This is a genomic window from Pelomonas sp. CA6 (assembly GCF_022549225.1).
Lineage (GTDB): Bacteria > Pseudomonadota > Gammaproteobacteria > Burkholderiales > Burkholderiaceae_C > Roseateles.
The window spans coordinates 56,506-114,176 of record NZ_JAKZFD010000009.1; the positions used below are offsets into that span (position 1 = coordinate 56,506).

The window sequence follows — 57,671 nt, forward strand, 5'->3', positions numbered from 1 at the left end:
GGCCGCGCCAGGCCCGGACGATGTCCCACAGACCGGCCAGCACGCGGCCCGCGTCGCCGGACCCCGGCGAGCACAGACGACGGAAGAATGTGCCGCAGGAATTCGCGGTGGCTGATGTCGATGAAGCAGGCGGTGAAGGCGGCGAGGCATCCATCCCCGCCATGCCGCAATCGGCGTGCCCGCTGCCGAGGGCGCGGCGCTCACACGCTCAGCGCGGGCACCCGGACCGCCGGGGTCATCACCGGCACCGCTTCCGGGCGCAGGCAGTTCTGGATGCGGGTGCGCCGGTGCACAGAGGCCAGTTCCCGCTCGTTCAAGGGCAGGCGCGCGGCCATCACCGACTCGGTGCCCAGCGTGCGCATCGGGCCCAGGCGCTCGTAGGACCAGCCCATGCCGCGCACGCTCTTGCGCGCATGGTCCTCGCCCATGACGGCAAGCATCTCCACGATGCCATGCTGCATGCCGTACTCGATGCAGGCGGTCACCAACTCCGCCACGACGCGGCCGCGCTCCAGCAGCCCCAGCCTCGGATCGGCGCCCAGGCGGGTCACTTCCCAGACCCGCGGCGATTGCGGCAGGGGCGTCGGCCCCATCAGGTCCGGCCACAGCTGCTGGATCATGTAAGGGCGTGTGGTGGGCAGCAGGCGCAGCTGTCCCACGACCTCGCCGGCCTCGTTGCGGCGGACCAGGTGGACCGCATGCTCGGTATCAAACTCATCCATCTCCAGCTGGTCGTGGCACGGAAGTTCCCAACCGGCATGCTCGACGAAAACGAGATGGCGAAAGCGGAACAGCTCACGGGCCTTGGCCGAGGAGGGGTTCAGGCGGCGGATGATTTCGATCATGAGGGGGCTCCCATTGGCTTATGCAATGCATGCTAGAAAACCGCCCGCCGGGTGCCATCCTGCCAAGGCTGGGAGCTTGTAGAAACGCAGGGCACGGCAGGAGGCTGTGCCCCTGGCCGTCAGCCGTGCGCGAGCGCCTCGGTACCGTGAAAAAACGGCGCGCCACCATGAGTCTGATTCATTGACCGCTGGCCGACCGGCTCCGGCGCCGCGCAAGCAACGACCGCAGGACAGGGCCGCGAGGACCTGTCCATGCAAGACGAGGGTGGATGGCGCTCGCCGCGCCCTGGCGCTCAGCGACGGGGCTGGCTCAGGGCGGGCAGATCAGCCCCATGCTGACGGCGCGCACGGCGGCCGTGATGCGGCTGGCGGTGTCCAGCTTGCGCATCGCGTTCTTCAGGTGGAAGTTCACCGTGTGCTCGGACACGCCCATCAGCTGCCCGATGTCCCAGGACGACTTGCCGCGCGCCACCCACGTGAGGCACTCGGCTTCGCGCGAGGTCAGCGTGATATGGGTGGGTCGCCATTCGTGGCCACCCAGCAGCGAATAGCGCGCGTGGAAGACGACGGCCATCGCCTGGATGCGCGAGCAGGTGTCCATGCAGATGGGCCCGGGGCGGTCCGACGCGAGCGTGACCAGGAAGACCTTGCCATGCGGTTCGTGGATGGGCACGCTGAGCCCGTGCTTGAGTCCGACGTCGCCGGCTTCCTGCAGGATCAGCATCTCGCGTTCGCTGTGGACCGCGACATCGTCCCAGCGATAGGGCAGGATCGCACCCCTGGCATGGCGCACCACCGGGTCCTCGGCCAGATAGCCGCGCTCCTGATAATGCCCGACCCACTGGCTCGGGTAGTTCAGTGCCACGATCTCGCCGGTGGGCGGCGGCGGACTTTGCGGCGGCACGTCCCAGGTCCGCAGATGGCTGAAAGAAAAGCGCTCGTACTCCAGTCGCCTCACGCTGCGCTCAAAGGTCTCGAGCAGTGCGTACAGCGTCGAAGCCCGGTTGGCCTCTTCAATGAAATCACGCAGGATCACGCGCAACCTCCCTCACGACGGCTTCCTCGATTCCTTCGCTGCCGGGCCGTCCTGATTTCGGACTGCCTCCTTGGCGTTACCCGCAACAGCGAACCCCGTTTATTGAGATGCGAACATCTCTTGTTCGTTTCTGCATCGTACACGCGCACATCCCAATTGCCGACCCCTTGACTTATAAGGTCAAGAATGGTCACAGGGCTTTCGCACAGGGGCCGCCACACTGGGGCGGGACCGTGTCCGCAGGGCCTGGCGCGTTCGCGGCCCGCGTTACCAGTCATTAAAAACGGCAAGCGATGGTGCCAGGCGGCGTCGCGTGGCGCGGTCCACACGCGAGGGACGCGTCGTGTGTGCTCTAGATAGGCCACCTCGGGCCGGGGTCTTTCGCAGGGTCGGGCCGCAGGGCGCGAGGGGCCGGGCGCTGGCCGTAGGCAAGAACTGACCCCATGCCGCCTGGGCCGCGCGCCCCGGGGGCGCTGGCGATGCCGCCGGGCGCCGCGCCAAGACCCTCACTCGTCGGCCATTTTCTGCCGCACGAAGTCCACCAGGCGGCCGAAGCGCGCAAAGAGCTGGGCCGACATCTCCTGCTGGGTCAGCATCAGGCCGAAGCGTTCCTCGATGCGTGCCACCAGTTCCGGCATGTTCATCGCATCGATGCCCAGCTCGAACAGATTGGTGTCGTCGTCGAGCCGCCCGGATTCCGCGCCCCCCTCGGCCAACCCGGCCAGACAGGTCTGCAGGGTCCGGCTGATTTCATGGGTCGTGATGTTCGCGCGCATCGCGGAGCTCTCCTGCATCTGTTTCGCGGGTATCGGGTCGGCCGCAGACGGGTGTCCGAACGGCGCAGCCAGTTTAGGAAGCTGTATTCAGATGCAACACCTGCCTAGGCTTGCAGGGCGCTGGCGGAGAAATGCGGCCCCGGTTTGACGCAGGGCAAGGCGTGGCGAAGGCCTTGCGGGGCAGGGCCGCTTCGGGCTGGGAACGGGCCTTGCACCGCGTCGGAGGCGCATGACGGATGCAAGGGGCGCCGCCATCGAGCGGGTGCCACCCTCCTGCTGGTCCTCGCTGATCACGCGGCATTTGCAATGCGCGCAGGTCGTCGCGCAGAAGCAGGAGGGGGTGCCAGCGCCGTCGACATCGCGTCGGGGCGGGGTGAAACGCCTTTCCGAAGAGCGGGGGCACCGCTCAATGCGTGGCCTGGCAATGGCTGCCGCCCGGGGCGCTGATGCCGGCGACCGCCTGACCGGTTTTGCTCGGGTTGACGCTGCAGGCGAGATCGGCGGTGGACACGATACCGACCAGGCGCTTGTCCTGGTTGACCACGGGGAGCCGGCGCACCTGGATCTCGCCCATGTTCTCCGCCACGTCCTCCAGCTCGTCGTGCTCGTAGCAGTACTTGACATCGGCGGACATCACATCGCGCACGGGTGTTTCCGGCCCCAGGCCCTGGGCAACCGCCCGCACCGCGATGTCGCGGTCGGTGATCATGCCCACCAACCGATCATCGGCCCCCACGGGCAGGGCACCGACATCGCCTTCCGCCATTGCGCGGGCGGCGTCCCGCAGGCTGCAGTCCGGCGCGACCAGCCGGACATCCCTGGACATTGCTTCACTGACCTTCATCGCACTTCCTCCTGCGCCGTGCTGAACCCTCGGACCCGCGCGCGGCGCTGGCGCGCGAGGCCCGAACGGTTCGGAGCAAGCGGGGCTCCCGCGTGGAGGGCGACGCGGGCGAGGGGTCAGAACGGGATCTTGCCGGTCCAGATGTCCTTGTACATGACCCAGTCACCCATGAAGCTCCACAGCGGGCGCTTGAACGAGGCGGGGCGGTTCTTCTCGAAGCCGAAGTGGCCCAGCCACGCAAAGCCATAGCCGCACAGCAGGCCCAGCGGCAGGAAGCGCCAGTCGCCGCTGAGCGCCCAGGTCAACAAGCAGGCCAGCGCCAGCGTGGACCCGAGGAAGTGCAGCCGGCGGCAGGTCCTGTTGCGATGCTCGCCCAGGTAGAAGGGGTAGAACTCGGCGAAGCTGCGCAGCGTGCGCGGATCGGCGGACGCCGCGGCGCCGGACGGGGTGGATGGGCTGCTCATGGGCTGGGCTCCTCGACAAGGGCCGGCGCTCGCCAGGCCCCATCGCGGGACTCAGGCCAGCGCCGTTTTCATCGCATTCAACAGCGGCTCCGGGGCCTCGGTCATCAGTGAATGCCCGGCCGGCAGCCGTTGCACCTGCGCGCGAAGTCGCTGCGCCAGGTCCTGCGCGGCACGCGCTGGCGTCATCTGGTCGCGCTGGCCCAGGATCAGGTGGACGGGCGCCTGCACCTTCTCGCAGGCCGCGGGCGCACCCTGGTAGCGATCACAGACCTGGAAGTCGTGCTCGAACAGATTGGCCTGCGCATGCGCCTGGGCATAGCCGGCCTGGGTGCGTTCCATCAGCGCCAGGTTGCCCCCATGCAGCCAGGCGCCTGGCCCGGGATAGCCGGGCTTGGCCGCGATGCCGGCATGCGAGAAGGCGTTGACCATGCGCATGGCCGCCAGCGGGCGCTCGCGCGCGGTGGCCAGCAGTGCGTCAGAGACCTTCATGGGCCAGGCCGACCCGACCATCACCAGACGGCTGCAGCGCTGAGGCGCCTGCGCCGCGGCTTCCAGCGCGATCAGCGACCCCATCGAGTGGCCGACCAGCGCGGCCTGCTGCACGCCGGCGGCATCCAGCAGCGCGAGCAGCCAGGCGCCCAGCGATTCGACGTCGGGCAGGGCCTCGCCTTCGCTGCGGCCATGGCCGGGCAGGTCCACCGCCAGCACCGCATGGCCGTGATGGGCCCAGTAGCGTGCCTGCAGCGTCCAGACGCTGTGGTCGTGCAAGGCGCCATGCACGAAGACCACGCAGGGCAGGGCGGTCGAGAAGGGCTTGCCGCCGGTATAGGCATAGGCCGGGCGGCCTTGGACGTCGAGCATCATGGGGTGGCCACCTTCAGCGCAGTCTTCAGATCGGCGATCAGATCGTCGGCGTCCTCCAGCCCGACGGACAGGCGGATGGTGCCGGGGCCGATGCCGGCGCTCTTCAGCGCCGCGTCGTCCATGCGGAAATGCGTGGTGCTGGCCGGATGGATGACCAGCGAGCGCGCGTCGCCCACATTGGCCAGGTGGGAGAACAGCTTCAGCGACTCGATCAGGCGGCGGCCGCGTTCGCGGCCGCCCGCGCCTTCGTCCTTGAGGTCGAAGCTGAACACCGCGCCGCAGCCCTTGGGCAGCAGGCGCTGCGCCAGCGCATGGTCGGGATGGCTGGCGAGGCCCGGATAGGCCACGCGCGCCACCGCGTCCTGCGTGGCGAGAAACTCGGCCACCTTCTGCGCGTTCGCCACATGGCGCTGCATGCGCAGCGGCAGGGTCTCGATGCCCTGCAGCATCAGCCAGGCGGTGTGCGGGCTCATGCAGGCGCCGAAGTCGCGCAGGCCTTCGCGGCGCGCGCGCAGCAAAAAGGCCGCCACCGTGCTTTCCTCGGCGAACACCATGCCATGGAAGCCCTCGTAGGGCTCGCACAGCTCGGCGAAGCGGCGCTCGGGCCCGCTGGCCGCATGCGCGCGCGCCCAGTCGAAGCGCCCGCCGTCCACCAGCAGCCCGCCGACCACGGTGCCATGGCCGCAGAGGAACTTGGTGGCCGAGTGATAGACCAGATCCGCGCCCAGCTGCAGCGGCTGCTGCAGATAGGGGGTGGCGAACGTGGCGTCGACCAGCAGCGGCAGGTGATGTTCGTGCGCGATCGCCGCGATGGCGGGGATGTCCAGCACATCGAGCCCGGGGTTGCCCAGGCTTTCGCCCAGCAGCAGCCGGGTCTCGGGACGGATCGCGGCACGCCAGGCGTCCAGGTCGCCGGGGCGCACGAAGCTGGTGGAAATGCCGAAGCGCTTCAGCGTGTAGTGCAGCAGGTTGTGCGTCCCGCCATAGACCGCGGACGACGCGACGATGTGCGCGCCGGCGCCGGCCAGAGTGGCGATCGCCAGATGCAGCGCGGCCTGGCCGCTGGCGGTGGCGATGGCGCCCACGCCGCCGTCCAGCGCGGCGATGCGCTCTTCCAGCACCGCGGTCGTCGGGTTGGACAGGCGCGAGTAGACGTGGCCCGAGCGCTCCATGTTGAACAGCCCCGCCGCATGCTCGCTGTCCTGGAACACGAAGGAGGTGCTCAGGTGCAGCGGCACGGCGCGCGCGCCGGTGCTGGGGTCGGGGGCGGCGCCGGCGTGTAGCGCCAAGGTGTCAAAGCCGGGATCGGCGGGGCCAGCCATGCAGTCTCCTCTGTCAGTTTTGCGGCATTGTGTGCTATGTTGGGCACCTCTTTGGATTGCAGTGCCGGCATCCCGCCACAGCCATGAAAGTCTCCGACATCCTGCGCGTCAAGGGCAACACGCTCTACACCGTCTCCCCCGATCAGGCCCTGGCCGAAGCCGTACAGACCATGGCCGAACGCGACATCGGTTCGCTGGTGGTCATGGAGTTCGGCGATCTGGTGGGCATGCTCACCTTCCGCGAGGTGATCGCCGCGGTGGTCAAGAACGGCGGCTCGGTGGGCAGCTCGCGGGTGCGCAGCGTGATGGACGACCATCCGATGACCTGCACGCCCGAAACCGAGATGGACGAGGTGCGGCGCATGATGCTGGGCTGCCACGCCCGCTACATGCCGGTGCTCAACGGCCGCACGCTGATGGGCGTGATTTCCTTCTACGACGTCGCCAAGACCGTGGTGGAAACCCAGGACTTCGAGAACCGCATGCTCAAGGCCTACATCCGCGACTGGCCGGCCGAGGGCAATTCGCCGCAGTGAACGACAGGGTCGCGCGCTCGCGAAGGCGGCACGCGCCATCCGCCCGGGTCGCCAACCCGGGCTGCCTCTAGAATCGGGGCCCCGGTCCATCCTGGCCGCGGCCCTTTTTCTTTTGGCAGCACTCCATGTCCGGTAGCACCTTCGGCAGCCTGTTTCGCGTCACCAACTTCGGCGAAAGCCACGGCCCCGCGATCGGCTGCGTGATCGACGGCTGCCCGCCCGGATTGGCGCTGTCGGTGCAAGACATCCAGCCAGAGCTGGACCGCCGCCGCCCCGGCACCTCGCGCCATGTCACCCAGCGCCAGGAGCCCGACCAGGTCGAGATCCTCTCCGGCGTCTACGAAGGCATCAGCACCGGCACGCCGATCTGCCTGCTGATCCGCAACGTGGACCAGCGCAGCAAGGACTACGGCAATATCCTCGACACCTTCCGCCCCGGCCACGCCGACTACGCCTACTGGCGCAAGTACGGGCTGCGCGACCCGCGCGGCGGCGGGCGTTCCTCGGCGCGGCTCACCGCGCCCATGGTGGCCGCCGGCGCCGTGGCGCGCAAATGGCTGGGCGAGCGCCTGGGCATTGGCTTTCGCGGCTGCATGACGGCGCTGGGCGAGATCGACCTGGCCTTCGAGGGCTGGGAACATGTGCCCCACAACCCCTTCTTCGCCGCCAACGCGAGCCAGATCGAGCAGCTGGAGGCCTACATGGACCAGCTGCGCAAGGACGGCGACTCGGTGGGCGCGCGCTTGTACGTCGAAGCCACCGGCATGCCGCCCGGGCTGGGCCAGCCGCTCTTCGACAAGCTCGATGCCGACATCGCCTACGCGATGATGGGCATCAACGCGGTCAAGGGCGTGGAGATCGGCGCCGGCTTCGCGTCGGTGCGCCAGCGCGGCAGCCAGCATGGCGACGACCTGACGCCGCGGGGCTTTCGCAGCAACAACGCCGGCGGCGTGCTCGGCGGCATCTCCAGCGGCCAGGACTTGCGCGTGGCGCTGGCGATCAAGCCCACCAGCTCCATCCGCCTGCCCAAGGACTCGATCAACCGCGCCGGCGAGCCCGCCGTCGTGGAAACCTTCGGCCGCCACGACCCCTGCGTGGGCATACGCGCCACGCCCATCGCCGAGGCCATGCTGGCGCTGGTGGTGATGGACCATGTGCTGATGCACCGCGCCCAGTGCGGCGACGTCGAGCTGCCGGTGCCGCCCATCCCGGGCGCCATCGCCGGCCAGCCCTGAGCCGGCCCGCTTCCGCTCGTCGACCCCGCCCCGTCCATGCCCGACAGCCGCCGCGTGCTGCGCGCCAGCGCAGCCCTGTCCTTCGCCTACTTCGCCGCGATCGGCGTCTTCAACCCGTATGCGCCGCTGTGGTACGCGTCCATGGGGCTCCCGGTGGTGGCGATCGGCCTGCTGGTTTCGCTGATCAGCTGGACCCGTCTCTTCGCCCCGCTGCTATGGGGCATGGTGGCCGACCGCAGCGGGCGGCGCGACCGCGTGCTGCAGGCGGCCAGCCTGGCCTGCCTGCTGGCCTCGCTGGGGCTGTTCCAGCCGCCCACGGTGCTGGGCCTGGGCGTGGCGGTCTTTCTGCTTTATGCCTTCAGCGCCGCCTTCGTGCCGCTGAACGACGCCATCATCGCGTCCGAGCTGCAGGCCCAGGGCGGTGCCATCGACCCGAGGCGCTACGGCCGCGTGCGGCTGTGGGGCTCGGCCGGCTTTCTGTTCACGGTCTGGGTGGGTGGCTGGTGGTTCGAGCGCATGGGGATGGCGGTCTTCCCGGCCACCATGGTGGCCGCGTTGCTGATGCTGGTGCTGGCGGCCGCCCGGCTGCCACGGCCGGCGCGCACGCAGGCCGTCAGCCACGAAGCGCCGCCGCCGCTGTGGCCGGCGCTGCGCCGTCCGGTGGTGGGCTGGTTCTTCCTGGCGCTGTTCTTCGTGCTGCTGGCCCATGTGGCGCTGTACGCCTTCTTCAGCCTCTATCTGGACAGCCTGGGCTATAGCAAGCCGCAGGTGGGTGGGCTGTGGGCCGCGTCGGTGGTGGTGGAGATCGCCTGGTTCGCGCTGCAGGGGCGCTGGCTGCGCCATGAACATCTGCACCGCTGGCTGATCGCCGCGGCGCTGCTGACCTCGCTGCGCTTTGCCGGCACCGCGCTGCTGGGCGGCCAGTTCTGGGCCGTGCTGCTGCTGCAGGGCCTGCATGCGATCACCTTCGCCGCCCAGCACACCGCCTGCATCGGCCTGCTGGCGCGCTTCTTCCCGGGGCGGCTGCAGGCGCGCGGCCAGGCGCTGTACGCGGTGCTGGGCTATGGGGTGTCGGGCGTGCTGGGCAGCTTGGGCGGTGCGGCGCTGGCCCAGCGGGCGGGCTATGCCGCCTGCTTCTGGGCTGCCGCGGTCGCCGGCCTGCTGGGCGCGCTGTGCCACTGGCGCTGTGCCCGGCTGGACCGCGTCCAGGCGCCGGTTGCGTCTTCATGAAGCCGGCGTGAACGCATGCAAACCATGACGCGCAATCTGCAGTTCGTCGCAGCAGGGGGGATTCGCTGAAGGGGGCTTCCTAAACTGCGCCATCGACGAAACAAGCAGTCAGGGAGACACCATGCGCAAGCAATGGATCGCGGCAGGGGCAGCGGTGACCGTGCTGGCCGCCGCAGCGGCCGTCTACGCCACGAACAAGACCGGCGCGGCCAGCCAGCCCGGCCATGGCAAGACCGGGGAGCCGGCCAAGCCGGCGCTGGAGTTCCAGGCGAGCGAGATCGTCCGGCCCGCCCAAGCCCGCATGCCGGCGGTGATCGAATTCTCCGGCCCGCTGGTGGCGCCCAACACCGTGGTGGTGCGTGCCAAGGCGGCCGGCAGCCTGGTGAGCCTGGCGGTCGCCGAAGGCAGCCGCGTGCGCGCCGGCCAGAGCCTGGGCCAGCTGGACCTGGAGGAGCTGCGCCACCGCGTCGCCGAGCGCGATGCCAGCGTCGAGGCCACCCGCGCCCAGTACGAGCAGACCCGGCGCCAGTACCAGGCCAACGAGGGCCTGGCGGCGCAGAACTTCATCGCCACGACCGCGCTGGACAGCTCGCGCGCCAGCATGGAAGCGGCGCGCGGCCTGTACCTGCAGGCGCAGGCCCAACTGGGCACCAGCCAGGTGCTGCTGCGCCAGGCGGCGCTGACCTCGCCGATCAACGGGCTGGTGCACAAGCGCCACGCGGTGCCGGGCGAGAAGCTGGCCGCCGAGCAGCAGGTGCTGACGATTGTCGATCTGTCGCGGCTGGAGCTGGCCGGCCTGGTCGGCACCCATGAGGTGGGGCGGCTGCAGCCCGGCATGGAGGTGCAGCTGAAGGTCGAAGGCGAGGACCAGCCCGTGCCGGCCCGCATCGCGCGCATCGCGCCGGCGGCCGAGCCGGGCACGCGCTCCATCGGCGTCACGCTGGCGCTGGACAACCCGGGCGAGCGGCTGCGCGCCGGCCAGTACGCGGTGGCCCGCGTCGAGCTGGCGGACGACAAGCAGCGCCTCACCGTGCCGCTGGCGGCGCTGGGCAGTACCTCGGGGCAGGAACATGTCTGGGTGATCGCCAACGGCACGCTGCAGCGCCGCATCGTGACCACCGGCCGGCGCGACGCGCGCGAGGGGCGGGTGGAGATCCTCCAAGGCCTGGACGGCCAGGCCCAGGTCCTGGGCTCGCGCTTCGACAACCTGCGCGACGGCGACAAGGCCAACATCCTGCAACCCAAGCCGGCCGTGGCCCAGGCCTCGGCCGTGCCGCGCCAGTAAGGAGACGACGCCATGTGGATGACCCGCGTCTCCATCCAGAACCCGGTGTTCGCGACCATGGTGATGGTCGCGCTGTGCGTGCTGGGCCTGTTCTCGTATTCCAAGCTGGGCGTCGAGCAGATGCCCGACATCAGCCTGCCCGGCGCCTGGATCGACGTGCGCTATCCCGGCGCGTCGCCCGAGGCGGTGGAGCGCGAGGTCGCCAAGCCGCTGGAAGAGGCGCTGAACACCGTCGCCGGGGTCGAGCGCATCCAGTCGCGCAGTTTCGAGGGCCGTGCGCAGGCCAGCGTGGAGTTCTCGCTGAACGCCGACATGAACCGCGGCATGCAGGAACTGCGCGACCGCGTCGCGTTGGTGCAGGCTGCGTTTCCGAAGGACGTGAAGGCGCCGATGATCTCGCGCTTCCAGGCCGACAACGCGCAGCCGGTCGTGGTGGCCGCGCTGATGAGCGAGACCCGTCCGGCGCGCGAGCTGTCGATGATGGCCGAGCTCACCGTGGTCAAGCGCCTGTCGCGCGTCGAGGGCGTGGCCAAGGTGGACGTGGGCGGCATGTTCACCCGCGAGGTGCGCATCGACCTGGACCCGCAGCGCCTGCGCGCCTACAACATCACGCCGGCCGAGGTGGCCAGCGCGCTGAACCAGGCCAACAGCGACCAGCCGGTGGGCCTGCTGTCCGACCACAACGCCGACGCGATGCTGCGCGTCGAAGGCAAGGTCAAGGACCCCAAGCAATTCATCCACACCGTGGTCGCGCGCCGCGGCGAGCTGGCGCTGACCCTGGGCGACCTGGGCCAGCTCTCCGAGCGTGAGCGCGAGGCCGACAGCCTGGCGCGCATCAACGGCAAGCCCGCGGTCAGCTTCAACATCTTCAAGCAGCAGGACGCCAACATCGTCGCCACCGGCGACGCCGTCAAGGAGGCCATGGCCGAGCTGCGCAAGACCCTGCCGCCGGACGTGGAGCTCAAGGTCATTTACGCGAGCAGCGATTTCGTGAAGAACTCGCTGACCGGCTTGCGCCACACGCTGATCGAAGGCGCGCTGCTGACTGTCGCCATCGTCTTCCTGTTCCTGCACAGCTGGCGCTCGACCATCATCACCGGGCTCACGCTGCCCATCGCGGTGATCTCCAGCTTCATCGCGGTCCATGCCTTCGGCTTCACGCTGAACTTCATGACCATGATGGCGCTGTCGCTGTGCATCGGCCTGCTGATCGACGATGCCATCGTGGTGCGCGAGAACATCGTGCGCCATGTCGCGATGGGCAAGGGCCACCACCAGGCGGCCGAGGACGGCACCAACGAGATCGGGCTGGCGGTGATGGCCACCACCTTCGCGATCTGCGCGGTGTTCGTGCCGGTGGCCTTCATGGGCGGCATCATCGGCAAGTTCTTCTATCCCTTCGGCATCACGGTGGCGGTGGCGGTGCTGGTGTCACTGTTCGTGAGCTTCACGCTGGACCCCATGCTGTCCAGCGTCTGGCCCGACCCGCCCAGCACCTATGTGCGCAAGCTGCCGGTGATCGGCCACCTGATCCGCGCCACCGACCGCGGCATGGATCTGCTGCACGCGCTGTATGAACGGGTGATCCGCTGGGTGTTCTCGGGCCGGCGTTACCGCCTGCTGGTGCCGCCGCTGCCGGTGTATGCGCGCCCCTTCGGCCAGGACGGCCTGCGCGACCGCCACGCTCCGCGCCGGCTGCGCCTGGCGACGCTGACGCCGCGCGGCCTGGTCATGCTCGGCGGCGTGGGCAGCTTCGTCGCCGCGTTGATGCTGGCGCCGCTGGTTGGCAGCGAATTCGTGCCGCAGACCGACCAGGGCTTCACCCAGCTGAACCTGCGCATGCCGGTGGCCACCAGCCTGGAGCGCTCCAACGCCAAGGTGCGCCAGGTCGAGGAGATCCTGGCCGGCTATCCGGAGATCCTCACCGTGTCCACCGTCGTCGGCAGCACCGGCGAGGGCATGGCCACCGGCCGCAACCAGGCCTCGCTGGCGATCTCGCTGGTGGACCACAAGCAGCGCAAGCGCAGCCAGAAGCAGATCGAGGATGCCATCCGCGCCGATCTCGCGCGCATCCCCGGCGTGGAGCTGAGCCTGGGCTTCAACCGCCCGGTGTGGGTGACCATCCTGGGCACCGACCCCGAGGTGCTGACCCAGGTGGCCAAGGATTTCGCCGAGAAGGTCAAGAAGATCCGCGGCGCGGTCGACGTCGAGACCACGGTCAAGCCGGGCCTGCCGGCCTATGCCGTGCGCCTGAAGGACTCGGCGGTGCGCGAGCTGGGCCTCAACGCGCCGCAGATCGCGTCCTCGCTGCGCGCCTATGTCAACGGCGAGGTGGCGACCTACTGGACCACGCCGGACGGCAACCAGGTCGAGGTGCTGCTGCGCCTGCCCAAGGACCAGCGCCAGAACGTGGAGCAGATGCAGCGCCTGCCGGTGGCCTTCGCCCGCGACGGTTCGCCGATCGCGCTGGACCAGGTGGCGACCATCGTCCCGGTGTTCAACCCCGAGGTCATCCGGCGCCAGAACCTGCAGCGCCGCGAGGCGGTCTACGCGGGCGTGCAGGGGCGCAGCTCGGGCGAGGTCAACGCCGAGGTGCAGAAGCTGATCAAGAACACCCAGCTGCCGCCCGGCATCAGCTTCATGGTCGACGGCGAGGGCAAGCAGCAGGCCGAGGCCTTCACGGGGCTGCTGTCGGCGATGGGCCTGGCGGTGATCTTCATCTACATCGTGCTGGCCAGCCAGTTCGGCAGCTTCCTGCAGCCCATCGCGATCATGGCCTCGCTGCCGCTGGCGCTGATCGGGGTGATGCTGGCGCTGCTGCTGTGGCAGTCCACGCTGAATGTGTTCTCGATGATCGGCCTGGTGATGCTGATGGGCCTGGTGACCAAGAACGCCATCCTGCTGGTGGACTTCGCCAACCATGCGCGCAAGGCCGGCGCGACGGTGGCCGACGCGCTGCTGCAGGCCGGTCTGATCCGCATGCGTCCCATCATCATGACCACCGCGGCCATGGTGTTCGGCATGCTGCCCATGGCCATCGCGCTGAACGAGGGCGGCGAGATCCAGGCGCCCATGGGCCGCGCCATCATCGGTGGCGTGATCACCTCCACCATCCTGACCCTGCTGGTGGTGCCGGTGATCTATTCCTACCTGGTGCGCGAGCGCCGCAAGCCGGCGGCCGATGAGGCCCCGGCGCTGGAGGCGGGCGCCGGTTCCAGCCTGCCGGCCGGCGGCATCCAGCCCGGCATCGCGGACTGAACGCGGGCGCGGGCCGCCTCAACCGGCGACGCCGGCGCGCCGGTGCCGCTGCCAGATGTCGCGCAACGCCGCCTCCAGATGGGCGGCGAAGCGCGGCGCATCGCACAACGGCGACGCGCGCACGCGCTCGCGCAGGCCGGCGCGCAGCGCCGCCAGCCGCGGCAGATCCGCGGCATGGGCGCAGGCCAGTTCCAGCGCATGGTCGGCGTCGCGCGCGACCCAGTCGGCCAGCCCGGCGTTGCGCATCAGGCTCAGGCCCTGGCGCGACAGCAGGCCGTGGCCGTCGCCGCGCGTCAGCACCGGCACGCCCATCCACAAGGCTTCCATGCTGGTGGTGCCGCCGGGGTAGGGGAAGGGATCCAACGCGATGTCCACCGCGGCATGGCGCGCCAGATAGTCGGCGCGCGGGCTGGCCCCTTCGAGCACGACGCGCGCCATCGGCAGGCCCGCGGCGGCGCAGCGGTCGCGCAGCGCTTCGCGGTGGGCGGGGACATCGACCTGGGCGTTCTTCAGCAACAGCCGCGCGTGCGGCAGCGCCCGCAGCAGGCGCGCCCACTGCACCAGCAGCTCGTCGCCCAGCTTGGCCCTCTTGTTGAAGCAGCCCAGAGTCAGCACGCCCTCGCGCAGCGCCGGCAGCGGCGCAACCGGCGGCGCGTCGGCCGGCGGGCTGAAGCACAGAAAGCTCTCCGGCAGCCGCCACAGCGGCTCCACGCACTGCGCCTCGGCGCCAGGTGGCGCGATCCAGGGGTCCACCAGCAGGTGGTCGACCTCGGCCATCCCGGTGCTGGCGCACCAACCCAGCCAGCACAGCTGCACCGGCGCCGGCCGCCAGGCGAGCACCGGCAGGCGGTTGCCGGCGGTGTGGCCGGCGAGGTCGATCAGCACATCGACCCGGTCGGCCCGGATGGTGTCGGCCAGCGCGGCGTCGTCCAGGCCGCGCACCCGGCGCCAATGCTCGCAGCAGCCGCGCAGCCGTTCGCTCAGCGCGTCCTCGCGCGCGGCGTGGCTGTAGGCCAGCAGCACCAGCTCGCTCGACGCGCGCAGCGCCTGCAGCACGCTTTCAAGGAAATGGCCCACCGGGTGCTCGCGCAGATCGGGCGACAGCAGGCCCACGCGCAGCGGGCGCCGGTCGCCGTCAAGACGCGCGTCGGGCGGGCCAGGCCGCGCCCGCGCTTGCGCCCGGGCGCCGAACTCGCGGGCCAGCGCCAAGGTGTCGGGCAGCGCCGCGGCCCCGGCATAGCCGCGCACGAAGAGCCGGTCGCTGAGCAGGCTCAGGTCCTGCGGCGCCAGCGCGCAGGCCTCGGCCAGCAGTGCGTCCGCGGCGGGCCAGTCGCCGCGCTCGCGCGCCAGCAGCGCGAGGTTGGCGCGCGGCTGCGGCGCCCGGGGCGCCAACGCGCGGGCACGCTGGTAACAGTCGCCGGCCTCGTCGACGCGGCCCAGCCCCTGCAGCGCGCTGCCCAGGTCGTTGAGCAGCCAGGGGTTGTCGGGATCGTGCGCGAGGCAGGCTTCGAGCGCCTCGCGGGCGAGCGCATGCCGCCTCAGGTCCAGCGCGCACAGGCCCAGCTGGCGCCGTGCCGGCAGCAGCGCCGGGTCGCGCGCCAGCGCCGCCTGCAGCGCTTCGATTGCCTCGTCCGGCCGGCCCTGCAGGCGCAGGCACAGGCCCAGGTTGCTCCAGGCGGGCACGGCGTCCGGCGCGCGCGCCAGGGCCTCGCGCAGGCAGGCCTCGGCCTCCTGCAGCCGGCCCAGACCCAGCAGCGCCAACCCGAGGTTGATGCGCGCATCGACGCGCGCCGGCTCCAGCCGCAACGCCTGCTGGAAATGGCGCTGCGCCGCCTCGTGCTCGCCGCGCTGGTTCAGCGCGCTGCCCAGCTGCACCGCCAGTTCGGCATCCTCGGGCAGCAGCTGCAGCGCACGGCCGAGCGCGTCGCGCGCGTCCCGTCCCTGCAGCAGCAGCGCCACGCCCAGCGCCTTCCAGGCCGCGCCCAGCGTCGGGTGACCGCGCAACAGCGCGCGCGCCAGGCGCTCCATCTCGTCGGGTCGACCACGGCGCCAGGCCTCGGCCAGCGGTTCCAGTGAAGGCGGTGGGGCGGACGTCATGGGGCGCCATTGTCCCGGAGCGGCGCGGCACGGCCGCCGGTCACAATGCGCTCTTTCGACAGCAGGAGCGGCGATGGCGGCAGATTCCCACCAGGCACCCCCGGGCCCCGGGGCCGCGGCCCGCAAGGCGCGCCCGATCACGCTGGCGCTGCAGGGCGGCGGCTCGCACGGTGCTTTCACCTGGGGCGTGCTGGATGCGCTGCTGGAGGACGGGCGGCTGGCGCTGGACGCGATCTCCGGCACCAGCGCCGGCGCCATGAACGCCGCCGTGCTGGCCAGTGGCTGGGCGGCCGGCGGCGCGCAGGGCGCGCGCGACGCGCTGGCCTCGTTCTGGGCCGCGGTGGGCGGGGTGTCCGGCTGCTGGGGCATGCTGCCCAAGGGCGATCTGCCGGCCTGGGCCTACAACCGCGCGCAATGGCCGGGCTTCGCCGCGTGGGAGGCCTGGGTGAGCCAGTGGAGCCCCTATGAACTGAATCCGCTCAACCTGGACCCGCTGCGGCGCATCGTCGACGCGCATGTGGACCTGGCCGCACTGCGTGGCGGGCCGATCAAGCTCTTCATCACCGCCACCTCGGTGCGCACCGGCCAGCCACGCGTGTTCAGCGGCGACTCGCTCAGCATCGACGCGTTGCTCGCGTCGGCCTGCCTGCCGCTGACCAGCCAGACCGTGGTGATCGACGGCGAGCCGCTGTGGGATGGCGGCTTCTCCGGCAACCCGGCGCTGTGGCCGCTGATCTACGGGGCCGATCCGGAGGACCTGCTGATCGTGCAGATCAACCCCCTCCAGCGCGACGGCATCCCGCGCACCATGGCCGAGATCAACGACCGGCTCAACGAGATCACCTTCAACGCCAGCCTGGTGGCCGAGCTGCGCGCGATCGCCTTCGTGCAGCGGCTGCTCAAGGACAAGCAGGTGGACCCACGCCGCTACAAGGATCTGCGCCTGCATCGCATCGCCGATGAGGCGGGCCTGGCGCCCTTCGATGCGTCCAGCAAGCTCAACACCGACCCGCGCCTGCTGCGCCAGCTCTGCGAGCTGGGGCAGCAGGCCGCGCGGCGCTGGCTCGCGCAGGAGCTGGCCCACGTGGGCCGGAGCAGCTCGCTGGACGTGGCCCAGGTCTTCCTGGCGGAACGCCCCGGACGGCCGCGCTGACCGGCGGCCCTCGCAGCGTCAGTGCGCGGCGGGCATCGCGCCCGCGCTGCCTGGGCCGGCCGGCTCGCGCAGCAGCCAGCTCATCAGCGCGGCCACGCCGGCAAAGATCGCGCCGACCGCGAAGGCGAGCTGGAAGCCCACGGTGTAGGCCTCGGGCTGCAGCAGCCCATTCAGAATGGCATCCGAGGTACGCGAGGCCGCCAGGCTGGCCAGCACCGCCAGGCCCAGCGAGCCGCCCATCATGAAGGCCGTGTTGACCACGCCCGACGCGAGCCCCGATTCGCTGGGCGAGACCTCGCTCATGGCCGCCAGCAGCAGCGGGTTGAAGGCCATGCCGGCGCCCAGCCCCAGCAGCAGCATGCCGGGCACGATGTCGCGCATCATCTCGCCCTGGGCCGGGGCGTGGGCGAACCACAGCAGACCCGCCGCGGCGATCAGCAGGCCCACGGACAGCGGGCGGCGCAGTCCGAAGCGCATCACGATGCGCGCCGACAGCCCCAGCGAGAACAGCGCCATGATCAGATTGGCGGGCAGGAACGCGAGGCCCACCCGCATCGCGTCGAAGCCCAGCACCAGCTGCATGTACAGCGCCGCGATGAAGAACCAGGCGAACAGCGCCGCCGCCCACAGCACGCCCATCAGGTTGGTGACGGCGACCGAGCGCAGCCGGAACAGCGACAGCGGCATCAGCGGATGCGCCACGCAGGCCTCGATGACCAGGAAGACCAGCAGCAGCGCGAACGCGGTGGCCAGCAGGCCGAGCGTGCGTGGCGAGGTCCAGCCCATCTCATTGGCGCCGACCACGGCATAGACGGCCAGCATCAGCGACGCGGTCACGGCGATGGCGCCGGGCCAGTCCAGGGTGGCGTCGGCGGCCGTGCCGCGTCCGGGCGGCAGCAGCCACAGGCACAAAGCGCAGACCAGCACGCCGATGGGCAGGTTGACGAGAAAGATCCAGTGCCAGTCCAGCGCGCTGGTCAGCACCCCACCCAGCAGCACGCCGATGCTGCCGCCGCCGGCGCAGACGAAGCCATAGACGCCCATGGCCTTGGCGCGCTCGGCCGGTTCGGTGAACAGGTTCATGATCAGCGATAGCGCGATCGCCGACACCACCGCGCCGCCCAGCCCCTGCACCGCGCGCGCCGCCACCAGCATGACCTGGCTGTGCGCCAGGCCGCAGGCGGCGGAGGCGAGCGTGAACAGCGCCAGCCCGGCGAGGAACATGCGCCGGTGGCCGTAGAGGTCGCCCAGCCGGCCGCCCAGCAGCATGAAGCCGCCAAAGCTGAGCATGTAGGCATTGACCACCCAGACCAACGAGGTTTCGGTGAAGCCGAGGTCGGCGCGGATGGAGGGCAGGGCGACGTTCACGATGGTCGTGTCCAGCACGATCATCAGCACGCCCAGGCACAGAACGCAGAGCGCCAGCCAGCGATGGCGGGCAAAGGAGGCAGCAGTCATGGAACTCCGATCGGGGCCGCGACGGGCGGCCCATGGCTGACGACGATCGGAGACACGGCCCTTCGACAGGCCAGCCGGCCCGATGCCGCCGAACAGGCCGCGTTTGTAGCAAGGATGGCCCGGGCCGCGCCCGTGCCATTCGTCAAGGCCGGGTCAGCACTCGACGATGTTGACGGCCAGACCGCCGCGCGCGGTCTCCTTGTATTTGGTCATCATGTCCGCGCCGGTCTCGCGCATGGTCTTGATCACCTTGTCCAGGCTGACGAAGTGCGTGCCGTCGCCGCGCAGCGCCATGCGCGCCGCGTTGATCGCCTTCACCGACGCGATCGCGTTGCGTTCGATGCACGGGATCTGCACCAGGCCGCCGACCGGGTCGCAGGTCAGGCCCAGGTGGTGTTCCATGCCGATCTCGGCCGCGTTCTCGGCCTGCGCCGGCGTGCCGCCCATCACGGCGCACAGCGCACCGGCGGCCATCGAGCAGGCCACGCCCACCTCGCCCTGGCAGCCCACCTCGGCGCCGGAGATGGAGGCGTTCTCCTTGTACAGGATGCCGATCGCGGCGGCGGTGAGCAGGAAGTCGACCACGCCGTCCTCGGTGGCGCCGTGGAAGAAGCGGCTGTAGTAGTGCAGCACCGCGGGCACGATGCCGGCCGCGCCATTGGTCGGTGCGGTGACGACACGACCGCCGGCCGCGTTCTCCTCGTTGACCGCCAGCGCGTAGAGGTTGACCCAGTCCATCACCTGCAGCGGATCGCGCAGCGCCGCCTCGGGGTTGCTGGTCAGCCCGCGGTAGAGCTCAGGCGCGCGGCGCTTGACCTTGAATCCGCCGGGCAGGATGCCTTCGGTGCGGCAGCCGCGCGTCACGCAGTCCTGCATCACGCGCCAGATCTTCAGCAGCCCGGCGCGCGTCTCTTCGTCGCTGCGCCAGTGGCGCTCGTTGCGGCGCATGATCTCGGCGATGGAGCAGCCCTCCTGCTCGGTCAGCGCCAGCAGCTCGGCGCCGGTCTTGAAGGGGTAGGGCAGCACCGTGGTGTCCGGCGCGATCTGCTTTTGCTTGCTGCCATCGGCCAGCACCTCCTCGCTGACGACGAAGCCGCCGCCGACCGAGTAGTACACCCGGTTCTGCAGCTCGTTGCCGTCGGCGTCGTAGGCGATCAGCCGCATGCCGTTGGCATGCAGCGGCAGGCTCTGGCGGCGGTAGAAGACCAGGTCGCGCGATTCGTCGAACGCGATCTCGCGCTCGCCCAGCAGCGGCATGCGCTTGCCCACGCGGATGCCGTCCAGGATGGCCGGGATCTGTTCGACGTCGACCAGATCCGGCTCATGCCCGGCCAGGCCCAGCAGCACCGCCTTGTCGCTGCCGTGGCCCTTGCCGGTGGCGCCCAGCGAACCGTAGAGCTGGCAGACCACGCGCACCGTGCGCTCCAGCAGCTCCTCGTGGCGCAGGCGCAGCCCGAACAGGCGCGCCGCGCGCATCGGGCCCACGGTGTGCGAGCTGGACGGCCCGATGCCGATCTTGAACAGGTCGAATACGGAAACGGCCATCGCGGGGCTCCAGTTCGGCAAAGGCGCGGCATGCGGGATCGCCGCAGCGCACCGGGGGCATTGTGCGCTCCGGGGTCGGGATGGCCGGCCCCGGAGGCAGAAGGGCTTAGGCGTAGTCGGAGATCGGCGGGCAACTGCACACCAGGTTGCGGTCGCCGTAGACGTTGTCCACGCGGCCGACCGGCGACCAGTACTTCGCATGGCGCAGCGCGGGCACCGGGTAGGCGGCGTCCTCGCGGCTGTAGCCATGGGTCCACTCGGTCTTGAGCAGCTGTTCGGCAGTGTGCGGCGCGTTGACCAACGGGTTGTCCTCGCGGCTCCAGGCGCCGGATTCGACCTTGGCGATCTCCTCGCGGATCTGGATCATCGCCGCGATGAAGCGGTCCAGCTCGGCCTTGGACTCGCTTTCGGTCGGCTCGACCATCAGCGTGCCGGCCACCGGGAAGGACAGCGTCGGGGCGTGGAAGCCGTAGTCGATCAGCCGCTTGGCCACGTCCTCGGCGCTGACGCCGCAGCTGTCCTTCAGCGGGCGCAGGTCCAGGATGCACTCGTGCGCCACGCCGCCGCCCTTCACGCCGGCGATGTTGCCGCTGAAGTGGATGTCGTAGTGGCCCGAGAGACGCGCGGCGATGTAGTTGGCGGACAGGATGGCCGTCTCGGTCGCGGCCTTCAGGCCGGACTCGCCCATCATGCGGATGTACATCCACGAGATCGGCAGCACCGCGGCATTGCCCAGCGGCGCGGCGCTGACCGCGCCAATCTTGCCGTCCGTGCCCAGGCCGGCGGTGCGGTGCGCCGGCAGGAAGGGCACCAGGTCCTCGACCACGCAGACCGGGCCGACGCCGGGGCCGCCGCCGCCATGCGGGATGCAGAAGGTCTTGTGCAGGTTCAGGTGCGACACATCGCCGCCAAACTCGCCCGGCGCGGCCACGCCCACCAGCGCGTTCATGTTGGCGCCGTCCACGTAGACCCGGCCGCCATGGCGCTTGACCACGGCGCAGATCTCCTTCACGTGGGTGTCGAACACGCCATAGGTGGAGGGGTAGGTGATCATGATCGCCGCCAGGTTGGCGGCATGCTGCTCGCACTTGGCCTGCAGGTCGGCGAGGTCGATGTTGCCTTCCTTGTCGCACTTGGTCACCACCACCTGCATGCCCACCATCTGGGCCGATGCGGGGTTGGTGCCGTGGGCGGACTCGGGGATCAGGCAGATCTTGCGGTGGCCTTCGCCGCGCGACTCATGCCAGGCCCGGATGGCCAGCAGGCCGGCGTACTCGCCCTGCGAGCCGGCGTTGGGCTGCAGGCTCACGCCGGCATAGCCGGTGGCCTGGCACAGCCAGCCGGTCAGCAGCTGGTTCAGCTGCGCATAGCCCTGCTGCTGCTCCTGCGGCGCGAAGGGGTGGACCTGCGCGAACTCGGGCCAGGTGATGGGGATCATCTCGCTGGTCGCGTTGAGCTTCATCGTGCAGGAGCCCAGCGGGATCATGCTGCGGTCCAGCGCCAGGTCCTTGTCGGAGAGCAGGCGCAGGTAGCGCAGCATCTCGGTCTCGGAGTGATAGCGGTTGAAGACCGGGTGGGTCAGGTAGGCGGAGCTGCGCAGCAGCTCGGCCGGCACCAGCGCGGCGATGCCTTGCGCGAGGCCGGCGAAGGCGTCGGCGGCCTTGCCCTCGGCGAAGACGGCCAGCAGGGCCTGCAGGTCGGCGCGCGTGGTCGCCTCGTCCAGCGAGACGCTCAGCGAGTCGGCCCCGGCGCGGCGCAGGTTGATGCCGGCGGCGACGGCGCTGGCCAGCAGCGCGTCGGTCTTGGTGCCGGAGAGCACGTGCAGGGTGTCGAAGGCCTGTTCATGGGCGAGCTGGTAGCCCAGGCCCTTCAGCGCCTGGGCCAGCGCCGCGGTGTAGGCGGCGACGCGCTGCGCGATGCGCTTCAGGCCCTGCGGGCCGTGGTAGACCGCGTACATGCTGGCCACGACGGCCGGCAGCACCTGCGCGGTACAGATGTTGGACGTGGCCTTCTCGCGGCGGATGTGCTGCTCGCGGGTCTGCAGCGACAGCCGGTAGGCGGGCTTGCCGTGCGCGTCCACGGACACGCCGACCAGTCGGCCCGGCAGGTTGCGCTTGAACTCGTCGCGGCAGGCCATGTAGCCGGCGTGCGGGCCGCCGGCACCCATGGGCATGCCGAAGCGCTGGGTCGTGCCCACCGCGATGTCGGCGCCTTGCTCGCCCGGCGCCTGGATCAGGGTCAGCGCCAGCAGGTCGGCGGCGACGATCAGCAGGCCGCCCTGCGCATGCACCGCGTCGGCGATGGGCTGCAGCGCGCGCACCCGGCCGTTGACGCCAGGGTACTGCAGCAGCGCGGCGAAGCACTCGCTCTGGCCCGCGTCCTCGGCCGCGCCCACCTGCACCGTGAAGCCCAGCGGCTCGGCGCGCGTGCGCACCACCTCCAGGGTCTGCGGCAGCACGTCGTCGGCGACAAAGAAGACCTGGCTCTTGCTCTTGCCCACGCGGGCGGCCAGGGTCATGGCCTCGGCGGCGGCGGTGGCCTCGTCCAGCATGGAGGCGTTCGCGATCGCCATGCCGGTGAGGTCGGACACCATGGTCTGGAAGTTCACCAGGGCTTCCATGCGGCCCTGGGAGATCTCGGCCTGGTAGGGCGTGTAGGCGGTGTACCAGGCCGGGTTCTCGAGAATGTTGCGCAGGATGACGCCCGGCGTCAGCGTGCCGTAGTAGCCCTGGCCGATGTAGCTCTTCAGCAGACGGTTCTTGCCCGCGATGGCCTTCAGCTCGGCCAGTGCCTGCGCCTCGGTGGCCGGCTCGGGCAGGTCCATCTTCTGCGCCCGCTTGATGCTGGCGGGCACGATGGCGTCGATCAGCGCGGCGCGCGACGCGGCGCCGATGGCGGACAGCATCTGCGCTTCGTCGGCGGCATCGGGGCCGATGTGGCGGGCGTGGAACTCGCTGGCGTTCTCGAGCTCGGCGAGGGAGGGCAGGGCGGACATCAACATGGCGGGCATTCCTGGGGCGATGCAGGACCGGGCCCGGGTCCGAAGACCCAGGGCCCGGCGATCAGTACGGGCGGGGACGGCGCGGGATCAGCTGTTCTTGACCAGCTCGTCGTAGGCGGTGCCGTCCAGCAGGCCGTCCAGCTCGCCGGGGTTGGACAGCTTGACCTTGAAGAACCAGCCGGACTTCAGCGGATCGCTGTTGGCCAGCGAGGGGTCGTCGCGCAGCGCTTCGTTGACCTCGACGATCTCGCCGGAGACGGGCGCGTAGACGTCCGCGGCGGCCTTCACCGACTCGACCACGCCGGCGACTTCCTTGGCCGCGTAGCTCTTGCCGACTTCCGGCAGGTCGACGAAGACCACGTCACCCAGCGCGTCCTGCGCGTGGACCGTGATGCCCACGGTCACGACGCCGTCGGCTTCGATCTGGACCCATTCGTGGTCGGGCGTGTACTTGATGCTCATGGAATGCTCCGTGCTGGGGGTTGAACTGGTGGGGAGAGGTGGGCTCAGCCGCGGTAGTAGCGGTTGGGCGTGAAGGGGGTGGGGCTGACCGTCATCGGGGTGCGCTTGTCGCGCACCAGCGCGAAGATCTCGGTGCCCTGCGCGGCGAAGGCGGTCTGCACATAGGCCAGCGCGACCGGCTTGCCCACCGTGGGGCCCAGCGTGCCGCTGGTGACCACGCCGATCTCGTTGCCGTCGGCGTCGACCAATCGGGCGCCCTCGCGCACCGGCATGCGCTCACTGCTGACCAGGCCCACGCGCTTCTTCGCGACGCCGTTGGCCAGCTGGGCATCGATGATCGCGGCGCCGGGGTAGCCGCCGGCGCGGGCGCCGCCGGCGCGGCGCACCTTCTGGATGGCCCAGGTCAGCGCGGCCTCGACGGGCGTCGTGCCCTGGTCGATGTCATGGCCGTACAGGCACAGCCCCGCCTCCAGGCGCAGCGAATCGCGCGCGCCCAGGCCGATGGGCTTGACCTCCTCGTGGGCCAGCAGCTTGCGCGCCAGTTCGATCGCGCGGTCGCCGGCCACCGAGATCTCGTAGCCGTCCTCGCCGGTGTAGCCTGAGCGGGTCAGGAAGACGGGGATGCCGTCCAGCTCGAAGAAGCCGCCGGTCATGAAGGTCAGCTGCGCGACGCCCGGGTTCAAGCGTGCCAGCACCGTCGCCGCCTGCGGGCCCTGCAGCGCCAGCAGCGCCTGGTCGGGCAGCGGCTGCACCTCGCAGCGGCCGGCCAGGTGCTCTTGCATATGGGCGATGTCCTGGTCCTTGCAGCCGGCGTTGACGACGACGAACAGGTCCTCGGCGCGGCGGCAGACCATCAGGTCGTCCATGATGCCGCCCTGGTCATTGGTGAACAGCGCGTAGCGCTGCTTGAACTCGCCCAGGTCGACGATGTCCACCGGCACCAGGGTTTCCAGCGCGGCGGCGGCGCCAGCGCCGAGCAGGCGCACCTGGCCCATGTGGGAGACGTCGAACAGACCCGCGGCGGCGCGCGTGTGCTTGTGCTCGGCCATCACGCCGCTGGGGTACTGGACCGGCATCTCGTAGCCGGCGAAAGGCACCATCTTGGCGCCCAGCTCCAGGTGCAGCGCGTGCAGGGGGGTGGTCTTGAGGGTCTGGTCAGCGGACATGTCTCACTCCGAGGGCATTTGGAAGCCCACCGACTCGACCGGTTGTCCGGCGTCCCCGGTGGGGTGATGCCCTCGCTGTCCGCTTTACCTGAGAGATTGGCCGCCGGCTCATCACCCGCGGTTTGCCCCTTCGGTGGACGGGCTCGGCCTGGGGCCGGTCCGCCTCTCTCCAGTGAGGAACATCCGGCATTCTGATGTCCGGACGTTTTGCCAGTCCTTTTGCCTGAGCGTTCGCAGCGAGGGATCACCAGTGCCACTGCGCCTTCGGCGGTCCCTCCGTAAGGGGACTCTCTCCTGACGGGGGGCGATTGTAGCCAGGGATTCGGGGGCGCCGCCAGCGGCGGATGAAAGAGGGGGGGCGCCGGTCGGCCGGGCCAAGCCGGGCGACAATGCCGGAATGCGACTGCTGCTGGTGGAAGACGACCCGATGATCGGCGAACAGCTGCTCGAGCTGTTGCGCGCCGAGGACTACGCGGTGGACTGGGTGCGTGACGGCGAGGTGGCCGACGCCGCGCTGCAGGCCCAGTCCTATGACCTGGTCTTGCTGGACCTGGGCCTGCCGCGCAAGGACGGCATGAGCGTGCTGCAGGCCTTGCGCGCGCGCAAGCAGACCATGCCGGTGCTGATCGCCACGGCGCGCGACGCCGTCGGTCAGCGCGTCGCCGGGCTGGACGCCGGGGCCGACGACTATGTGCTCAAGCCCTTCGAGTTCGATGAGCTGCTGGCGCGCCTGCGCGCGCTGCTGCGCCGCGCCGCCGGCCGCGCCGAGCCCATTTACGAACACCGCGGCGTGGCCCTCAATCCGGCCACGCGCGAGGCCACGCTGCACGGCCAGCCGGTCTCGCTGTCCTCGCGCGAATGGGCGGTGCTGGAGCCGCTGCTCGCCCGCCCCGGCGCGGTGCTGTCGCGCCAGCAGCTGGAGGAAAAGCTCTACGGCTGGAAGGACGAGATCAGCAGCAACGCGGTGGAGGTCTACATCCACGGCCTGCGCAAGAAACTGGGCGCGGAGCTGATCCAAAACGTGCGGGGCGTGGGCTACCGCGTGCCCAAGGAATGAAGCTGCTGCCGCGCTCGCTGCGCTACCGACTGATCCTGTTCCTGCTTGCCGCGATGGGGCTGGCCGCGCTGATCCAGGGCGGCAGCGCCTATCGCACCGCGCTGCAGGAGGCGGACGAGATCTTCGACTACCAGATGCAGCAGGTCGCGCTGTCGCTGCGTGCCGGCATGTCGGCGGGCCTGGCGCTGCCGCTGGGTGACGAGCAGAACTTCGACCTCATCGTGCAGGTCTGGAGCCTGGACGGCACGCCGCTGTACCGCTCGGCCGGCCCGGACTGGCTGCCGCAGCGCGCGGTGCTGGGCTTCTCCACGGTGCAGCTGCAGGGCAAGCGCTATCGCGTGCTGGCCATCCAGGGGCGCTTCCAGGTCGTGCAGGTGGCGCAGGACCTGGCGGTGCGCCAGCGCATGGCCGGCCAGCTGGCCTGGCGCACCGTGCTGCCTACCGCGCTGATGTTGCCCATGCTGGCCCTGGTCGTGCTGTGGGTGGTGACCCTGTCGCTGCAGCCGGTGCAGCGGGTGCGCGCCCAGCTGGCGCAGCGCGCCGCGCGCGACCTGTCCCCGGTCAGCGATACCGACCTGCCCAGCGAGGTGCAGCCGCTGGTGCGCGAGTTCAACGCGCTGCTGGCCCGAGTGCGCCAGGCCTTCGAGGCGCAGCAGCAGTTCGTTGCCGATGCCGCCCACGAGCTGCGTTCGCCGCTGGCCGCGCTGAAGCTGCAGCTGCAGGGGCTCAGGCGCGCGCCCGACGAGGCCGCGCGCGGCCAGGCGCTGGAGCGCCTGGGCACCGGCATCGACCGCGCCACCCATCTGATCGAGCAGCTGCTGGCGCTGGCGCGCCAGGACAGCCAGGCCCAGGCGCCGCTGCAGGCGGTGGCGCTGGACGCCTTGTGCCGCGATGCCGTCGTGGAGATCAGCACGCTGGCGCATGCGCGCGGCATGGATCTGGGGCTGGGGTCTTGCGATCCGCTGCAGGTGCAGGGCGACGCGCAGGCGCTGCGCATGCTGCTGCGCAACCTGCTGGACAACGCGATCAAGTACGGCCGCGGCCGCGTCGATCTCAGCCTGAGCGCCGACGCCGGCGCCGCGCTGGTGGTGGTCGAGGACGACGGCCCGGGGATTCCCGAGGCCGAGCGCGAGCGCGTGTTCGACCGCTTCTACCGCGCCGAGGCCCAGGCCCAGCAGGCCGGCGGCAGCGGGCTGGGGCTGGCGATCGCGCAGCGCGTCGCGCAGGCCCATGGCGGTTCGCTGAAGCTGGGCGACAGCGCCCAACTCGGCGGGCTGCGCGTCGAGCTGCGCCTGCCCGGCGCCGACTTCAGACACACCTAAGTCTTGCGCGTCACACTTGCGCCATCGAGTAGGCATCCTGATGGAGGTACTGATGGCACAAGTCGAAAAAATGGTTCCGGCCAAGCGCCTGGTGTGGGCACTGATCGCGGCCGGCGTGCTCGGCGCCGCGGGCGGCGCGGCCGCGATGCGCGGCGCGGCGGCCATGCGCACGGCGGGCGACGGTGGCACGGCGGCGACCGCCGCGCTGGCCTCGGCCACCGCGCCGGTGGCGGCGCAGGCCCAGCCGGTGACCCCGTCCACGCCGGTGGCCGTGCCCGATTTCGCGCAGATCGCGGCCACGCAGGGGACCGCGGTGGTGAACATCAGCGTCAGCGGCACCGCCAAGGCGCGCACCCAGCGCGGCGCGCCGCAAATCGATCCGGACGACCCCTTCTATGAATTCTTCCGCCGCTTCGGCGTCCCGACGCCGCCTGGCGGTGGCCGTGACGCGCCCATGCGCGGCCAGGGCTCGGGCTTCATCGTCAGCGACGATGGCGTGATCCTGACCAATGCCCATGTGGTCCAGGGCGCGGACGAGATCACCGTGAAGCTGACCGACCGGCGCGAGTTCAAGGCTAAGCTGCTGGGCGCCGACCGGCGCACCGACGTCGCGGTGCTGAAGATCGAAGGCAAGAACCTGCCCAGCGTGAAGCTGGGGTCGACGCAGAACCTGCGCGTTGGCGAATGGGTGCTGGCGATCGGATCGCCCTTCGGTTTCGAAAACAGCGTCAGCGCCGGCGTGGTCAGCGCCAAGAGCCGCTCGCTGGGCGGCGAGGACTCGCGCGTGCCCTTCCTGCAGACCGACGTCGCGATCAACCCCGGCAACTCCGGCGGCCCGCTGTTCAACGCGCGCGGCGAGGTGGTGGGCATCAACTCGCAGATCGTCAGCGCCTCGGGCGGCTACCAGGGGCTGAGCTTCGCCATTCCCATCGAGGTGGCGCAGCGCGTGCGCACGCAGATCCAGAACGGCGGCAAGGTCCAGCATGCCAAGCTGGGCGTGCTGGTGCAGGAGGTGAACCAGGGCTTCGCCGACTCCTTCAAGCTGGAGCGCCCCGAGGGCGCGCTGGTGGCCCAGGTGGAAGACGGCAGCCCCGCAGCCAAGGCCGGCCTGCGCTCCGGCGACGTGATCCTGAAGTTCAAGGGCCAGCCGGTGGTCAGCAGCGGTGATCTGCCGGCCCTGGTGGACCAGTCCGCGCCCGGCGAGAAGGTGGCGCTGGAGGTCTGGCGCAAGGGCAAGCGTGAAACCCTGCAGGCCGTGCTGGGCGACGCCAACGAGAAGCAGTCCCAGGCCGGCGACGACGGCCAGCCGGGCCAGGCCCAGGGCAAGCTGGGGCTGGCGCTGCGCCCGCTGCAGCCCGAGGAGCGGCGCCAATCCGGCATCCGCGAAGGCCTGTTGATCGAGGACGCCAGCGGCCCGTCGGCCAGCGCGGGCGTGCGCCCCGGCGACGTGCTGCTGGCGGTCAATGGGACGCCGGTGGAGTCGGTGGAGCAGGTGCGCGCCATCGTCGCCGAGGCGCAGAAGTCCGTCGCGCTGCTGATCCAGCGCGGCCGCGAGCGCATCTTCATCCCGGTGCGCGTGGGCTGATTCACGCCCCGCTTCGGCAGGCCCGCCTCGACCACCGGGCCGGGCCTGTGAGGCCGCAGGCATGTGGCTTGCTCCGCCGGGATGGACAACCCGCGGCGGGAGGAGCCCATGTCAGAACTTACCGGGTCGACCGGTGCGCCGGCCCGGCTTGGGGCCCTCCGGCGCACCGGCGTGGCCTGAGGCAGGCGGCCGATCATGCAGGCGCTGCGCAAGCCTTGGCGAGCCCGTCTGACGGTGGTCATTGCGCTGCTGTGCTTGCTGCCCGTGAGCGTGGCCGCGCTGACCTGCCAGCTCGATTGCGCATTCGCCATCCTGTACGACGCCAGCCGCTCGCCGGCTTCGGCAGAGGGTGGCGATCGAGTCCCTGACCCTGTCCCTGCGGAACGCCCCTTCGTCGCGGGCACGCAGGGCCAGCACCTGCCAGGCCCGGATGTGTCGCATCTGGCGCTTTGCCAATGGGGCGCCACGGGGCTGTGCGCCGAGGATGCCGAGTACCGGCCGCCCGTGGCGGGCCGCGCCTGGCCGTCGGACCCCGACCCGGCCTTCCGTTCCATCGACTGGCCACCGCCCCGGCACAAGCCCAAATCCGGGCCCGACTTCTCCGTCTCCCAGGGACCGGCCCGGCGCCGCCGGAGAACCGGTCGATCATCAATGGCGGGGCGTGCTCCAGGCCCAGTCGGCCCGTGCGACGCCCCGAAGGAGATCGTCATGGCTCATGAAGACCATTCCGCATGCATCGATGCATGCCTGCGTTGCGCCCTGGCCTGCGAGCACTGCGCCGCCGCCTGCCTGAAAGAACCCGAGCTTGCCGAGATGGCGGCCTGCATACGGCTGGATCGCGATTGCGCCGACCTGTGCCTGAGCACCGCCGCCTTCATGGCTCGAGGCAGCGAGTTCGACCGCGCCTTGTGCCGCGTGTGCGCCGAGGTCTGCCAGGCCTGTGCCGACGAGTGCGCCCGACACGCGCCCGAGCACTGCCGGCAGTGCGCCTCGGCCTGCCGCGATTGCGCGCAGGCCTGCGCGCGCATGGCGGATTGAGGCTCGCGCCCGCGTCGGCCCCAGGGGCGGCGCGGGCGTCTATTCCCGCGTCTGGATGTCGCGGCGCACGCGTTGCAGGTGCCCCTGCACGTAGAACGCCGCGGCGTCCTCGTCGCGGCTGACGATGGCCTCGTAGATCAGCCGGTGTTCGGCGACATAGAGCTGGATGCGTTGCTCGTCGTAGATGCCATCGTCCCGGAGCCGCTGCCACAGCGGCTCGTTCATGCTGGCGGCCACCTCGTCGGCCATGCGCACGATCAGGGCGTTGCCGGTCATCACGGCCAGCTGGCGGTGGAAGAGGCGGTCGCATTCGCTCCAGGCGGCCTGCTGCGCGGGGTCGGCGATGTCTTTCACCGCCGCCATCCGCGCCAGCAGGCTTTCCGCCAGCGCGTCGCGCCGCCCCTGGCGGGCGGCCATCCGGGCGATGGCGGGCTCCAGCATCAGGCGCACCTCCAGCGTGCTGCCGGGGCTCAGATCGGCGGGGCGCGGCCCGGCGTCGGTCGCAGGCGTTTCGGGGGGGCGCTCCGCCACATAGGTGCCCGAGCCCGGCCGGGTTGCGACCAGCCCCTCGTTCTGCAGCGCGCCAATGGCCTCGCGGACCGCCGGCCGGCTGACCTGCAGCCGCTGCGCCAGGTCGCGCTCGGAGGGCAGCCGCGTTCCCGCCGCATAGGTGCCAGCGTGGATCGCCACGCGGATCTGATCCGCCACCTGCTCATAGATCTGCTTGGGACGAAATGGAGGGGGGCTCATGGGGATCTGGTCTTTCATCATGACCAGTTTCCGGAAGTGGTCTTGGGCACGGAGTGTAGGCGGGTCCGGGCGCGAGCAGGAGGTCTCCGCACAAATGGCGGGCGGAGCATGGGAAACTGAAGCAATGAGCCGTGAATGGGCAAGCGTGGAAACACTAAAGGCGAAGCCTTCAAGGTGGTTCATCATGAGACCATATTGGTTTATAAATTGCCCAATCCAGTGAGCGGACCGGTGCGAGCTCCGCGTCCCGCGTGAGGCGCCCGGGTCCTGAGCCCCCAGCCTCCTGCGGACGCCCGCCTCGTTCGAAACGGGAAGCTCCGAATTACCCCATGACGCCTCCCACCGCCCATCCTCGCCCTGGTCTCGAAGACGCCCCCGTGGTCTGCGACGCTCCCCGCAGCGCCGAATTGCTGGACTACCCGTCCTTGGTCCAGGCCATCGCGCTCGCGGCAGCGCAGTTCGAGGCGGGCGAGATCCAGAGCCCGGATCGTCTGGTGGTGCCGCTGGGGGAGGGCGGCGTGATGCTCAGCATGCCCGCCACCGCCGCGGACATCGGCGTGCACAAGCTGGTCAATGTGCAACCCGGCAACCGCCAACGCCAGCTGCCCACCATCCATGGCCTGGTGACCGTCTGCGCGGCCGACACGGGGCGGCCGCTGTGCCTGCTGGACGGTCCGCAGCTGACCGGACGCAGGACCGCGGCGGTGTCCATGCTGGCGATGCGCGAGTTGCTGGCGGCGCCGCCCGATGAGGTGCTGCTCATCGGCACCGGCGTGCAGGCCCGCCACCATGTGCAGGCGCTGCAGGCGCTGTATCCCCGCTGCAGGATCTGGGTGCGCGGTGCCCGCGCCGCGTCGGCCGAAGCCTTCTGCCAGGACGCTGGTGCCGCGCCGCAGCGGCTGGACGTGCTGGCGGGCCCGATTCCGGACGCGGTGCAGGCCGTGTTCACGCTGACCACCAGCACCGAGCCGGTCTATGACGAGCCGGCCCGGCGGGACCGCGTCGTGATTGGCGTCGGGGCTTTCAAGCCGCAGATGGCCGAGATCGGCCGGACGACGCTGCAAGGCAGCCAGCTGCATGCCGACGACCCCGCCGCCGCGCGGCACGAAGCCGGTGACCTGATGCGTGCCGGCGTCGACTGGTCCACGGTGCGCTCGCTGGCCGCGCTGCTGCGCGACGGCGCGGACCGGCGCCGCCCGCAGGTCTTCAAGAGCGTGGGCACGGCCGCCTGGGACCTGGCCGCCGCGCGCGTCGCACTCTCCCATCTGAACCCCCGGGCCTGAGGCCCTCCGAGCCACAACATGCAGATCAACCGCAGCATCAGCACCGTCGAAGTCCACACCGGCGGCGAACCCTTCCGCATCGTCACCTCGGGCCTGCCGCGCCTGCCCGGCGACACCATCGTGCAGCGGCGCGCCTGGCTGAAGGCCAACGCCGACGACATCCGCCAGGCCCTGATGTTCGAGCCGCGCGGCCATGCCGACATGTATGGCGGCTACCTGACGCCGCCGGTCTCGCCCGGGGCCGACTTCGGCGTGATCTTCGTGCACAACGAGGGCTACAGCGACCACTGCGGCCATGGCGTGATCGCGCTGGCGACCGCGGCCGTGGAGCTGGGCTGGGTGGAGCGGCAGTCGCCCGAGACGCGCGTGGGCATCGACGCGCCCTGCGGCAGGATCGACGCCTTCGTCGAATGGGACGGCAGCCATGCCGGCCGCGTGCGCTTCGTCAATGTGCCGTCCTTCATCTACCGGCGCGACGTCACCGTGCAGACCGAGTCCTTCGGCCCGGTCAGCGGCGACATCGCCTATGGCGGCGCCTTCTACTTCTACACCAGCGGCCGGCCGCATGGCCTGGAGATCCGCGAATCCGCGGTCGAGGCGCTGAAGCAGTTCGGCGCCGAGGTCAAGGCGGCCGCGAACAAGGCCTTCGCGGTGGTGCACCCCGACATTCCGGAGATCAACCACATCTACGGCACCATCATCGACGGCGCCCCGCGCCACCCCGATTCCACGCAGGCGAACTGCTGCGTGTTCGCGGACCGGGAGGTCGATCGCTCGCCCACCGGCTCGGGTACCGCCGGTCGGGTCGCCCAGCTTTATCTGCGGGGCGAACTGCAAAAGGGCGATATGCTGATCAACGAATCGGTCATCGGAACGGTGTTCACCGCCCGGGTTCTCGAGGAAACCGAGGTGGGCGGCCTGCGCGCCGTGATCCCGGAGGTCTCCGGATCGGCGCACATCTGCGGCTTCGCCACCTGGCTCCTGGACCCGCGTGACCCCCTGAAGAACGGATTCCTGGTGCGTTGACGCAACACTGTGTTCGGCGCGCCAGTTTTGCCGCGTCCTGCTCCCAGGTCTCCACAAGAAGCCCGGGCAGGGCGCCGACAGCCCGCTGCGGGGACAAGCAGCGGGCCTGACTCATGACCCGTCCATTTTTCTCGAGGAAGTACTCTCCATGAAAAAAATAGCGCTGAATCTGCTGGTGATGGCGGCCGCCCTGGTGGCCGCCGGAGCCAGCCAGGCCCAGGAACGCGTCCGCATCGGCTTCATGAGCCCGATCACCGGACCGCAGGCCGGCAATGGCGTGGACAACCGCGACGCGGTGCAACTGGCGATCAAGGAACTGAACGCCAAGGGACTGAAGGTGGCCGGCAAGACCATCCAGTTCGAACTCGACATCAACGACGACACGGCCGATCCGCGCCAGGGCGTCCAGGTGGCGCAGACCCTGGTCGACAAGAAGGTGAAGTTCGTCCTCGGCCCGTACAACTCCGGCGTGACCATGCCGGCGTCGCGCGTGTTCGCCGATGGCGGCGTGGTGGTGTTCACCGTCGCGTCCAATCCCAAGATCACGACGCAGGGCCACAACAACCTGTTCCGCATTGGCGCCACCGACAACCAGCTGGGCGCCAAGATGGCCGCCTACGCCGGCCAGGACCTGAAGATCAAGACCGTGGCCGTCATCGATGACCGCACCGCCTACGGCCAGGGCGTGGCCCAGGAGTTCAGCGACCAGGCCAAGCGCATGGGCATCAAGATCGTGGCCAAGGAGTTCACGACCGACAAGGCCACGGACTTCAGCTCCATCCTGACCGCCGTGCGCGCCGCCAAGCCGGACGCCGTGTTCTACGGCGGCTACTCCTCGCAGGCCGGCCCCATGCTGCGCCAGATGCGTTCGCTGGGCATCACCGCGCCGCTGCTGGGCGGCGACGGCATCTGCTCGTCGGAAACGGCCACGCTGTCGCAGATCGCCGGCGAGCTGAACGTCTACTGCACGCAGGGCGGCTCCATCATCGACCGCAGCGACAAGGGCAAGAAGTTCGCCGAGCGCTATCGCGCCGAGTTCAAGCGCGACCCGCTGACCTATGCCGCGGCCTTCTACGACGGCGCCTACCTGCTGGCCTCGGCGATCGAAGCCACGCAGTCGACCGATCCGAAGAAGATCATCGAGCATGTGGCCAAGGGCAGCTACGCGGGCGTCGCCGGCGAGTATTCGTACGACGCCAAGCACGACCTGCGCTCCTCCGCGGTGACCGTGTTCACCTTCAAGGGCAAGGATGTGGTGGCGCTGAAGAGCCTCTGATCCTGCTCCACGCCAAGAACGCCGCGCGGGCTGCTGGTCCGCGCGGCGTTTTTTCATTCCCCCGAAGTCAAGCCCTGCACAACGCATACCGATAGCCGGTTTTCGCAATCGGCGCCGCACGACCCCCGCCCTAGACTTTTTCCCAGACGCCCGATGCGCAGCGACGCGAGGGGCGCCAAGTCGTTCAACAACATGTCGTGGATTGGGACCGCAGATGCGCGAAGTGCAGCAGGAATTGAAAGCAGTGGCGGCCGGTGTGGCCTGGTTGGTGTCAGGTCTTGCCGGCGCCCAGACGGCGCCGCAGCCGGCCCCTCAGCCGCCCGCCGTGGCGGCGCTGGACCGGGTCGAGGTGACGGCGCAGCGCCGCGTCGAATCGGTGCAGGACGTGGGCGTGGCGATCAGCGTGCTGTCGGGCGACGAACTGGCGGCGCGCGGCATCAGCAGCGTCAACAAGCTGCAAAACGAGCTGCCCAGCCTGGAGATCGAGCCGGCCTTCGGCAGCGGGCAGCCGCAGTTCCGCATCCGCGGCATCGGCTTCCAGGACTACGGCAGCAACAACGCGTCGGCGGTGGGCCTCTATGTGGACGAGGTGGCCTTTGGCTTCCCGGTGCAGACCCAGGGCCTGCTGTTTGACCTCGAACGGGTGGAGGTGCTGCGCGGGCCGCAGGGCACGCTGTACGGCAAGAACACCACCGGCGGCGCGATCAACCTGATCAGCCGCAAGCCGACGCGCAACACCGAGGCCGGCTTTTCGCTGAGCTATGGCTCCCACCAGGCCAAGTCCGCGCAGGGCTTTGTTTCCGGCGCGCTGGGCGAGAGCCTGCGTGGCCGCCTGTCGCTGGCCACCGAGCAGGGCGGGGCCTGGCAGAGCAACCGCGCGACCGGCGAGAAGCTGGGCGACAAAAACATCGTCGCGGTGCGCGGCCAGCTGGAGCTGGACCTGACGCGCGATCTGAAGGCCCACCTGAGCCTGTCGCACAGCACCGACAAGTCCGACGTCACCGGCCTCTACCTGTTCACGCCGCGGCCCAACTACGGGTATCCGGCCGACACCGACCGGCGCAAGACCGGCTGGGGCCTGGCCCCCGACTTCGCCGCGCTGGTGGGCGTGAGCCCCGACGCCAAGCCCTCGCGCGACAACAGCGCCACCAATCTGGCGCTGACGCTGAACTGGGAACTCGGCGACAGCCGGCTCACCAGCATCACCAGCCACCAGAAGTTCGACCGCCGCGAGCTGGGGGATTGGGACGGCACCGCGCTCAACCACTCCGACGTCCACTGGAAGGACAAGGCCAGCATCACCACCCAGGAGCTGCGCCTGGCCTCCAGCAAGGCGGCCGCGCTGAACTGGGTGGCCGGCGTCTACTACGCCAAGGAAACGCTGGACGAGGACTGGCACACCGACTTCCGCCGCGACTACGGCCTGATCACGCGCACCCGCTACACGCAGGACGGCAAGACCTGGGCCGTGTTCGGCCAGGGGGACTATCAGCTGTCGCCGGGGCTGAAGGCGGTCTTCGGGCTGCGCCACGAGAAGGAGCGCCGCAGCGTGCGCGACTTCAGCACCGTGTTCACCAATGTGCCGGACTCCGGATTGAAGGGCCTGTCCAGCGCGCTGGACAGCCGCAACACCTCCGGCAAGCTGGGGCTGGAGTACCAACTGGAGCGCGGCCAGCTGATCTACGCGTCGCTGAGCCGGGGCATCAAATCCGGCGGCATCACCGCGCACAACACCTTCGATCCGGCGGCGCTGGGCGCCTTCCAGCCCGAGAAGCTCAACAGCCTGGAGCTGGGCTACAAGGCCGACCTCAGCCGCTCGCTGCGCCTGAATGCCGCGCTGTTCCACTACGACTACCGCAACCAGCAGTTCCAGGACGTCACGACCTCCAACACCGGCGCGCTGGTGGGCAAGATCGTCAACATCCCGCGCTCCAGCGTGGACGGCGGCGAGCTGGAGCTGCAATGGCGCCCGCTGGTCGGCCTGACCCTGGGCCAGTCGCTGGGCTACAAGCATGCCCGCTTCAAGGAGTTCAAGTCGGTGCTGCTGGGCGACCTCTCCGGGCACGACCAGTTCCTGCCCAAGCTCAGCTATGGCGGCAGCATCGCCTACGCCTGGAGCGGCCAGGGCTATGAGTTCAAGCTGGCCGGCGACTACAGCTACCGCAGCAAGTACGCGTCCTGGCTGAACCGGCTCAGCGTCGATGGCGGCAACACCTACGACATCCCCGCCTACTGGCTGGCCAATGCGCGCGTCGAGATCGCCAAATCGGGCGCGCCCTGGCAGCTGACGCTGGCGGTGCAGAACCTGTTCGACAAGCACTATGACCTGACGCGCAACTTCTTCGGCAACCGGCCCGGCACCAAGGACGACCTCAACGTTGCCGCCGCTGGCCAGCCGCGCAGCCTCAGCGTCACGCTGGGCTACAACTACTGAGCCCGGAGCGCCGCGCCATGAGCCAGGACGATCTGGGCAACCCCCTTCGCAGCCGCTCGCCCGAGGTGGTCGCCGGGCTGAACGATTTCGTCGGCGGCTTCCTCGCCTACGAGACGCGCGCCGAGGCCATCCTCGCGCTGGCCGACGCGCACCCCGACGAGCCACTGGCGAATGCCTATGCCGGCTGCCTGTGGATGTTCCTCGAGTCTCCGGAAGGACCGGTGCGCGCGCGCCACTACTTCGCGCGCGCCAAAGCCGCGGCTGCGGAAGGTGCCGCGGAAGAGGCGGAGCCGGCGGCCTGGCGCGAGCGCCAGCACCTGCGCCTGCTGCAGGCCTGGATCGACGGCGAGCTGCCTGAGGTGGAGGCGCTGGCCGAGGCCCTCAGCGAGCGCTTCCCGCGCGACCTTTTCATCGTCAAGCTGCGGCAATACCTGGCATTCAACCGTGGCGACTCGCCGGCCATGTTGCGCGCGATCCTGACGGTGCTGCCGGACAACCAGGAGCAGGCGCATGCCCACGGCATGGCGGCCTTCGCCTATGAGCAATGCCACCGGCTGGACCAGGCCGAGGCCGCCGCGCGCCGCGCGCTCGCGCTGCAGCGCAAGGAACCCTGGGCGCAGCACGCGCTGGCCCATGTGCTGCTGACGCAGGGGCGTGTCGAGGAGGGGCTGGCCTTCCTGGAATCGGTGCGCGACAGCTGGGTCGGGCTGAACTCCTTCATGCACACCCATCTGTGGTGGCATCTGGCGCTGTTCCTGCTCGCCCGCGACCGCGTGCCCGAGGTGCTGGCCCTCTACGACCGCGAGGTCTGGGGCATTTCCAAGAGCTACTCGCAGGACCAGATCGGCGCCGTGCAGCTGCTGGCGCGGCTGGAATGGGCGGGCGTGGATGTCGGCGAGCGCTGGCAGGACCTGGCCGACCACATCGCCGCGCGCGGCGAGGACACGGTGGAACCCTTCTTGAGCTTGCTCTACCTGTACGGGCTGGCGCGCGCCGGCCGGCCGCAGGCCGATGCGCTGCGGGCGGCCATCGAAGCCCGGGCGGGGCAGGCACCGGCGCACAGCCGCGAGGCTTGGGCCGAGGTCGCGGTGCCGGCCGCGCAAGGCCTGTTGGCACTGGCGCGCGGCGCGCACGACGAGGCCCGCAAACGCCTGGCCCAGGCGCTGCCGGGCCTGCCGGCCATCGGCGGCAGCCACGCGCAGCGCGATCTCTTTCACCTGCTGCAACTGCAGGCCGAGCTGGGCGCCGGGCAGCTGCTGCCGGTGCAGCAGGCGCTGGAGGCGCGCCGCCGTGTCGATCCTCGGGACGCGCCGGTCCGGCGCGTGCTGGCTCGGGTCTATGCCGGACTGGGCCTGCCGCAGCTGGCGGATCGGGAGGCGTGAGCATGGCGGACCTGCCCCTCGGCGCGGCTTGGCGCCGGTCCTGGCTATGGCCCTGGCTGGCGCTGGCGGCCTTGTTGCTGGCGCCGGGCGTGGCGCCCGCGGCGGAGCGGATCGGCGAAGCCGGCCTGCGCGTCGCGCTGCAGCTGGAGCCGCCCATCCTGGACCCCACGGCGGGCGCGGCGGCGCCGATCAACGAGATCGTCCACGGCAATCTGTTCGAGGGGCTGCTGGGGATGGGCGAGGACGGCGAACCCCGGCCGCGCCTGGCGTTGGACTGGGACGTGGCGCCGGACGGCCTCAGCTACCACTTCCGGCTGCGCCCCGGCGTGCGCTTCCACGACGGCACGCCCTTCGACGCCGAGGTGGCGCGCTTCGCGCTGGAGCGGGCGAGGGCGCCGGGTTCGCTCAACCCGCAGCGCGCCGCGCTCGATGCCATCGCGCGCATCGAGGTGCTGGACCCGCTGCGGCTGCGCCTCGTGCTCAAGCGGCGCGCGGGCGGTTTGCTGCAGACCCTGGCCAGCGGCGCGCTGGTGATGGTGGCGCCGGCCAGCGCCGACGGCAACAAGACCGCGCCGGTGGGCACCGGGCCCTTCCGCTTCGCCGCGTGGCGGCGCGGCGAAGCGGTGGAGCTGCGCCGCCATGAGGGCTATTGGGGTGGCCCGGCCGCGCTGGCCTGGCTGCGCTACCGCTTCATCGCCGACCCCTCCGCGGCCTACGCGGCGCTGATGGCCGGCGATGTCGACCTGTTTTCCAATTTCCCGGCGCCAGAGAACCTGGCGCAGTTCAAGGCCGATCCGCGCTTTGTGGTCAGCGCCGGCAGCAGCGAAGGCGAGACCCTGCTGGTGTTCAACCAGCGGCGCGCGCCGCTGGACCAGCGTCTGGTGCGCCGCGCGCTGAGCCATGCCATTGACCGGCGGGCGCTGATCGACGGCGCGATGTTCGGCTATGGCATCCCCATAGGCAGCCACTTCCCGCCCGGCCATGCGGCCTATGTGGACCTGACCGCGGCCTCGGCCCACGACCCCGAGCGGGCGCGCGCGCTGCTGGCCGAGGCCGGCCTGGCACAGGGCTTCGCGCTGCAGCTCAAGCTGCCACCGACGCCCTACGCGCGCCGCGGCGGCGAGATCATCGCGGCGCAGCTGGCGCGCGTCGGCGTGCGTGTGCAGTTGCAGAACCTCGAATGGTCGCAATGGATGGACCAGGTGTTCACGCGCCATGACTTCGATCTGTCGCTGGTCGTGCACGCCGAGCCGCAGGACTACGACATCTACGGCCGCGACGACTATTACTTCGGCTACCGCAGCCCGGCCTTCAAGTCCTTGCTGGCCCAGCTGGACGAGCACAGCGACAGCGCCAGCCGGCGCGAGCTGCTGCAGGCCCTGCAGCGCCAGCTCAGTGACGACGCGGCCAATGGCTTCCTGTTCCAGTACCCGCGCCTGCTGGTGCGCAAGACCGGGTTGCAGGGGCTGCGCTTCAACGCCAGCGGCAGCATCGAGCTGGGTGCCGCGCAGTGGGAGGCCTCGGCCGCCGCGTCCGCGCGCGGTCCGGCGGGCGGGCCCGGCAGCGCCTGGCGCGAGCCGCTGGCAAACGCGCTGCTGGCCGCGCTGGCGCTGGGCGCGGCGCTGCTCGCGCTGGGGCTGCTGCGACGCGCCGGTGTGGGCTGGCTGCTGCGGCGCCTGCCCAGCCTGCTGCTGACGCTGGCGCTGTCCAGCGCGCTGGTCTTCGCGCTGGTGCAGCTGGCCCCGGGCGACCCCGCGCGCTACATGCTGGGGCTGAATGCCGAGGACCAGGCCGTGGCCGCGCTGCGCGAGCAGCTCGGTCTGGCGGCGCCCGCGCTGCAACGCTATGGCCAATGGCTGACGGGCCTGCTGGGCGGCGATTTCGGTCAGAGCTACACCTACCGCGTGCCGGTCGGCGAATTGGTGCGGGAGCGGCTGCAGGTGTCGCTGCCGCTGACCGGCTATGCGCTGGCCCTGGCGCTGATGCTGGCCCTGCCGGTCGGCCTGATGGCGGCGCACGCGCGCGGCGGCCGCCTGGACGCGCTGCTGAGCGGCCTGACGCAGCTGGGCATCGCGCTGCCCAGCTTCTGGCTGGGCCTGCTGCTGGTGCTGGTGTTCGCGGTGGGCCTGCGCTGGGTGCCGGCGGGCGGCTTCGCCGGCTGGGACCAGGGGCTGTGGCCCGGTCTGGCCTCGCTGACGCTGCCGGCGCTCGCGCTGGCGTTGCCGCAGGCCGCCATCCTGTCGCGCGTGCTGCGCGGCGCGCTGATCGAGGTGCTGCACGAGGACTACCTGCGCACCGCGCGGGCCAAGGGTGTGGGCGCCTGGCGCGCGCTCTGGCGGCATGCATTGCCGAACGCGCTCATTCCGGTGCTGACCGTGCTGGGCATGCAGTGTGCCTTCCTGCTCGCGGGGGCCGTGATCATCGAGAACCTGTTCTTCCTGCCCGGGCTCGGTCGCCTGCTCTTCCAGGGCGTGGTGCAGCGCGACCTGATCCTGGTGCAGGGCGTGGTGATGCTGCTGGTGGCGGCCGTGGTGCTGGTGTCCTTCGTCGTCGAGCTGGCCTATCGCGCGGCCGATCCGCGTCTGGCGTCCCAGGGAGGCCGGCCATGAGCGCGGCGCGTCGCCCCGACGGACGCCTGGCCCTGGGGCTGACGCTGAGCCTGGGCCTGCTCGCGCTGGCGCTGCTGTCGCAGTTCTGGACGCCGTGGAGCACCACCGAGCTGGCCGTCGCCGATCGTCTGCGGCCGCCCAGCCCCAGCCACTGGCTGGGCACCGACCACCTGGGCCGCGACCTGCTGTCCCTGCTGATGCAGGGCGCGGCCACCTCGCTGGGCGTGGCGCTTGCGGCGGTGGCGGGCGGCGCGCTGGCCGGCGTGCCGCTGGGCCTGTGGGCGGCGGCGCGCGGCGGCTGGGTGGACGAGCTGATCATGCGCGCCAACGACCTGGTCTTCGCCTTCCCGTCGCTGCTGCTGGCCATCCTGACCACGACCTGGCTGGGCCCGGGCGCGCTCAACGCCATCCTGGCGATCGCGGTGTTCAACGTGCCGGTCTTCGCACGCGTGACGCGCGGCGGCGCCTTGGCGCTGGGGTCGCGCGAGTTCCTGCTCGCGGCGCGCGTCGCCGGCAAGGGGGCGCTGCGCATCTCGCTGGAACATGTGCTGCCCAATCTGGCCGGCTTGCTGCTGGTTCAGCTGAGCGTGCAGCTCTCCATGGGTCTGCTGGCCGAGACCGGCCTGTCCTACATGGGCCTGGGTGCGCAGCCGCCGCAGCCCAGCTGGGGGCGCATGCTGGCCGACGCCCAGACCCTCAGCGCGCTGGCCCCGACGCTGGCCCTCTTTCCCGGCCTGGCCATCGTGCTCGCGGTGCTGGGCTTCAACCTGCTGGGCGACGGTCTGCGCGACCGCTTCGACCCGCGCCGCCAGGAGACTCGCGCATGAGCGCCAACCCCACCCCGGCCCGCGCCTCCGCGCGGCCGCTGCTGCAGATCGAGGGCCTGCGGCTGAGCCTCGGGCCCCACGAGATCCTGCATGGCCTGGACCTGAGCCTGGCGCCGGGCGAAATCCTCGGGCTGGTGGGCGAATCGGGCTCCGGCAAGTCGCTGACAGCGCTCTCGGTGCTGGGCCTGCTGCCGCGCGGCGCGCGCTGCAGCGGCAGCATCCGCCTGGACGGCGAGGAACTGCTGGGGCGCCCCGAGCGCGCGCTGGACGCGCTGCGCGGGCGCGACATCGGGATGGTGTTCCAGGAACCGATGACGGCATTGAATCCGCTGATGAGCATCGGCGATCAGGTGGCCGAGGTCGTGCGCCTGCATCGCAAGGTCTCGCGCGCGCAGGCGCTGGCGCAGGCACGCCGCGCGCTGGATCGCGCCGGTCTGCCGGCCGCGCAGTTCGGGCCGGAGCGTTATCCGCACCAGCTCTCGGGCGGCCAGCGCCAGCGCGTGGCCATCGCGATCGCGATCGCGCTCGGACCCCGGCTGCTGATCGCCGACGAGCCGACGACGGCGCTCGACGCGGCGACCCAGGCCGCGGTCCTCTCCCTGCTGACGCGCCTGGTGCGCGAGGACGGCGGCGCGCTGCTGCTGGTGACCCATGACCTGGCCGTGGTCGCCGAGCATGCCGATCGCGTCGCCGTGCTGCGCCGCGGCCGGCTGGTCGAGCAGGGCGCGACCGAGCAGGTGCTGGGGCATCCGGCCTCGGACTACACGGCCGGATTGCTGCGCCACGCGCGCCTGCAGGGGCTCGAGCCGCCGCCGCAGCCGGCGCCCCCCGAGGCACCGCCGCTGCTGGAGCTGCGTGGCCTGGTGCGCGAACGCCGGCGCGCGGGCGGGCTGTTCGCGCGGGCGCAGCGGCTGCGCGCGGTGGACGAGGTCAGCCTGTCGGTGCGGCGCGGCGAGACCGTGGGCCTGGTCGGCGAATCAGGCTGCGGCAAGTCCACGCTGCTGAGAACCCTGCTCGGCCTGGAGCCGGCGCAGGCGGGCCAGGTGCTGCTGCGGGGTCAGGTCTTCAGCGGCCGCGAGGCGGCGTTGCGGCCCGCGGTGCAGATCGTCTTTCAAGATCCCTATGGCAGCTTCGACCCGCGCTGGCGGGTCTGGCAGCTGGTGTCCGAGCCGCTGCACGGCTGCCCGGGCGGGCGGCCCGACGAGGCGCAATGCCGGCACCGCGTGGCCGCGCTGCTGGAGCAGGTGGGGCTGCGGGCCGCGGATGCCGACCGCTACGTGCACCAGTTCTCCGGCGGCCAGCGCCAGCGCCTCGCGATCGCGCGGGCGCTGATCACGGAGCCGGCGCTGGTGGTGCTGGACGAGGCGGTGTCCGCGCTCGACGTCTCGGTGCGGGCCCAGGTGCTGGCGCTGCTGGCGCGGCTGTCGCGCGAACTGGGGCTGGCCTATCTGTTCGTGTCGCACGACCTGGCGGTGGTGCGCGCCATCAGCCAGCGCGTCTTCGTGATGGACCAGGGCCGCATCGTGGAGAGCGGCGCCACCGAGGCGGTGTTCGCCGCGCCGCGCCACGAAGTCACCCGGCGGCTGCTGGCCGCCACGCCCGACCTGGACCGCGCGCTCGCGGCGCGCCGGCTGGCGCGGGCGGCGGCTCAGCCGGCACCGTGCCCGGACCTGGCGGCGGCCTGAAGCCCGCCCAGGTAGACGGCGCGCGCGATCGCACGCGCCAGGCAGTCGGCCGCGGCCGAGCCCAGGCGGCCCACCAGGACCTGGCGGGCGGCGCCGCTGCCGGCCGGCCGCTGGCCGCCGGCAACGGCGAACACGGTGTCGCCGTCGAAGGGTGTGTGGGCTGGACGCACCGCGCGCGCCATGCCGTCCTGCGCCATCATCGCGACGCGCTTGCATTCGGCGCTGCTGAGGTCGGCATTGCAGGCCACCACGGCCAGCGTGGTGTTGGCGCCGGGCTGGCTGCGCCCCAGCGCGGCGAGGCGCGACTGATCTGGCACCGGCTCGCTGATCGCGCCCTGGTCGGGCGCGGGACGCTGGCCGCCGAACTCGCCGTCGATCTCGAAGGGCCAGGCCCAGAAGGTGCGGCCGTCGGGCATCAGGGCCGAGCCGATGGGATTGGCGGCGACCAGCGCGCCGACGACCAGGCCGTCCTCCAGCGCGATCGAGGCCGAGCCCAGGCCCCCGGGCAGGAGCCCGGCCATCGCGCCGCGGCCGGCGCCGACGCGACCGAGCGGGAACTCGCGCGCCGCGGCTTCCACCGCGTCGATGCCCAGGCGCCGGTAGGGGGGCTCCAGCCCCCATTGCTTGTCGCCGCCGTTGGCCAGGTCGTGCAGCACCGCGGCCGGCACCAGCGGGATCGCGGGGGCGCCGGGCTTGAGGCGCAAGCCCTGGCCGCGCGCGGACAGCGCCGCGGTGACGCCATCGGCGGCGCCCAGGCCGAACACCGAGCCGCCGGCCAGCACGATGGCGTGGGCCTTGCCGACCAGGTTCTCGGGGGCGAGTGCCTCGGTCTCGCGCGAGCCGGGCCCGCCGCCGCGCACATCGACGCTGGCGGGCCAGAAGCCCTCCATCAGCAGCACGGTGACGCCGCTGCGTGCCGCGTCGTCGGTGGCATGGCCGACGCGCAGGCCGGGCACGTCGGTGATCAGGTTCAGGGGACCGGGACGGGGCAGGGTCATGGCGATGGACTGCAGAGGCGCGCGCTCAGGCGAGACGGCGCAGGATGGCGGCCAGGATGGCGGTGATCTGCTCGATCTGCGCGGGCTCGACGATCAGCGGCGGCGACAGCGCAAGCGTGTCGCCAGTGACGCGCAGCAGCAGGCCGGCGTCCCAGGCGGCGCAGAACACCTCGTAGCCGCGCCGGCCGGGTTCGCCCGGACGCGGCGCCAGCTCGATGGCGCCGACCAGGCCGAGGTTGCGGATGTCTTGCACATGGGGCAGCTCGCGCAGCCCATGCAGCGCCTGCTCCAGCACCGGCTCGAGCACGCGGCCGCGCGTCAGCAGCGCCCCTTCGGCATAGGCGTCCAAGGTGCCCAGCGCCGCCGCGCAGGCCAGCGGGTGGGCCGAATAGGTGTAGCCGTGCGCGAACTCGATGGCCGAGGTCGGCCCCTGCATGAAGGTGTCGTGGATGGCGCCGCGCACCAGCACCGCGCCCATGGGCACGGCGCCGTTGCTGATGCCCTTGGCCACGGTGATCAGGTCCGGCGTGACGCCGAAGCGCTGGGCGGCGAAGGGCTCGCCCAGACGGCCGAAGCCCGTGATGACCTCGTCGAAGATCAGCAGGATGCCGTGGCGGTCGCAGATTTCGCGCAGGCGTTGCAGATAGCCCAGCGGCGGCAGCAGCACGCCGGTGGACCCCGCCATGGGTTCGACGATCACCGCGGCGATGGTGGAGGCGTCGTGCAGCGCGACCAGGCGCTCCAGGTCGTCGGCCAGCTCGGCCCCATGGCGGGGCTGGCCGCGCGTGAAGGCGTTGCGCGCCGGGTCGTGCGTGTGGCGCAGATGGTCCACGCCGGGTAGCAGCGGTCCGAAGGGCTTGCGGTTGCCCACGATGCCGCCGACCGACACGCCGCCGAAGTTCACGCCGTGATAGCCGCGCTCGCGCCCGATCAGCCGGGTGCGCGACCCCTCGCCGCGCAGGCGGTGGTAGGCCAGCGCGATCTTCAGCGCGGTGTCCACCGACTCGGAGCCGGAGTTGGTGAAGAAGACCTGATCCAGCCCGGCCGGGGCGATGCCGACCAGGCGGCGCGCCAGCTCGAAAGCCTTGGGGTGAGCGACCTGGAAGGGCGGCGCGAAATCCAGCTCCGCGGCCTGCTGCTGGATCGCGCGCACCACGTGCGGGTTGGCATGCCCGGCGTTGACGCACCACAGCCCGGCAGCGGCGTCGAGGAGCTGGTGCCCCTCCGGCGTCCAGTAATGCATGCCTTGGGCGCGCGCCAGCAGGCGCGGCGCGGCCTTGAACTGTCGGTTGGCGGTGAAGGGCAGCCAGAAGGCGGCCAGCGATTCGGGAGGCTGTGACATGGCTGAGGCGAGAGAGGGGAAACGGGAGGAGGGGTGGGCAGGCTTCAAGGCAGCGTGGCCAGGAAGTCGGCCAGGTCTGCGGCCGAGCGCGCCGGGATCTCGCGCTGCGGCAGGTGGCCGGCGTCGGCATAGGTGATCAGCCGCGCGCCCGGGATGGCGGCGGCGAAGCGGCGGCCGTTGTCGACCGGGATCAGCGGGTCATGCTCGCCGTGCAGCACCAGCGTGGGCTGCGCGATGGCGGCGAGCTTCTCCTCGGTGGCCTGTGCATGACTGCCCGGCGGCGTGGCCATGAGGATGGCGCGGTGGCCGGGATAGAGCTGGTAGTCGGCCCAGCGCCGCACCAGCGCGTCGGTGATCAGGCCGGGGTCGTGGACCTGGGCCTTCAGCCCTTGGACGATCAGCGGTTTGTTGTCGATGCGCGTGAGCACCCAGCGCCCGATGGGGTGCTGCAGCGCTCGAAAGGCCAGCGAGGGGCTCTGGCCCTGGGTGTTGGCGGGCCAGCCCGCCGCCGCGACCAGCACCAGCGCGCGCAGGCGCTCGGGCGCGGCCAGCGCGACCTTCCAGGCCACGCCGCCCCCCATGGAGTTGCCGACGAGCACGAAGGGCGGCAGCCGCAGCGCCGCGGCGACGTCGACCACCAGCGCGGCGAGCGCGTCCGCGTCCAGCAGATAGCCCGGCGGCGCGGCGCTCAGGCCATGCCCCGGCAGGTCCAGGCTGAGGACGCGGTAGCGGTCGCTCAGCAGCTTCGCCCAGGCCTCCCAGGTGGCGTGCGAGTCGCCATAGCCATGCAACAGCAGGATCACCGGGCGTGAGGGATCGCCCTGGTCGCGGTAGTGCAGGCGCAGGCCGCCGTGCAGCGCCACGAAGCGCGAGTCGGTGCTCAGGTATTGGCGCTCCAGCTCGGCGGCCGGGCGGTCGGGCGCGCGCAGCCACAGCCAGGCCGCCACGAGGGCGACCAGCAAGAGCAGGACGAGGAGGGCGAGGGCGTGGACCAGGATCTTCAGCATGCGGCGTGGAGGCCAGGACGGCGGGTTGGCGTGGCCGGCGAGCTTAGAGGGCCGTTGGCGGCCGGCGAACCAAGACTTGCGTCTATCGACATGCGGTGGCCGACAAAGGCCGTCGTTTAGCAGGAAATGCCCGGGCCCAACACCTACCAGGGCATGCAGGTGGCATGCGCCGCCAGGCAGGCGCAGATTCGTGGCGTCCGCTCGGGGTCCGGGCGGTCCCTAAGCGAAAGCACGCACATGATCGACCTCTCGCACATCGTCAAGAAGGGCGTCTATGGCGCGGAGCGACGCAACTTTCGCGACAAGCTCGCGCAGCGCGAGCACTATCTGCGCCTGGACCTGAACGAGAACCTCGTCGGACTCAGCCGCGAGCAGCTGGAGAGCCTGCTGTCGACCATACGCCCGGAGACGCTGAGCGCGTATCCCGATCTGAGCCGGATCTACCGGCGCATGGCCGCCCATGTCGGCGTCGGCGAAGACCAGATCGTGCTGACCAATGGTTCCGACATGGGCATCAAGACGCTGTTCGATGTCTGCATCGGCAAGGGCGACCACATCGTCGTGCACCAGCCCTTCTTCCTGATGTACGCGCATTACGCCGAGTTCTTCGAGGCGACGCTGGACCGGGTGCCAGTGCGGGAGGAGGACTGGCGTCCCGACGCGCAGGCGATGCTGGCCCGGGTCAACAGCCGCACCAAGATGGTCGTGGTCGAAAGCCCCAACGGCAATCTGGGCACCTCGCTGACCCCGCAGGAAACCGAGCACATGGCGGCCGAACTCGCCCGGCGCAACGTGCTGCTGGTGATCGACGAGGCCTATCTTTCCTGCGAGCGCGACCACAGCGATCATCTGCCGCTGCTGGAGCGCCATGGCAACGTGGTGCTGGTGCGCACCCTGTCCAAGGCCAATGGCCTGGCCGGCGCGCGGCTGGGCGTCCTCGTCTCCACGCCGGCCATCGCGCGCGAGCTGTACAAGGTCCGCTCGCTGTACGAAATCAGCGCGCTGACGGCCATCGTGGCGGAGTGGCATCTGGACCACCCTGAGGTCCTGGAGGACTACCGCAACACGGTGCGCGCCGGCAAGCGCTATCTGGCGGAGCAATGCGCACGCCTGGGGATCGGCTTCAAGGACACCCAGGCCAACTTCGTGCTGCTGGAGCTCGACCCCGGCCAGGAAACGGAGCTGTGCGCGTCCCGGCTGAAGGAGCAGGGGATTCTGATCGGCATGCCCTTTGCGCTCGCCCAGCTCTTTGGCTGGGCGCGGATCACCGTCGGCGACCCCACGCACTGCGCGCGCCTGATCGGCGCCGTCGAGGCGCTGCAGCGTGATCGCACGCCGGCCTGATCTCCATTCCAACCCCGAGGAGCCGTGATGGCTGAAATGCGCAAGTCCAACGCCGTCGGCATCAACCACATCTCGCTCGAAGTCGGCAACGTCGCCGAGGCGATCGCCTTCTATGGCGGCTTTCTGAACCTCCATGTGGTGTACGAGGACGACGCGCCCCATCCCATCCCCGGCGAGGAACTCGCCTCCCTGGAGATGGGCGACCAGTTCATCGCGCTGACGCTGGGCGACACGCGGGCCGCGGACCGGGACCGCCACTTTGGCCTGGTGGTGGACGACAAGGAGCTGGTCCGCGCCAACCTCCAGCGCATGGGCGTCGAGATCCTGCCCGGGTCCACGCTGAGCTTCCTGGACCCTTGGGGCAACCGCATCGAGATCGTCACCTACGCCAGGATCCTGTTCGGGAAAAGCGAGCCCATCCTCGAAACGATGGGACTGGGCGGCTTGGCCAAGAGCGAGGAAACGCTGGAGCGCATGCGCCAACACGGGTTTCTGCGCGGCGGATGAGCACCCGCCGACGACCGCACCGATTCACCCGCCCGGCCGGCGCAGCGTCGCGGCCGCGGCATTCAACAGGCAGCAGCAGGCATGACTCAGCGGATCGCGTTCATTCATCCGTCCTTCCACATTCCCTACATCTACGAGTCGGCGTCGCGCAACGGCGTCGAGTTCGTGGTGGTGCTGCCTCCGGGCGAGGTGATCCACCATGAATACCCCTGTGTGATCGGGTACGAGACACTGCCGCTGTACACCGCCCCGGAGACCGCACTGCATCGCCTGGAGGCGCTCCATGCCAAGTGGCGCTTCGACGGCATCATGACCATCAAAGAGTCCTGCATGGTCTGGACCGCGGAGGCCGCGGCCCGGCTGGGCCTGCCGGGCATCGACCCCGGCGCCGCCAAGGCCGCGCGGGACAAGGGGACGATGCGCCGCCTGTTCCGGGAGCGGGGCCTGGTGACGCCGGAATTCCTTGTCCTCTCGGGAGCGGACGAGATCGAGCGCTGCCAGGCGCTGGCCTTTCCCTATGTGGTCAAGCCCGGCTCGGGCTACAACAGCGACGCGGTCCAGCGGGTGTCCAGCTGGGACGAACTCGTCGCCGCGGTCCGGGTGGTGGAAGAGGTCAACGCGGACACCTACCGCGAGGTGTCCTGGCACGAAGGGCAGAACTTCTCGAGCATCGTCGTGGAGGAGTTCGTCGAGGGGCCGGAATACGTCGTCGAGCTGTTCGCGCTGGACGGCGATGTCCGCGCCCTCAACTGCGGCTACAAGGGCCAGCCGCCCGGCCCCTGCTTCGAGGAGACGGTGTACCTGAGCCCGCCCGCACTGGCGCGCGAGAAGATCCGGGAGATCCAGGCCGTGGCGGTCGAAGGCATGCTGGCGCTGGGGTTGCGCAACGGGCCCGGGCATTGCGAGCTCCGGCTGGACCGGCAGGGGCGGCCGGTGATCCTGGAGATCGGCGCCCGCATCGGCGGCTCGGGATGCGCCCATTTCAATGTCGAAGCCTCCACCGACGTCGACTTTTCAAACCTGTGGTTCCGCTACCTGACCGGGGCCCCGCCCGGCGACTACTGGCCCCCACGCCCCACCGACACGGGCAAGGCGGCCAGCAGCTGGATCCTGCCGCTGGGCGGCAGCGGCGTGCTGCGCTCCATCGACGGGGTGGAGGCCGTGCGCGCGCACCCCGACTGTGAGCGCGTGCTGCTGTTGGCGACGATCGGCAAGACCTACCGGCCTTACCCCCATTTCGATGGCTTCCTGGCCATCGTCTTCGGCCGGCATCGCAGCACGCAGGCGGGGGAAGCCTTCTTCACCTTCCTCGAATCCGCCCTCAAGGTGAACTGGGGCGCCGCGCCACGGCCGCAAAGCCGGCCTCTCGCCCGGGAGCAAACCCCATGAAGACCATTCTGCTGCTGGGCGCGGGCACGGGCTCGCCCGATGCCGTGCTGAAGTTCAAGCGCCTGGGCCTGCGCATCGTGATGGCCGAGCTGCGCGAGGTCTTCGACCTCCGCAAGTGCGAGCCCGCGGACGAGCTCATCCTCACCGACTACAGCAAGCCCGAGTTCATCGAGCTGGCCCTGCGGCTGCGGGAGACCTGGCACTACGATGTGGCGGTGTCGATCACGGAGGTGGGGGTCGCGGTGGCGGCCCGGATCAACGAGCGCCTCGGGGTCCGCGGCGCCAATCCCCGCGCGATCGCCTGCCTGAAGGACAAGGCCGCGATGCGCGCGCTGCTCAACGAACACGGGTTCAGCCCCGTGGCGTTCCGCCGCATCGACGACGAGTCCGACATCGACGCGCTGGCCGACGGCGTCGACTATCCGCTCATCGTCAAGCCCTTCGACGGCGGCGGCAGCCTGGGCATCCACCTGGCGCGCGATGCCGACGAGCTGCGGCAGGCGGTGGCGGCATTGCAGGCACAGGGGCAGGTTCCGCTGGCGGAACAGTACATCGACGGCAAGGAATACAGCGTCGAGTCCTTCAGCTTCAACGGTCAGCACTTCATTGCCGCGATCACCGAAAAGATCGTCAACGACCAGTTCATCGAGATCGGCCATGTGGTGCCGGCGCGGCTGGACGCGGCCACCGCGGCCGAGGTGGCCGCCTTCGTGAAGCAGTTCCTGGAGATCGTCGGCGTGACCCAGGGCCCCGGGCACACGGAAATGAAGATCAGCTCCCGCGGCATGAAGATCATCGAATCGCACAACCGCGTCGGTGGCGACAACATTCCCAAGCTCGTGGAGCTGTCCCGCGGCGTGGACCTGATCTCGCTGACCGGCCAGTGGGCTTGCGGACTGGTGGAGCCGGGGCTGCCGGAGCCCCGCCCGCGCGATGCCGCGGCCATCCACTTCTTCGTGTTTGCGCCGGGCGAAATCCTGGACATCCAGGGGCTGGACGATTTGGCCCGCGATCCGGGCACGGTCGAGGTCCGCTGCGGCTACGCGAAGGGCGACGTGGTGCGGCCGCTGACCAGCAACTCCACGCGCGCCGGCTATGTCGTGGCCTGCGCCGGCAGCGCCGACGCCGCCATCGCCAAGGTCCAAGAGCTGGCGGCCCGGGTGCGGGCCCATGTCCGATGAGCGCCCCCGACCCTGACCGCTGCCTGGGGGACAACCCATGAACATCGTCATCGTGCAGAGCGTGCGCTACGCGCTGATCGGCTACGACCGCGCCATCGATCACGACCGGCACCGCGTCATCTACATCGGCAGCGCCCGCCAGCATGGCCAGATCCCGCCCGGGCTGGCCTGCGAGAAGATCGAGCGCGACGAGAGCCGCCCACTGTTCGACGAGGTCGGCGACATCCTCGAGCGGCTGGGGGCGCCTGTCGACCGGCTCATCGCCATCGTGGAGGAAGAGTTGCTGGACGCGGCGCGCCTGCGCGAGCGCTTCGGCATTCCCGGCCCCACGCTGGCGCAGGCCGAAAAGGTGCGCAACAAGGCGGTGATGAAGCGCTGCGTCGCGGAAGCGGGCCTTCGCGTGCCGCGCTTCGCGCGCCTGGGCGAATGGCTGTCGGGCCGGCACCTGCCCATCGAGCAGAACGCCGCGGTCATCCTCAAGCCCCTGGACGGCGCCTCGTCCATCGATGTCCGGCGCTTCGAATCCCAGGGCTTGCTGGCCCAGGCGATCGCCACGCGGTGCACGGGCATCGCGCGTCTGGACGGCGCCGAGCAGCAAGCGGGCGGCTTCGAGGTCGAGGAGTTCGTGTCGGGCTCCATCCTGCATGTCGACGGCATCGCCAGGCGTGGCCGCATCGAGGCCATGGTGCAGAGCCGCCATGTGGGCACCTGCCTGGCCTACGCGGGAGGCGAGCCCTTCGGCTGCTGCCAACAGGACCTGGCGCCGGGCATGGCGGCCTGGGTGGCGCGGGTTCTCGCGGCGGTCGAGATCCGTGACGGCGCCTTCCATCTCGAGGCGATCGACACCCGCCACGGGCCGGTGTTCCTGGAGATCGCCCACCGCGTCGGCGGCGGGCGGATCAACGAAGTGTTCGAACGCAAGACCGGCCTGCACCTGGGCGCGGCCGATGTCGGCATCGTCGTGGACCCCGACTACCCGCTGGCGCCGCATTGGGACCACGACGCCTACTACGCCTGGTTCATCGTGCCGGGCCATCACCTGTCCGGCCCCTACTGCCGGGTCACGGGCCACGAATGGCTGCGCGACTCCGGCGCGGTGGAGGCGCTGGACCTGCTCGCGCCGGATCAGCGTCTGTGCAAGGAGCTCAGCTACGCCGAGTCCGTGCTGCCGCTGGCGGGCCTGTTGCGCATGGACAGTCCGCAGCGCCTGGAGGCCACCTTGCGGCAGCTCTTCGCCGGGCTGCACCTGGAAGACCGGCGCGTTCCCGACGACGGCGCGATGGCGCTCGCGCCCTAGGCCCTAGAGGACCGCAGGCCCATGCCGACCGTCTTCCAGCCACTGGAATCACCGCAGTTCCGCAAGTACTTCGGTGCCGCCGTGCTCAGCGCGCTGGGCGATGGCATGCAGATGATCGCCATGTCCTGGTTCCTCTACCAGCGCACGGGTTCGGTGGCGTCGATCAGTCTCGTCCTCGTCGTCCAGACCCTGCCCGGGTTGCTGCTGTCGCCCCTCGCCGGCGCGCTGGTGGACCGCTCGCGCCCCCAATGGACCTGCGTCGCTGCCGACGTGGTGCAGGGGCTGGTGCTGTGCGCGCTGGTGCTGGCGATCTACGTCGATCAATGGGTGCTGCCCGCGATCTATCTCGCGTCGCTGCTGATGGCGGTGTGCCGCCTGTTCAGCCTGCCCGCGCTGGGGGCGCTGGTGCGCGACATCTCGACCCGCGAATCGCTGCTGTCGGCCAACATCCTCAGCAGCACCACCCTGCAGATCGGCATGCTGTGCGGCGCCAGCGCGGGCGGCTTTTTGGTGGCGCAGATCGGCGCGATGAACGTCATCCTCGCCAACGCCATGTCCTTCTTCGTCTCCGCCGTGTTCATCGCCTGGGTGCGGGTCCAGGCGCGCGAGCCGCGCGCGCCCGCGGCGACGGGCGTCCCGCTGACGCAGGAACTGCGCGAAGCCCTGGTCTATGCACGGCGCCACCCCTTCATCCTCTGGCTGACGCTGGTGGACATCTTCGACACGATGGCCATCAACATGTTCAACGCGCTGCTGCCGGCGTTCGTGAGCCGCGAGCTGGGGGGCGGCCCCCAAGACTTCGGGCTGATCGAAGGCGCCTGGGGCGGCGGCGCGCTGCTGGGCGGGATTCTGTTGTCCTATGTCGTCCGGCGCGTCGACCAGCACCGCATCTCGGTGGCCGGACCCGCCTGCCTGTCGGTGCTGATCCTGTTCTTTCTGGCCGCGCAGACCACGGCGCATGCCATGGCGGGCTATTTCGTGCTGGGCATCTTTGTCTGCGCGGTGGGCATCAACACCAACGCGCTGCTCGCGGCCGAGGTCAAGCCGGCGTACTTCGGCAAGATCAAGTCTTTCATCTACATGTGCACCTCCTACGCCGGGCTGGCGGTCTACGGCATCCTGAGCCTCGTCGGCGACCGGGTGTCTCCGCGCTGGATCTTCGCGTCGGTGAGCGCCCTGGTGATGACGGGGTTCCTGTGGAAGCTGTGGCGACTCTGGCGGGCCCGCCAGGCCCAGACCGGCACGGCCGAGGCCGCGGCGCCGACCGAATGAGCACCAGGGAGGATGCACCTTGAGCTTGCCGTCCAACGACTCCGCGGACCCGAGGCACGCGGCCGCCGCGGAGTTCGCCGCGCGGGTCGAGCGCTCAGGCGTTCTTCCGCCGGGTACCGAGATCATCATCGACGGACCGCGACTCCGCCGAGACACCGTCGCCGAGGCCGCACAGGCCGCCCATCGCCTGTTGTGCGCGCTGCGGGAACTCTTCGAAGCGGACTTTGGCGCGTCCCTGACCGCGTTCGGGCGCGCCACGGGGCATTCGACGCAGGACCTCGAGGTCTTCCAATGGGAGGGCGCCCTCTACACGCCGGATGTGCCGACCCGTGTCGACGCGGTGCTGACCGAGGCTGGCCTGAAGTTCGTCGAATTCAACATCGGCAGCTCGGTCGGAGGCTTCGAGGAGGCCTCGCTGCGCCACCTCACCGGTCTGCCGCAAAGCGACGTTCCGCTGCTGGCCTGGGGCCGGTACATGGCGGCGCGCATCGCGGCGGGCAGCACGGGGATGCTGGTTGACGATGCGATCGCGCTGGGCGAGATCCGCCCGGGTGTCGAGACCCAGGCGCGTCTCCTGAGTGCCTGCGCCGGCGTCCACGCCCTGGTCGGCAGCCAGCACGACTGCACCTGGGACGGGGGCACGCTGCGCGCCGCGGGGCGCCGGCTGGACTGGGTGTATCCGCTGTTCTTCCCCAGCGATGTACAAGCCGATCCACTGTCCTACGAGCCGCTGAAGGCGGCGATCCGCGCCGGCGCGGTCGCGTTGCCGGTGCCGCAGGCGGCCAAGGTCTTTGGCAGCAAACTGGCGCTGGCCCTGCTGCACGACAAGGCCCGCGCCGAGCCGGCGCAGTCGCCCTTGCGGCAGCTGGTCGAGCGCTGGGTGGCCTGGACCGTCCGGCTCGACGACGACGGACTGTCTCTGGCGCTGGAGCGCCAGCACGACTGGGTGCTGAAGCCGGCGCTGGGCCTGGGGGGCTCGGGCGTGGTGATCGGTCAGGAACACAGCCAGGCGTCCTGGCGCCAGGCCCTGAACGCCGCACTCGCGCATCCGGACCGGGTGCATGTGCTGCAGCGGTTCCACGCGCCGCAGCGCGCCCTAGTCCTGAGTGGCAGCACGACCCATGGCCTGCGAAGCCATATGGCGCGCTGCATCTGGGGGCTGCACCTGCTGGACGGCCGCTCGGCCGGCACGCCGTTTCTGCGTTGCGTGGCCGACGGCGGGTCGGGGGTGATCAACCAATGCCGCGGCGCGGCCGCGGGCGCCACGCCGCTGCTTCCCTGAGTCGGGCGCGGGGCAGGGCGGTTCCGCGCCCGCTTGACGCGGCGCAAAGGTCGGCCGAGCATCGCTGCCTAGAGTCGAATCGCGCCCACCGTCCGGCCACCATCCCATGTTGCCGTCCCTGCTCGACCCTGTGCTGTGGAGCCTCACCGCGGGCGAGGTGGCAGGTGTTGCGTTCGGCGACGCTGGCGCGTTGCAGCGGCTGCAGGACCGGCGCCTGAAGTCGCTGGTGAGCGGTGCGCAGCGCGACTCGCCCTGGTTCCGGCGCCTGCTCAAGGGCATGGATCCCGCACGGGCCACGCTGCGGGACCTGCCCGTCACGCGCAAGCACGAGCTGATGCGGCACTTCGATGACTGGGTGACCGACGCGCGCGTGACACGCCAGGGCCTGCAGCAGTTCGTGGCCGACAGCCGCCGCATTGCCCAGCCCTATCTGGGGCGCTACATGGTCTGGCAGAGCTCCGGCAGCACCGGCGAGCCGGGGCTGTTCGTGCAGGACAGCCATGCGATGGCCGTGTACGACGCGCTGGAGGCCTTGCGCCGCCCGTGGACGCTGCGGCGCTGGCTGGACCCCTGCTATCTGGGGGAGCGCCTGGTCTTCGTCGGCGCCGCCGGCGGCCACTTCGCCAGCATCGTCGCGACGCGGCGACTGCAGCGGCTCAATCCCGCGCTGGCGCTGAACCTGAAGGACGTCTCCTTCCTGCGCCCGCTGGCCGAACTGGTGCGCGAGCTGAACGCGCTGGCGCCGACGCTGCTCAGCACCTACCCGAGCGCCGCGCTGCTGCTGGCCGAGGAATGCGCGGCGGGCCGGCTCGCCCTGCCGCTGAAGGAGGTATGGACCGGCGGCGAAACCCTGACGCCGGCCATGCGCGACTTTGTGCAGGGGGTGTTCGGCTGTCCGGTGATCGACAGCTATGGGGCCTCGGAGTTCCTGCCGCTGGCCTTTCAATGCGCGCGGGGACGGCTGCACCTGAACGCCGACTGGGTGATCCTGGAGTCCGTCGATGCCCGCGGGCATGCGGTCGCCGCCGGCGAACTCGGCGCGACGACGCTGCTGACCAACCTGGCCAACCGCGTGCAGCCGCTGATCCGCTACGAGCTGGGCGACCGCGTCGCGCTGGGCGGCCAGGACTGCGGTTGCGGCTCGCCGCTGCCCACCCTCGAGGTGCAGGGCCGCCAGGACGACATGCTGAGCCTGGGTCGCGGCCCCCAGCCCCTGAGGCTGCTGCCGCTGGCGCTGTGTACCGTGCTCGAAGACGACGCGGGACTGTTCAATTTCCAGCTCCGGCAGACCGGTCCGAATTCGCTGCAGCTGTCCACCACCGCCGAGGACGCCGCGGCGCGGGCACAGCTGACGCGGGCCGGCGCCGTGCTGGGCGACTATCTGCGCGGGCAGGGCGCCCGCGGTGTTCACATCGACTGCCGCGCGGGCCAGGCCCCGCAACGCGGCCGCAGTGGCAAGGCGCCGCGCGTGATCGGGCTGGGGTCGGCCCCGCCCGGAGAGCGGCGATGACGCCAGCACCCCGGGGCCTGAGCACTGAGGAGGCGGCGCGACGCCTGGCCCATCAGGGCCCCAACGAGATCGGCGAACCGGACCACCATGGCTTCGCGCAGACGCTCAAAGGCGTGCTGAGCGAACCGATGTTCCTGCTGCTGATCGCCGGCGCGGCGCTGTACCTGCTGGTGGGCGATCTGGCCGAAGGCCTGCTGCTGGGGGCTTTCGCGCTGGCGACGGTGGGGCTGGTGGTGGTCCAGCAACGGCGCGGGGAGCGCGCGCTGGATGCCTTGCGCGAGCTCGCCGCGCCGCAGGTACGGGTGTGGCGCGATGGCCGCCCGCAGCGCATCGCCGCGCGCGAGCTCGTCGTGGGCGACTGGATCCTGCTCGCCGAGGGCGAGCGCGTCGGCGCCGACGCGCGCATCCGCGAAGCCAGCGCGCTGGCGCTCGACGAGTCGCTGCTGACCGGAGAATCGGCCGCCGTGCACAAGCAGGCCACCACCGACGCCGGCGAGCACGCCGGTGCCGACGCGAATGCCGGTGCTGACTCAAGCGGCTGGGTCTACGCGGGCACGCTGGTGGTCGCCGGGCATGGGCTGGCCGAGGTGGAAGTCACCGGGCGCGGCACCCAGGTCGGGCGCATCGGCGCCTCGCTCAACCGCATCGAGCTGGCGCCGACGCCCTTGCAGCGGCAGCTGCGGCGCGTGGTGCGGCTCTTCAGCCTGGCGGCCTTGGCCGCCTGCGCGGCGCTCGCGGTCTGGTACGGCCTGCAGCGCCACGACTGGCTGCAGGGCGCGCTGGCGGCGATCGCGCTGGCCATGGCGATGCTGCCCGAAGAGTTCCCCATGGTTTTCAGCGTCTTCATCGCACTGGGCGCCTGGCGGCTGACCCGGCAACAGGTGCTGGCGCGGCGGCCTGCGACGGTCGAAGCCCTGGGCGCGGCCAGCGTGCTGTGCGTGGACAAGACCGGCACCCTGACCGAGAACCGCATGCGCCTGACGCGTCTGGTGACCGATCGGGACGACGTGGAGGACGACGGACGGCGCGAACTGCCCGAAGCGGTGCGTCGGCTGCTTGAGCACGCGCTGCTGGCCTCCAGGCGCGACGGTTTCGATGCCATGGACCGGGCCCTGTTCGAGCGCGGCGAGGCGGCGCTGGCCGGCAGCGGGCTCCTGCATCCCGACTGGCGGCTGCTGCGCAGCCAGGCACCGACCCCCGGGCTGATGGCCGTGACGCAGACCTGGGCGGATGACGCCGGCGGGGTGCGCGTGGCCTCCAAGGGCGCGCCGGAGGCCATCTTCGAACGCTGCCATCTGGACGCGGCCACGCTGGACCGCCAGCGCGAGCGCGTGCGGCAGCTGGCCAGCCAGGGGCTGCGCGTGCTGGCGGTGGCCTGGGGCTCGTGCGCCGGCCCCGATCCGGCCGAGCAAGGGCATGACGTCGACTTCAAGCTGCTGGGGCTGCTGGCCTTCGAGGACCCGCTGCGGCCCTCGGCCGCGGCGGCCGTACACGAGGCCCGCCAGGCGGGCATCGCCGTCATCATGATCACCGGCGATCACGCGCTCACGGCGCAGGCCATCGCGACGCAGGCCGGGCTGGACACGCGGGCGGGCGTGCTCGACGGCCCCACGCTGGATGCCTTGGACGACGAGCGGCTCGCCGAGGCGCTGCGGACGGTGCGCGTGTTCGCCCGCATCCGGCCCGAGCAG

45 protein-coding genes and 2 riboswitches (2 of these 47 only partly in view) are annotated in these 57,671 nt (G+C 70.8%); of the genes, 27 read left to right on the forward strand and 18 right to left on the reverse strand.

Annotated features, from left to right (window positions below):
* The 8 genes from LZ017_RS15440 to LZ017_RS15475 form a co-directional block, all read right to left on the reverse strand.
* A protein-coding gene (locus LZ017_RS15440) for an ATP-binding cassette domain-containing protein (RefSeq protein ID WP_241397786.1) crosses the window boundary here: on the reverse strand, nt 1-43 show its 5' end (the start). The gene continues 2,657 nt to the left of window position 1, outside the view; 43 of the gene's 2,700 nt are visible here — the first part of the coding sequence; the start codon lies at nt 41-43; the stop codon falls past the left edge of the window.
* A 157-nt stretch (nt 44-200) separates the two neighbouring features.
* Nucleotides 201-845 carry an acyl-homoserine-lactone synthase gene (locus LZ017_RS15445; protein WP_241397787.1) on the reverse strand — a complete coding sequence of 215 codons (645 nt, stop codon included), beginning with the start codon at nt 843-845 and terminating at the stop codon, nt 201-203.
* A 310-nt stretch (nt 846-1,155) separates the two neighbouring features.
* Nucleotides 1,156-1,881, reverse strand: coding sequence for a LuxR family transcriptional regulator (locus tag LZ017_RS15450; RefSeq protein ID WP_241397788.1), 726 nt, complete (start codon nt 1,879-1,881; stop codon nt 1,156-1,158).
* 506 nt (nt 1,882-2,387) lie between these two features.
* A complete protein-coding gene (locus tag LZ017_RS15455) occupies nt 2,388-2,657 on the reverse strand; it encodes an acyl carrier protein (RefSeq protein WP_241397789.1) in 270 nt (89 codons plus the stop codon).
* A gap of 406 nt (nt 2,658-3,063) precedes the next feature.
* Complete coding sequence (locus LZ017_RS15460) at nt 3,064-3,501, reverse strand: CBS domain-containing protein (RefSeq protein WP_241397790.1); 438 nt, start codon at nt 3,499-3,501, stop codon at nt 3,064-3,066.
* A 116-nt stretch (nt 3,502-3,617) separates the two neighbouring features.
* On the reverse strand, nt 3,618-3,965 hold the full coding sequence (locus tag LZ017_RS15465) for an Mpo1-like protein (protein WP_241397791.1): 348 nt from the start codon (nt 3,963-3,965) through the stop codon (nt 3,618-3,620).
* Nucleotides 3,966-4,016: 51 nt separating this feature from the next.
* The gene (locus tag LZ017_RS15470) at nt 4,017-4,829 is read right to left on the reverse strand and encodes an alpha/beta fold hydrolase (protein ID WP_241397792.1); all 813 of its coding nucleotides are present in this window, start codon (nt 4,827-4,829) and stop codon (nt 4,017-4,019) included.
* Complete coding sequence (locus tag LZ017_RS15475; RefSeq protein ID WP_241397793.1) at nt 4,826-6,151, reverse strand: O-acetylhomoserine aminocarboxypropyltransferase; 1,326 nt, start codon at nt 6,149-6,151, stop codon at nt 4,826-4,828. Before LZ017_RS15475 ends, LZ017_RS15470 begins: the two co-directional genes overlap by 4 nt.
* Before the next feature lie 83 nt (nt 6,152-6,234).
* On the opposite strand from LZ017_RS15475, the gene LZ017_RS15480 reads away from it, so the two are divergent.
* From LZ017_RS15480 to LZ017_RS15500, 5 genes are all read left to right on the forward strand, one after another.
* Complete coding sequence (locus LZ017_RS15480; RefSeq protein WP_241397794.1) at nt 6,235-6,687, forward strand: CBS domain-containing protein; 453 nt, start codon at nt 6,235-6,237, stop codon at nt 6,685-6,687.
* Nucleotides 6,688-6,812: 125 nt separating this feature from the next.
* A complete protein-coding gene (gene aroC, locus LZ017_RS15485; protein ID WP_241397795.1) occupies nt 6,813-7,922 on the forward strand; it encodes a chorismate synthase in 1,110 nt (369 codons plus the stop codon).
* Nucleotides 7,923-7,958: 36 nt separating this feature from the next.
* Complete coding sequence (locus LZ017_RS15490) at nt 7,959-9,152, forward strand: MFS transporter (protein ID WP_241397796.1); 1,194 nt, start codon at nt 7,959-7,961, stop codon at nt 9,150-9,152.
* 121 nt (nt 9,153-9,273) lie between these two features.
* Nucleotides 9,274-10,437 (forward strand): efflux RND transporter periplasmic adaptor subunit, encoded by a 1,164-nt coding sequence (locus LZ017_RS15495; protein ID WP_241397797.1) that lies wholly within the window; start codon nt 9,274-9,276, stop codon nt 10,435-10,437.
* A 12-nt stretch (nt 10,438-10,449) separates the two neighbouring features.
* Complete coding sequence (locus tag LZ017_RS15500; RefSeq protein ID WP_241397798.1) at nt 10,450-13,695, forward strand: efflux RND transporter permease subunit; 3,246 nt, start codon at nt 10,450-10,452, stop codon at nt 13,693-13,695.
* A gap of 18 nt (nt 13,696-13,713) precedes the next feature.
* On the opposite strand, the gene LZ017_RS15505 is transcribed toward LZ017_RS15500, so the two are convergent.
* On the reverse strand, nt 13,714-15,792 hold the full coding sequence (locus LZ017_RS15505) for a tetratricopeptide repeat protein (protein WP_241397799.1): 2,079 nt from the start codon (nt 15,790-15,792) through the stop codon (nt 13,714-13,716).
* Nucleotides 15,793-15,865: 73 nt separating this feature from the next.
* Between LZ017_RS15505 and LZ017_RS15510 the strand changes: the two genes are divergently transcribed.
* Nucleotides 15,866-16,945 carry a patatin-like phospholipase family protein gene (locus tag LZ017_RS15510; protein ID WP_241397800.1) on the forward strand — a complete coding sequence of 360 codons (1,080 nt, stop codon included), beginning with the start codon at nt 15,866-15,868 and terminating at the stop codon, nt 16,943-16,945.
* Nucleotides 16,946-16,963: 18 nt separating this feature from the next.
* Here the strand turns inward: LZ017_RS15510 and LZ017_RS15515 are convergent, their stop codons facing one another.
* From LZ017_RS15515 to gcvT, 5 genes are all read right to left on the reverse strand, one after another.
* Nucleotides 16,964-18,403 carry an MFS transporter gene (locus LZ017_RS15515; RefSeq protein WP_241397801.1) on the reverse strand — a complete coding sequence of 480 codons (1,440 nt, stop codon included), beginning with the start codon at nt 18,401-18,403 and terminating at the stop codon, nt 16,964-16,966.
* A 153-nt stretch (nt 18,404-18,556) separates the two neighbouring features.
* Entirely contained in the window at nt 18,557-19,948 is a 1,392-nt protein-coding gene (locus tag LZ017_RS15520) for an L-serine ammonia-lyase (RefSeq protein WP_241397802.1), read from the reverse strand.
* 106 nt (nt 19,949-20,054) lie between these two features.
* A complete protein-coding gene (gene gcvP / locus LZ017_RS15525; protein ID WP_241397803.1) occupies nt 20,055-22,949 on the reverse strand; it encodes an aminomethyl-transferring glycine dehydrogenase in 2,895 nt (964 codons plus the stop codon).
* An 87-nt stretch (nt 22,950-23,036) separates the two neighbouring features.
* A complete protein-coding gene (gcvH, locus tag LZ017_RS15530; RefSeq protein ID WP_241397804.1) occupies nt 23,037-23,411 on the reverse strand; it encodes a glycine cleavage system protein GcvH in 375 nt (124 codons plus the stop codon).
* A gap of 44 nt (nt 23,412-23,455) precedes the next feature.
* The gene (gene gcvT, locus LZ017_RS15535; RefSeq protein ID WP_241397805.1) at nt 23,456-24,577 is read right to left on the reverse strand and encodes a glycine cleavage system aminomethyltransferase GcvT; all 1,122 of its coding nucleotides are present in this window, start codon (nt 24,575-24,577) and stop codon (nt 23,456-23,458) included.
* A 65-nt stretch (nt 24,578-24,642) separates the two neighbouring features.
* A riboswitch (glycine riboswitch) is annotated at nt 24,643-24,760 on the reverse strand.
* 18 nt (nt 24,761-24,778) lie between these two features.
* Nucleotides 24,779-24,884, reverse strand: a riboswitch (glycine riboswitch).
* 90 nt (nt 24,885-24,974) lie between these two features.
* Between gcvT and LZ017_RS15540 the strand changes: the two genes are divergently transcribed.
* The 4 genes from LZ017_RS15540 to LZ017_RS22280 all read left to right on the forward strand — a co-directional run bounded on the left by LZ017_RS15540 (nt 24,975) and on the right by LZ017_RS22280 (nt 29,579).
* A complete protein-coding gene (locus tag LZ017_RS15540; protein ID WP_241397806.1) occupies nt 24,975-25,634 on the forward strand; it encodes a response regulator transcription factor in 660 nt (219 codons plus the stop codon).
* On the forward strand, nt 25,631-26,956 hold the full coding sequence (locus LZ017_RS15545) for an ATP-binding protein (protein ID WP_241397807.1): 1,326 nt from the start codon (nt 25,631-25,633) through the stop codon (nt 26,954-26,956). The genes LZ017_RS15540 and LZ017_RS15545 overlap by 4 nt, the downstream gene beginning before the upstream one ends.
* Nucleotides 26,957-27,008: 52 nt before the next feature.
* Nucleotides 27,009-28,541 carry a DegQ family serine endoprotease gene (locus LZ017_RS15550; RefSeq protein ID WP_277604727.1) on the forward strand — a complete coding sequence of 511 codons (1,533 nt, stop codon included), beginning with the start codon at nt 27,009-27,011 and terminating at the stop codon, nt 28,539-28,541.
* Nucleotides 28,542-28,736: 195 nt separating this feature from the next.
* Nucleotides 28,737-29,579, forward strand: a complete 843-nt coding sequence (locus tag LZ017_RS22280) for a four-helix bundle copper-binding protein (protein WP_308194079.1) — start codon at nt 28,737-28,739, stop codon at nt 29,577-29,579.
* 39 nt (nt 29,580-29,618) lie between these two features.
* Here the strand turns inward: LZ017_RS22280 and LZ017_RS15560 are convergent, their stop codons facing one another.
* Nucleotides 29,619-30,347, reverse strand: a complete 729-nt coding sequence (locus LZ017_RS15560; protein WP_241397964.1) for a FadR/GntR family transcriptional regulator — start codon at nt 30,345-30,347, stop codon at nt 29,619-29,621.
* A gap of 311 nt (nt 30,348-30,658) precedes the next feature.
* Between LZ017_RS15560 and lhpI the strand changes: the two genes are divergently transcribed.
* The 8 genes from lhpI to LZ017_RS15605 all read left to right on the forward strand — a co-directional run bounded on the left by lhpI (nt 30,659) and on the right by LZ017_RS15605 (nt 42,851).
* On the forward strand, nt 30,659-31,612 hold the full coding sequence (gene lhpI, locus LZ017_RS15565) for a bifunctional Delta(1)-pyrroline-2-carboxylate/Delta(1)-piperideine-2-carboxylate reductase (RefSeq protein ID WP_241397808.1): 954 nt from the start codon (nt 30,659-30,661) through the stop codon (nt 31,610-31,612).
* A gap of 18 nt (nt 31,613-31,630) precedes the next feature.
* Nucleotides 31,631-32,638 carry a trans-3-hydroxy-L-proline dehydratase gene (gene lhpH, locus LZ017_RS15570; protein WP_241397809.1) on the forward strand — a complete coding sequence of 336 codons (1,008 nt, stop codon included), beginning with the start codon at nt 31,631-31,633 and terminating at the stop codon, nt 32,636-32,638.
* 148 nt (nt 32,639-32,786) lie between these two features.
* Entirely contained in the window at nt 32,787-33,914 is a 1,128-nt protein-coding gene (locus tag LZ017_RS15575; RefSeq protein ID WP_241397810.1) for a branched-chain amino acid ABC transporter substrate-binding protein, read from the forward strand.
* A gap of 214 nt (nt 33,915-34,128) precedes the next feature.
* On the forward strand, nt 34,129-36,348 hold the full coding sequence (locus LZ017_RS15580; RefSeq protein ID WP_241397811.1) for a TonB-dependent receptor: 2,220 nt from the start codon (nt 34,129-34,131) through the stop codon (nt 36,346-36,348).
* 17 nt (nt 36,349-36,365) lie between these two features.
* On the forward strand, nt 36,366-37,730 hold the full coding sequence (locus tag LZ017_RS15585) for a tetratricopeptide repeat protein (RefSeq protein ID WP_241397812.1): 1,365 nt from the start codon (nt 36,366-36,368) through the stop codon (nt 37,728-37,730).
* A 2-nt stretch (nt 37,731-37,732) separates the two neighbouring features.
* A complete protein-coding gene (locus LZ017_RS22285) occupies nt 37,733-40,339 on the forward strand; it encodes an ABC transporter substrate-binding protein (RefSeq protein WP_308194080.1) in 2,607 nt (868 codons plus the stop codon).
* Nucleotides 40,336-41,166, forward strand: coding sequence for an ABC transporter permease (locus LZ017_RS15600; protein ID WP_241397813.1), 831 nt, complete (start codon nt 40,336-40,338; stop codon nt 41,164-41,166). Before LZ017_RS22285 ends, LZ017_RS15600 begins: the two co-directional genes overlap by 4 nt.
* Complete coding sequence (locus LZ017_RS15605) at nt 41,163-42,851, forward strand: ABC transporter ATP-binding protein (protein ID WP_241397814.1); 1,689 nt, start codon at nt 41,163-41,165, stop codon at nt 42,849-42,851. Before LZ017_RS15600 ends, LZ017_RS15605 begins: the two co-directional genes overlap by 4 nt.
* Here the strand turns inward: LZ017_RS15605 and LZ017_RS15610 are convergent.
* From LZ017_RS15610 to LZ017_RS15620, 3 genes are read right to left on the reverse strand one after another with little or no spacing between them, the layout of a single operon-like run.
* Nucleotides 42,815-43,849 carry a P1 family peptidase gene (locus LZ017_RS15610; RefSeq protein ID WP_241397815.1) on the reverse strand — a complete coding sequence of 345 codons (1,035 nt, stop codon included), beginning with the start codon at nt 43,847-43,849 and terminating at the stop codon, nt 42,815-42,817. The genes LZ017_RS15605 and LZ017_RS15610 overlap by 37 nt on opposite strands.
* A gap of 25 nt (nt 43,850-43,874) precedes the next feature.
* Entirely contained in the window at nt 43,875-45,191 is a 1,317-nt protein-coding gene (locus tag LZ017_RS15615; protein ID WP_241397816.1) for an aspartate aminotransferase family protein, read from the reverse strand.
* A gap of 44 nt (nt 45,192-45,235) precedes the next feature.
* A complete protein-coding gene (locus LZ017_RS15620; RefSeq protein WP_241397817.1) occupies nt 45,236-46,198 on the reverse strand; it encodes an alpha/beta fold hydrolase in 963 nt (320 codons plus the stop codon).
* A gap of 237 nt (nt 46,199-46,435) precedes the next feature.
* Between LZ017_RS15620 and LZ017_RS15625 the strand changes: the two genes are divergently transcribed.
* From LZ017_RS15625 to LZ017_RS15665, 9 genes are all read left to right on the forward strand, one after another.
* Nucleotides 46,436-47,542, forward strand: coding sequence for a histidinol-phosphate transaminase (locus LZ017_RS15625; protein ID WP_241397818.1), 1,107 nt, complete (start codon nt 46,436-46,438; stop codon nt 47,540-47,542).
* 27 nt (nt 47,543-47,569) lie between these two features.
* Nucleotides 47,570-48,049, forward strand: coding sequence for a VOC family protein (locus LZ017_RS15630; RefSeq protein ID WP_241397819.1), 480 nt, complete (start codon nt 47,570-47,572; stop codon nt 48,047-48,049).
* Nucleotides 48,050-48,130: 81 nt separating this feature from the next.
* Nucleotides 48,131-49,438 (forward strand): ATP-grasp domain-containing protein, encoded by a 1,308-nt coding sequence (locus LZ017_RS15635; protein ID WP_241397820.1) that lies wholly within the window; start codon nt 48,131-48,133, stop codon nt 49,436-49,438.
* Entirely contained in the window at nt 49,435-50,619 is a 1,185-nt protein-coding gene (locus LZ017_RS15640) for an ATP-grasp domain-containing protein (RefSeq protein ID WP_241397821.1), read from the forward strand. The genes LZ017_RS15635 and LZ017_RS15640 overlap by 4 nt, the downstream gene beginning before the upstream one ends.
* A gap of 37 nt (nt 50,620-50,656) precedes the next feature.
* Nucleotides 50,657-51,916: an ATP-grasp domain-containing protein gene (locus LZ017_RS15645; RefSeq protein WP_241397822.1), complete on the forward strand. Its 1,260-nt coding sequence runs from the start codon at nt 50,657-50,659 to the stop codon at nt 51,914-51,916.
* Nucleotides 51,917-51,937: 21 nt separating this feature from the next.
* Nucleotides 51,938-53,188, forward strand: a complete 1,251-nt coding sequence (locus LZ017_RS15650) for an MFS transporter (protein WP_241397823.1) — start codon at nt 51,938-51,940, stop codon at nt 53,186-53,188.
* Between the two features lie 19 nt (nt 53,189-53,207).
* Nucleotides 53,208-54,470, forward strand: coding sequence for a hypothetical protein (locus LZ017_RS15655; protein WP_241397824.1), 1,263 nt, complete (start codon nt 53,208-53,210; stop codon nt 54,468-54,470).
* 106 nt (nt 54,471-54,576) lie between these two features.
* Nucleotides 54,577-55,980 (forward strand): AMP-binding protein, encoded by a 1,404-nt coding sequence (locus LZ017_RS15660; RefSeq protein ID WP_241397825.1) that lies wholly within the window; start codon nt 54,577-54,579, stop codon nt 55,978-55,980.
* Nucleotides 55,977-57,671 carry the 5' portion of an HAD-IC family P-type ATPase gene (locus tag LZ017_RS15665; RefSeq protein WP_241397826.1) on the forward strand. 834 nt of this gene lie beyond the right edge of the window, so 1,695 of the gene's 2,529 nt are visible here — the first part of the coding sequence; it begins with the start codon at nt 55,977-55,979; its stop codon lies off the right edge, out of view. Before LZ017_RS15660 ends, LZ017_RS15665 begins: the two co-directional genes overlap by 4 nt.

Coding starts and splice junctions, on each gene's coding strand:
- lhpI (WP_241397808.1), top strand. CDS start 30,659: ATGACGCCTCCCACCGCCCATCCTCGCCCTGGTCTCGAAGACGCCCCC.
- gcvH (WP_241397804.1), bottom strand. CDS start 23,411: ATGAGCATCAAGTACACGCCCGACCACGAATGGGTCCAGATCGAAGCC.
- LZ017_RS15560 (WP_241397964.1), bottom strand. CDS start 30,347: ATGAAAGACCAGATCCCCATGAGCCCCCCTCCATTTCGTCCCAAGCAG.
- LZ017_RS15480 (WP_241397794.1), top strand. CDS start 6,235: ATGAAAGTCTCCGACATCCTGCGCGTCAAGGGCAACACGCTCTACACC.
- LZ017_RS15520 (WP_241397802.1), bottom strand. CDS start 19,948: ATGGCCGTTTCCGTATTCGACCTGTTCAAGATCGGCATCGGGCCGTCC.
- LZ017_RS15445 (WP_241397787.1), bottom strand. CDS start 845: ATGATCGAAATCATCCGCCGCCTGAACCCCTCCTCGGCCAAGGCCCGT.
- LZ017_RS15640 (WP_241397821.1), top strand. CDS start 49,435: ATGAAGACCATTCTGCTGCTGGGCGCGGGCACGGGCTCGCCCGATGCC.
- LZ017_RS15580 (WP_241397811.1), top strand. CDS start 34,129: ATGCGCGAAGTGCAGCAGGAATTGAAAGCAGTGGCGGCCGGTGTGGCC.
- LZ017_RS15475 (WP_241397793.1), bottom strand. CDS start 6,151: ATGGCTGGCCCCGCCGATCCCGGCTTTGACACCTTGGCGCTACACGCC.
- LZ017_RS22280 (WP_308194079.1), top strand. CDS start 28,737: ATGCAGGCGCTGCGCAAGCCTTGGCGAGCCCGTCTGACGGTGGTCATT.
- LZ017_RS15455 (WP_241397789.1), bottom strand. CDS start 2,657: ATGCGCGCGAACATCACGACCCATGAAATCAGCCGGACCCTGCAGACC.
- LZ017_RS15575 (WP_241397810.1), top strand. CDS start 32,787: ATGAAAAAAATAGCGCTGAATCTGCTGGTGATGGCGGCCGCCCTGGTG.
- aroC (WP_241397795.1), top strand. CDS start 6,813: ATGTCCGGTAGCACCTTCGGCAGCCTGTTTCGCGTCACCAACTTCGGC.
- LZ017_RS15615 (WP_241397816.1), bottom strand. CDS start 45,191: ATGTCACAGCCTCCCGAATCGCTGGCCGCCTTCTGGCTGCCCTTCACC.
- LZ017_RS22285 (WP_308194080.1), top strand. CDS start 37,733: ATGGCGGACCTGCCCCTCGGCGCGGCTTGGCGCCGGTCCTGGCTATGG.
- LZ017_RS15515 (WP_241397801.1), bottom strand. CDS start 18,403: ATGACTGCTGCCTCCTTTGCCCGCCATCGCTGGCTGGCGCTCTGCGTT.
- LZ017_RS15620 (WP_241397817.1), bottom strand. CDS start 46,198: ATGCTGAAGATCCTGGTCCACGCCCTCGCCCTCCTCGTCCTGCTCTTG.
- LZ017_RS15460 (WP_241397790.1), bottom strand. CDS start 3,501: ATGAAGGTCAGTGAAGCAATGTCCAGGGATGTCCGGCTGGTCGCGCCG.
- gcvT (WP_241397805.1), bottom strand. CDS start 24,577: ATGTCCGCTGACCAGACCCTCAAGACCACCCCCCTGCACGCGCTGCAC.
- LZ017_RS15605 (WP_241397814.1), top strand. CDS start 41,163: ATGAGCGCCAACCCCACCCCGGCCCGCGCCTCCGCGCGGCCGCTGCTG.
- LZ017_RS15600 (WP_241397813.1), top strand. CDS start 40,336: ATGAGCGCGGCGCGTCGCCCCGACGGACGCCTGGCCCTGGGGCTGACG.
- LZ017_RS15585 (WP_241397812.1), top strand. CDS start 36,366: ATGAGCCAGGACGATCTGGGCAACCCCCTTCGCAGCCGCTCGCCCGAG.
- LZ017_RS15470 (WP_241397792.1), bottom strand. CDS start 4,829: ATGATGCTCGACGTCCAAGGCCGCCCGGCCTATGCCTATACCGGCGGC.
- LZ017_RS15610 (WP_241397815.1), bottom strand. CDS start 43,849: ATGACCCTGCCCCGTCCCGGTCCCCTGAACCTGATCACCGACGTGCCC.
- LZ017_RS15550 (WP_277604727.1), top strand. CDS start 27,009: ATGGCACAAGTCGAAAAAATGGTTCCGGCCAAGCGCCTGGTGTGGGCA.
- LZ017_RS15545 (WP_241397807.1), top strand. CDS start 25,631: ATGAAGCTGCTGCCGCGCTCGCTGCGCTACCGACTGATCCTGTTCCTG.
- gcvP (WP_241397803.1), bottom strand. CDS start 22,949: ATGTTGATGTCCGCCCTGCCCTCCCTCGCCGAGCTCGAGAACGCCAGC.
- LZ017_RS15635 (WP_241397820.1), top strand. CDS start 48,131: ATGACTCAGCGGATCGCGTTCATTCATCCGTCCTTCCACATTCCCTAC.
- LZ017_RS15465 (WP_241397791.1), bottom strand. CDS start 3,965: ATGAGCAGCCCATCCACCCCGTCCGGCGCCGCGGCGTCCGCCGATCCG.
- LZ017_RS15645 (WP_241397822.1), top strand. CDS start 50,657: ATGAACATCGTCATCGTGCAGAGCGTGCGCTACGCGCTGATCGGCTAC.
- LZ017_RS15625 (WP_241397818.1), top strand. CDS start 46,436: ATGATCGACCTCTCGCACATCGTCAAGAAGGGCGTCTATGGCGCGGAG.
- LZ017_RS15505 (WP_241397799.1), bottom strand. CDS start 15,792: ATGACGTCCGCCCCACCGCCTTCACTGGAACCGCTGGCCGAGGCCTGG.
- LZ017_RS15650 (WP_241397823.1), top strand. CDS start 51,938: ATGCCGACCGTCTTCCAGCCACTGGAATCACCGCAGTTCCGCAAGTAC.
- lhpH (WP_241397809.1), top strand. CDS start 31,631: ATGCAGATCAACCGCAGCATCAGCACCGTCGAAGTCCACACCGGCGGC.
- LZ017_RS15500 (WP_241397798.1), top strand. CDS start 10,450: ATGTGGATGACCCGCGTCTCCATCCAGAACCCGGTGTTCGCGACCATG.
- LZ017_RS15495 (WP_241397797.1), top strand. CDS start 9,274: ATGCGCAAGCAATGGATCGCGGCAGGGGCAGCGGTGACCGTGCTGGCC.
- LZ017_RS15490 (WP_241397796.1), top strand. CDS start 7,959: ATGCCCGACAGCCGCCGCGTGCTGCGCGCCAGCGCAGCCCTGTCCTTC.
- LZ017_RS15630 (WP_241397819.1), top strand. CDS start 47,570: ATGGCTGAAATGCGCAAGTCCAACGCCGTCGGCATCAACCACATCTCG.
- LZ017_RS15540 (WP_241397806.1), top strand. CDS start 24,975: ATGCGACTGCTGCTGGTGGAAGACGACCCGATGATCGGCGAACAGCTG.
- LZ017_RS15510 (WP_241397800.1), top strand. CDS start 15,866: ATGGCGGCAGATTCCCACCAGGCACCCCCGGGCCCCGGGGCCGCGGCC.
- LZ017_RS15660 (WP_241397825.1), top strand. CDS start 54,577: ATGTTGCCGTCCCTGCTCGACCCTGTGCTGTGGAGCCTCACCGCGGGC.